Genomic DNA, 57,671 nt, shown 5'->3' with positions numbered 1-57,671 from the left:
CCAGGGTGATCAACCGAGCCGAAGTCTAATCCATTATGGAAACCATTCACACGAAATTCTCCTCCAGGATTTTTTCCAAAAAGTTGTCCTCCCAAAAATGAACTTCGTTCTAAACTTGAACCAGGAAATGGATTGTACCATCCGCCACCTAAGCTACCAGTACTTCCACCACTAGAAGTTGAGCTAATGCTTCCCCATTTTTTGATCGCAAATTCATCGTACTCTGTTAGATGATAAGATTTAATGATCCCCATAGCTCCTTGATAATAGGCACTTCCTTCGGTAATTCCTGCCGCTGCATACCCACCTCTACCTAGAATTAAAAGGCATTGTCCAGGGTCTTTATTTCCCACACACGCATTGAAATTGGATTGAGTAGCCACCATATAACCATAATATGCATAACATGCCTTTGCATTAGGAAACTTCATGTAGTTTCCCCCTTCACTTCCTCCGACACCTCTTGCACTTCCTTTAGGGTAAGGACAACCTGAATACCAGGTTATCCCAAAATAATTGTGGTCATTTTTTCCAGAATAAGATTGTCCATAAGCACTTTCCCATCCGAATTGCGAAAGAATGACTGAAGGTAATAGTTTGTATTTAACTGCCGCTCCTACCGCATATCTCGCATGTTCATCTGTAATAGGCCCTCTTCCTTTGATTTCTTCAAAAATAGGTAAATCTTCCGTATACTCTCCTGTAAACATTCCTTCTGAGTAAGAACTTGTTTCCTCTGTTGCTCCTACTGAACCAATCATTTGTATCATCATATTTAGCATAATAAAAAAAGGAAAAAGCAATAGAAGAAGACCTGAACCAAACACTATTAGTTTCCATTTCATTCAGATACCTCTACACCTGTTCCATCACATTATCTTCTTTGACTATCATAGACTGTTCTACTATGTTATCTTCTTCAGTTACTATGGATTGTTCCATCACGTTGCCTTCTTTAGCCAATATAGATTGTTCCATCAAGTTGTCTTCTTGAACCATCATGGATTGATCGACAGTTTTCAAATGATTGGTTTCTTTTAATAGATCATTGTAATCAAAGGATTCAGACTTCCCCAATTGTGATACCGGCAATTCTTGACGAACATTATAGTTGATAAATGTTTCTGAATATCCCCTTTGTGCCAAATATTTCTTAAAACGATCGACAAAGTCTCTTCCTGCTTCATCATTATTCACACACAATGAAATACGTGGTATGATCGTTTTCTTCCCTTCTGCCATCTTCCGATTGGATTCTAATACTTTTCTAAAATAGGATTCTACGACTTGGTGCTTCAAACCTGACATAGCACAAAAATCAGTATTTACCAATACTTTTTTCGCACCAAAATAATTTTCTTTATATAAAGAAAGATAACTCATCACTTCAATCGGTGCTTCAAATACTTTTAATTCTCCAGTAGGAATTTTCGAGTTTAAACTAGCAAAAAACATCGCATCTTTTTGATTCCCTGGGTGTTGGAAAAGAAAATAAGGACGATCCTTGATCAACCGTTTTTCTTCTGGTAAATAACGTGTTCCTCTTAATTCCACGCCCACCACTGTAGGATTCATGATTTGGGTTCGATCAAAAAATTTGAAAATAATATTTTGATAGCGATCTTCACCAATCAAATTGGCTTGATTAAATAAGGTCACAATCGTTGGGTCGATTTCTCGTTCTTTGGTCAAATAAGAAAATACTTCTGAAAAATTGGACTGTTCTTTAATGTCTCGTTGATAGTTTAACGGTTCATTCTCTTTCACTTGATAATCAGCTTCAGACAACACCTTGACTTCACTGCCTAAAATATCGCCAATGGCTTCTTCAAAAGAAAAATCATAAAGTTTCATCGCTAACATGATACAGTTATTGACTGCAGGTTGATCGATCTCTTTATTGAAAAACATCACTTTTCGACGACTATCATATACCCAACTAGAATGTTCTGTATGACGATAATAGTTGCCTTGGCGTTGGAAAGTTTCTCCTTTTGAGATCATATATTCTAAAATATCTGAATTACGTGCTTCCTTTATTTGATTTGGTGAATAGTAACTCATCTAACATCCTCCTTTAGTAATAAAAAAAGAACAACTTCAATAAAAGTTGTTCACTCGTCAAACGGATAGATCTAAAATGTTTCGTTCATAAAAGCGTTCATTTCGCCATTGTTCTGTATTCTCTCGCAATACACGTTGCAGTTGATACACTTGTTTTCGTTTGGCTACTTCTTTCTGCCATTGCTTTTGTAACATGGCACGTTCTTTTTTGGATAATGGAAAACGCCGTTTCTTCGTCCATTTCGCTTGTTTTTCAGATAATTCTTTTGTTCGTTGATACATGGAACGCACCTCTTCAGCCTGATCTTGGAATAAATGGTCATAAGAATCTTCTGTTGGTATGGATTGTTCCAATGATTGAAAATAACGGTGCCATTCTTCCGCTGTTGGTGGTTCATTTTCTTTATGTTGGAAAGGATTGTTTTCAATTTTCTCCACTGATTCTTTCAAACTTTTTACAAATTCCTTTTGGTATTCTGATACTTCAGAACTTTTTGGTAAACACTGATCGATAAAGTATTCGGTTTGTTCATCGAATACTTCTTCTGTGATCGTTCCTTGTCTCGAACTTGTTAAAATCATTTTTTTCAACACCGGAGGAAAATTGCTTTCTTCCACTTCTTGAATGGTCATTCTTTGGTTATTACTTGTGCGAAGTTTCCATTCATTTTTTAATTCTCGTTTGTATTGTTTACGTTCATCGAGTTCTTCCTCAATTACATTTATTTTTTCTTCTTCTGTACGAATATAAGCCAACAAACTTTCCAAAACTGGAGGCTCGTTGGCTCGGTGTCGTGCAGGATTATTTACAATTCGTTCAAGTGCAAGTTGAAAAGCTTCAGTCGGTTTTGTCTGATTCTCTTCTATGATTTTGTCACGATCAACTGGCTGACCTTCCATCATCATCTCTCCTACTGAACCATTGACTTGTCTTTTTTTAGGAACGAGATCCATCGCTTGGATTTCTTTTAAAATATGGTTTCCTAGACGTGTGTATAAGGTGTGCAATTTATTTTCAGAACTATTCCGACCTTCTCCAAATGCAGACTCTTCTTCTGACTGAATATATGCTTGTCGATCCATCATTTCTTGATACAACTCAGGAAAATTTTGGTCGATAAAAGACTGGATCACTTTGTCTAATTCTTTTTTAAATCCATATTTTTCTGCGTAACCATATTTCTGGTAACCTTTTTGTTCTGGCAGTTTTTCAGCTACACGTTGTAAATCCATAACCATATGATTCAATTGTTCTTGTCCTTGTTCGGAACGTATTCCTTCAATCATTACTTTACGCAACACATCAATTTTCGCACGTTCTTTTTGTAAACCTAACAATTGATTGGCAAAAACTGATTTCATTTTACGCATGGTCTTACGTGAACGATATCCTTTGACCTCAGTAACTAGCTCACCCGTTTCTGGATCGACAAATTTTTTCTTTTCTCGAGTAGGATAAGGTTCGACAGTCGCTACATGGACATGAATATTATCTGTATTGTAATGAATAGAAGCTGTCCACACAGCGGAATCTGTCATTCCTTCTTCTGATAACATCGTAGCCATCGCTAAGCGAATCGCTTCATGAATTTTTTCTTCTTTTAATTGATTCGTTCGTTCATCTAAGTAACCATGTTGAACCAGCCATTGGTTATCAAATGAAAAAACATCTTGCCACATGACACTTCCATTTTTAGCAGCGGCAGTAAATTGTTCTTTCATTCTTTTTAAATCTTCTTCATTTAATTGGTGTTTATCTGCGGAAAACAAGCGAGACGTTTTGACAGGATTTGCCATATAATGAATATACCCTTCTAATGTTTCGTCTTCATCTCCTTCATATGCAGCACTAGTCCCATCTCTATTTGTAAAAGCAGAGTAGGCTTCATAGGCTTCATTCCGAACAGCTTCTTCTCGATCCATATAATCGATATAAGACTGAAATGCAGACGAACCTGGTCGAGCAAATTTTCCAGTCATAATAATCCCAGGAGACGAACTCATCAATCATTCACTCGCTGTTCAAAATGATGAAAAACCTCTTGATTCCGTTTCATCTCTAAATGATTTTCTGCTTCTCTTAAAATATGATTGGGCTCTTGATCAGACGATTTCATTTTGGGAAAATCTTCATAATGCAGTCGTGTGTTTTCAATTTCATAAACCACATTCATTTTGTGTTCTAAATTTCGCAACAAACTTTTTCGCAAGCGACGTTCTTCATCTAATTCTTCTTGAAGTTGTTCGATCATTTTTTTTTGTGCCAAGTAACGATCTGCCAAAATATTGATCACTTCAATTTTTGATCCACCAAATTTCTCCAACATCTCATTTAATAATTCTTCCGTTTGTAAATTAGGATTGATTGAAAACTTCATGGCTATTCTCCTCTTCTGTATTTATCATTGGCAAAATACCTTTTTTTACATTTAACAAGTAAGCTTGTGTATTTAAATCTAAATGGGCAATCACATCATCTATTATCGCCTTCATTCGTAATTCTGTTTCGAGTACTGCTTCAAATCGCCCAGCTTCTCGAATATATTTTTTCAGTTGTTCGGAAGGATTTTTTTTATATTTTTTACAATAGATTTTAAACTGTTCCCACTCTAAATCATTTACATTTCTCAATCGAACTTCTGTCACTTTCTTACCTCCGTTTATTTTTTAAAATGGAAATTAATTGTTTCAAATTCTCTCCTTTGTTCGATAAAAAATAATAGATTCCATAAAAAATGCAACCCATAAAAATAAAAAGGATCAATAAACACAACACGAATCGAATCAATGATCTCCCTCTCTTTCGTTCTAAAATGTAATTTGCCATTACTAGTGCAACAAGAGCATAAGACAAAAAGGGGGACAGAATCGTCCCCAACCCGACAGTGTCGGGCTTTTTGCGTGTGTCACTAAAATAGCCGTTTTCACCGTTTAGAAGACGGAATCACAAAATAGGTGACACTAATCATCTAACAGAAGACTGTTTTAACCGATTAGGTGACAGTCAATTTCTCAAAAATGATTAATTTTATTGCCCTCTCTCCTGGTAATCTTGAATCTGTTCATGAAGCTTTTGGATCTTCTCTTGCAATTCCTCATTGTTAGATTCTGCTTCAGTAATTTTTGTCTCATACTCACTAATTTGTGATTGTTTCGTTTGGATTTCTTGATTGGTTTCTTCAATTTCTGTTTTCGTTTCGTATTTCTTTTCGCTTTCTAACTCATTGATTTCCCTCTCAATTCCTTCAATAAATTTTTGACTTTGTCGAATCAAATCTTTATTTGTTTGGATCAATTTTTCTGATTCTTTGATTTGTAACTCTAAACATTTTGCCAAATACTTGTCCTCATTTTGTGGTTTTGCCTGTGGATCTTCTGGTACTTTTTTTCGATTCATAAACAAAGCACCTTGTACAGTTTCTTCATCTGGATCGACTTCTTTTCGACCATAGTTTTCAAATAAATCTTGAATACTTTTTGGATCGAAGTCAGGATTTGTTGGAGAAACAATACCAATATCAATGACGATTGATTTCCAATTTTCTGGAATCTGAGAGAGCTGAATCAAATAATAGTTCTCTGTTAAACGGATCAAATGATGCGGAATTTCTTGTTCTGTTTTTGATTCCGAAGCAATCATTTCTAACTTTCCACCCTCTGGCATTGTTCCATCTGCTTTCAATAATATCTCGGCATAATGTGTCTTTTCGTTATAGCCTCGTTCCAATTGTGTGAGGGTTAAATCATTCAAAGAAAGACTATGATTTACACCGATAGGTGTGTCCGCTAAATCTTTTTCTGTCCCTAAAAGAATGGAAGGCACTGAAAAAAATAAGACCATTCCTAACGTAAAAAAAAGAGCCATACGATAAAATTGATCCGCATGCTCGACAAAAAATTGTTTCGTTTTTTTCCATTTTTGTTGAATAAAAGTAACGATAAGGTTCCACCTTCCTCTCAAAAAAATAAACTTCTAAATTAATGACCGCCGGCAAAAATCTCGATTTCTTCTTTCGATAAATCAATATTCAAATGGAAATTTCCTTTCCCTTTGATTGCTAAAATTGCTTGTCCTTGATTGAGATTAGGAATACTTTCTAACTCGCTCTCACGTAGGGTTTCTTTGAAAGAATCTTTTAATTCATCAATCGAACTTGGGTCTTGTTTCATGATAAAAGTATAAGTAGACAGCTTCAAAAGTTTACGAACTTTCTCCTTAAAGTTGTCGGACGCTCCTTTAGAAAACAAGTCTGAAATATCATGCGTAGCTAAGCCTAAGCCTCCAAAAGCTTTACGTGCTTCTCGCTCATATCGATCAAGTAAATCAATGGCATCCATGTTTTCTTGTCGTGTAATATTATGAAATTCATCAATCACTAACAAGGTTCGTATCGCTTCTTCTGGACGTTTCAAATGATTATCTACAAAATATTTTTCTCTCATCCCTCGTGTCATCGCAAGATTCCATACTAAGAAAAGAAGATTATAAAATTGAGCATTAAATACTGCTTTTCCCTTATTCAATAAACTACTTAAGTCAAATGAAACAGAGTAATAATCATCAAAATTTAAAGTAGTATGACGGTTAAAAATTTTCCCATCTGATCGCAACATGGCTTGACTAACTGAATAAATTTTATCTAACCTTTTTGCTTCAAACTCTGATAGGCAGGAGCGAAATTTCCTTTCCTCTTCAAACAATTCATTGTGAATAAAACGAGAAAAATCTTCCAATAAAGGATATTGAATCGCTTCATATTGTGTGGCATTTTCCAATACCATTTGGTGATCAGAAAACCACTTTTCATAAAACAAATCAATATACATATCTAATGACGTATTTAGCTCAGGATCATTGTCTCCATGGATATTTGCGAAGATAATTTTCAATTTATTTTTACTAACGTTGTAACTTTCTTGTTCATCTACTTCGCCAGTCAACTCATTAATCACTGTCGCAAATATTTGGAAAGGATTGACTGTTCCATCACGACCAGAAGCGTCTAACGACAAACCACCATAAGCTTTCATAAACCGATTATTCTCGGCATTTGCCATAAAATAATACGTATAGTTACCTAACAAATGATTGTGACTACCGATCTTTTTCAACGTTGAACTTTTACCAGAACCAGGAATACCGATCAACACAAAATTATAAGAAAGTCGCATATAATCCTTGTGCCACATATCTAAAATAACCAATCCCCCTGTATTGGTTCGACCAAAATAAAGACCTCTCGGATCAATTAATTGGCTATAATTCAATGGATAACTTGCCCCTAAATCATTCGTCGTCAACTCTTTCCCTTGACGATTTTTTGCTTGCTTTTGTTCTTTATGTGAACGATAAAGTGCCAATAACTCTGTATCTTCTTCTCCCAAAAAGAAAGAAGCTTTATAACCTCTAATAGAAAGTCGTTGATTGATTTTATCTGCTTGTTGTTGAACTTCATCTTTCGTTTTTCCTGAAATATAGTAACGTGTCGTCACTTCTTTGACACTCTCATTTCCTGTGATCATGTCCTCCATCAATTCTTTTAATAATTGATACTCAATACCCGCTTCTTGTCGAATATCCTCTGAGAATCCCTTTCTCGCATTGTCACGACTCTCTCCAATGGATTTATTCAACTCTTTTTTGATTTTGGATAAACCTAAATGAGAAATATCAACTGTGGTAATCACTCCAGGTTGACGAAAAATTTGTTCTCCCCAATAAAAAAATTCTTTCTTTGCGTACTTATACAAATGAGAGACACCGATATAATTTCTGCCTGTTTGACTAAACCAATTTCCCTTAAAAGTAATTCCTGTTTGTGGCATGATCTCACTCATAAACTTCCAATCTTCTTTTGCCTTATTACAATAATCAGGATCTGACAAAATATCATCAAATTGTGGAGGGCGATCGCCTAAATTATATAACTGATAAAGTAAACTTTTCTTTTGCGCCACTGAGATTGGATGAATATGAATATATTTGTTCACGCTGTGTAACACTTCAGAACGAGCATTCTCCAACGCTTCTCTTGTTTCTCCAAAAATTTGGATATATACGATATCTTCTAACAATGATTGTGACTGTTCGAGTTCCCATACTTTGTGTTCCCGCTGCTCTCTCAGATACTCACTCCCCTCTTTTGGAAATCGATCATACAAATAATCAATTTGTTGGGTTGTATCTGCCGCATACCCCATAAAAATTAATTTAATGTCTGACGTAGTACTTCGGAAAAAATCTACATAGCTTTGAATCCCTTGGCGCTGAATTTCTGTTGGTTCTTTACGAATTGAATAGTTTTCTAATAATAAATAATCTGTAAATCCATTTCTTGTGACAATACAATCTTCTTCAATCATAGAAACATGATTCATTAGTTTTAAGACACTGTTCGGAATTTTGTAATTTGGTTTGTGTTTCTTTTTCTTCTTTGTTTCTTTTTTTAAGGAATCATCGATAATCATTTTTCTTCCTCCGTTAGTTGTTTATTTTCTTCAAATGCTTCTTGTTGCGAAAGATAGATCGTATCTGGATGATAAATAGTCAGATCCTTTCTTAAAAGATCCACAAGTGTGGTTATATTCTTTTGACTTGGTTTCATTGGAGACGGCAACATCCAAAAAATAGTTACCAATACAAGAAATAGACGAAACCACAAGCGTAAAGGAGGATAAACTAAAGCTGCAATATAATTCCAACCATAAAGCAATACACCAAAAAATATGGCGGCATCCATTAAAGTGTAAACACCTCCGACACGCATCGTATCCGTAATTCGGTTAGGTCGAGTAAACATGTTTGTTCCTTCCTTTCATTTATCAGTAAAAATTGAAGAACCCTATTGAGAAATAGAGTTCTTCATCAAATACCAATATAATCACTTATTCTTCTTTCTTTTCTTCTTTTTTAGATTCTTTAAGTTCACTTTTTATTCTTCGTTTTTGTTGGCGATACTGCCCATAATCTTTTCCGAGATCATAAGCATCTCGACGTTTACTCATAAAGGACGAAGAATGATAACGTCTAGGATCTTCTTTTCCATAGCCAAATACTTTATTTTTAGTTGCTTGTTTTAATGGATTATTTTTCTTATGTTGAGACAATTCTTGATTTAATCGGTCAGACTTCGCAGAAAATGTTCGTTTTGGCTTTTCTTCAGTTTTAGGAGATTTTGGATCGTCAGAATCTTGATTGAAACCAGTCTCTTTTTCATTATTAGCTGATAAATGAGCTTCTTCATTTCCAGATGAATAAGAATTTAAATCATCTGAATTGGTCATTTCTTCTGATTCTTCAGCCTCTTGACGTGCCATTTCATTGAATCCTAGTGGAGAATCAGAATTAATATCTGCTTCAGTTGGTTCTAGCGATTCCAAACTATCAAAATCTGAAGATTCAGGGGAAGATTCAGAAGTTTCTTGTGTTTCTTGTGTGTTTTCTCCCACACCATCTGATTCTGTAGACGATTCTTCATTTTCAGAGGATTCTTGATTTTGTAAATCATTCGAATCTTTTGATTGGTCTTTCTCTCTTTCTTGCTCATTAAAGCCTTTATTAGATTTAGAATCATCTTCTTCCTTATTCTCTGAATCCGAATCACCACCATTCATCATGTCATTAATCCCCTTCAATCCTTTTCCATTGCCATTATTTCCTGCGCCTGCAGTAGCTAATGACATTCCTAAACCAAAAGCACCAACGTCAGCTAATGCACCACCTGCGGACTTCGCTGCACTCACACCAAAGTCTTTGATCCCTCGTACAAGTTTTGACCCACTGAAGGCTGCCATCATCACACCAGCAGTTCCTTTCAAACCTGCGTCGATTCCTGTCACACGTTGGAATCCATTTGGTCCATCGATCAATGCCCATGCAGCACCTGCCATCGCAATAATGTAAGTGAAAAAATCAAAATTCATCGACTTGATATAAACCGTCGCAACAATATAGATTTGAAAAAGAATTGGCACGTAGACTAACAAAGCAAAACTACCAACTAACTCAGAAAAAACAGCTTTCACTCGTTGCATACCCATGAAATCTGCCAATCCACCTTTGACTAATAAAACATAATCGCCATACATTTTGGCAATGATTATCGCAAATTTAAAGGAAGTAATTGCTAAAGCCACAATCATTACCAATTCTGTTAGATAAATATTAAAAAAACGTACTTTGTTGCGATAATAATTTGGCGAAAAGAATTCAGACATTAACCAAGCCGCAAAACCACTTGGTTGTTCAATATCCACCACTGAATCCTTTCCTTTAGAGTCTGTTTTGATTTTTTTCTTAAAAACTTCTCCATTTTTCACATCATCAGGCTCATCAATTTTTTCTTTCATATCGATTTGCTTGGCATGCTTATAATGGTTCAGATTTTCACCCTTTTTTAATTTCCATCCTTCTTCTGCCATAGCTAACAAATCGGTGGTATTTTCCAAAATAATCGACTCACCTGGACTTTGATCTACCTTATTAATGGCTTTGAATACACCTTGTGTCATGGTTGAAGCCGTTGACCATAACGTAGGAGCCATCAATGTTAAACAAAGGATCAAAAACAAATTTAATGGTGCTTGTGTTGCGCCATTGACTTTGTTAAACATTAATAAAATAAAAAAGCCCACTACTGCCATTAACAAAAGAAATCCTTTTAGTGGATCGATTTTGTGCATTAACTCATTGAAAGCTGGATTGTCAAAAATATTTAACAACTTTAAAAGGTTCTCCATCACACCATACAATCCATCTAAAACCCAAGCACCACCTTCCGCAATCTTCATGGCTATTGGTCGTAAAAAATCCCAACCTAGATTTCCTTGTGTTAAATAATCAGAGTAATGATTTAACAGCTTTAACAATTGTTCATTAGACATCACTGTTGCACCATTTCCAGAGAGAAAATTAGTCACAACATTGGCTAGAATAAACAGCATTTATTTTTCCTCCCCTCCTATTTGAGTAAAACCATTTTTTTCAACGCTTTGAATCATCCGTTCATAAAGAGGCTCTCTACCAACATTGGCTAACCATTTTTTTATATCTTTGATCGTCCCTGATTGAAGCAATTGTTCATATTCTTCCTCTATTCGTTGTGGATTTTCCTGTGATTCACAAAAGATTCGTACGTCCTTTTTCAATTTCTGTTTAAAGAAATAACTTAATGGACTAGCTGAATCCAATTCTTGTATGGGTTGTTGTTGAACGTCTTTCGTAAAATAGTCGTCAAAAATCGTATCTAATTCTGTCAAACGTAAGTTTTCAACTTGTGGTTCGACATGTTTTTCTTGCGGAACTCGTACAGAATCCTCTTTTTCTGACTGATTTTCTCCTTCATTTTTTGAAGCTTCCTCTGCTTCAAAGTCTCTTCCTTCAAGAATCGCTTGTCTTCTTTCTTCTTTTTCTTCAATCATGAAAGGATCAACCAAATAAAGTAAATGACTTAAGTTGATTTGAGTATGTGGTGCATGGCGATACTCTTCTTCGATTTCCTCCCAAGTACTTTCTTCATACGGAATATATTTCCATGATTCTAACATTTTAGTTTCCCCACGATTGTAAATAGGATACATATTTTCAATGACATTCCCTTTTAAATCATGAGTTTTCATGCTTCGAATCACAACAGTTTGTCCAAAAGGTAAACGAGACAATTCATCTTTCGTTAACATAGGGATACGTTCCATGGAATCGGTGAGTGTTTTCTCACTATCTGCGACTTTTCCTTGACGTGAAAGGGAAAGATTTGCTCGATTCCCTAAGTCTTCGACAATCATTTCTCTTGTTTTCTTTGATTTTGTTTTAACTACAATTGTATTTCCGCAGTTTGCAATAATCGTATTCGAGTCGTCACCATACTTATCTAATTGTTCATAGTTTTGTAATACAATCACATGGCTAAGTCCTACTTTTAACCCATCGGTCATTTTGGTTGCTAATTCAGGAATTTTAACCATATTTCCTGCTTCTTCATAAAGAAAAACTACTTGTCTTGGTAATTTACGATTCGGTTGTTTCAATCCCGCTTTCGTTAATTCTTTAAAGCTTTGATCGAAATAATTAGCCGCAATCTCGTGATTCGATTTATCTTGGTCAGAAACAACCACAAAAACAGCCATTGGTTGTTCGCCAAACCCTAAATCCATGTAATTGATTGAATTTTGAGCCATTAACTTGGCATTTCCTGTTCTACGAAATGCTTTTAAATTCGTTAACATATGTGTTACCACATTCCCAATGGTTGATTTTGCAGGTGCTGAAGCTAAAATATCTAAATAAGCCAAATGCGCAGGGTGATCTAAAGGCAATTCTTGGAAATAGAAGTCTAATACTGACTTTCCTTTGTATTTACTGAATAATTGTTTTCTTTTTCTTAAATCATCTGTATAGTTTTGAATGACAGAATGAGATTCAGTAGTAATTTGATCACTGTTCATTTCCGCAATCATATTCACAATTGTATACATATTGGAAAGTTCTTCTCGTTGAATCAATAGAGATTCTTCAATCAATGCCAAAGATCCAGCAGTAAATAAAGCAGTCGCCGCATTTTGCCAAAAAGGTTCTTTCGCATGCGGATCATGAAAATAGGTATAACATAACGTAGCCAATTCAGATTGGGCTTGATCGAGTCCTCGATCTCTCTCAATTGTTGTGTCTCCAAATAAATATTGTTTATAGTAATGAACAACCAGAGCTAAAGGGTTCGTTGTGTCTGAAACAGCTGTATCATTTAAATTCAACAATCTAACTTTGTAATTTCTTTTTTCCAATAATTTTTTCCACTTCAAATAAAGTTCTCCAGAAGGATCATGAATATTCATCGAACGTTTTTCCTTCATATTCGTTGTTCGACTGTATCCATCGATCGCTTTTTCAACTCCAAAAACCCCTTTACCGACACGAGTTTCCCCAACGATAGCCACATTCGTTGGCTCACTAGAAATATATTCTCGAACTCGATGACACTCTCGATCTTCATTTGTTCGAGGAGACGTTCCCACGACCATTCCTGATGGGCCATCATAGGCTTCCATATCATCTGTAGGCATGACTGGATACTGATAATCTAATTCACTCTTTCCATCTGCCCAACGAGACGTCGCCGCAGTCATAACATCTTCTAATGGCATAAAGCTTTTACGGACTCTGTATAATTTGTACCCAAATAAAAATGTACAAAATGAGGAAATCAAAAAGAAAAATAACCACCCTGTACTGTTTTTTGGTAACTGAAAGAAAAACTTTAACTGAAACGCATTTTTCCAGTCGCATTCTCCAAAAAGTCCATTTGGAAAGACTTCAGTAAGAATACTTGGTAAAGATACAATGTAGTTGGAAAATAAAAATAGAAAAATGAACAAACTAACAAATAAAGGATACAATACACGTTTCTGTCCAAGATAACGTTCAATATGCTTGTAGGGTGTGCGTGTAGGATCACGCCAAAATCGAGTACCAACTAAATCTCTTCTCCAAAATTTTGAATGTTTCATGTACGTTCTCTTTCATTTTGATAAAATAAATCAAAAGCATACGGTTGAAATGAAACTGTTTCATCCATTTCATTATTATCTATATATTGTTCCATCTGTTCATATTCTGTTGCTAAATACTCTTGTCCCAACTCTTCATGACCTATCAAATCAACCAACTGGTTAATTTCCATTTCTTTACATTTTTCTTGGCGAATCTGTTGGTATTCCTTCAGACTCTCAATGCGAAATTGAATCGCTTCTTCTAAAGTATGCGTCTCATCGTAATTTTTAATCATATAAAGCTCTTTTTTTGTTAGTTCCGTTTCTTCACAATAACGACGATAAATTTCACGTAAATCTATTTTATGAAGTTCTTCCTTTATTTTCTGTTTACTTAAAACCATTTATCCTTTTCCTTTCTTCTGATAACTTAAAAATATCTTTTTCACTTTTTTTAATAATTCATACGAAGTTGGTGCTTCAACGATAACTAGCAACAAACTCATTAGGAGAAGACCTAAATAACGTAAAATGTTTTGTTCTTCAATCATTCCGTTGATACTTAGATAGAAAACTAAAAAACTAAGTGTTAGATTCAATATACATCGATAAAAGGAAGCCAATTTATATGAACCTCTCGAAACAGTCATAGTAAAAGGCGTACGCTCGATATGATAATAATAAGAAATCCTTTCAACAGGTATATTTCCATGAGGTGTCATAATCAAATCTTCTGCCACTTTTTCAAAACCTATATAAGTTAGATATTTCAATGATCTCTGCTGCTTATTCAAAGCATAATTCGTAATAATTGATTGATCATATACTTGATTCAAACGACTGCCTAATAATGTAAAAACTAACAAAATCAAGAACGAGCGAAATGCAGAAATTGAAATATCCCCCATATCAACACCATCAATATAAGCCATTCCTCCAGTAAACAAATAAAATATCCACAATCTTCTTGTTTGTAGACAAATATAAGAAACAATGGTTGCCCTTATCTTGGGCTTATTAAAAATTACCTTTACAAGAATTTTTATCACCAAAAATACCCCATAATAAAAACCAATAATCGAAAATAAAGTACACAAATTCCCATAGTGCATTTCTCTAAAACGAATCTGATAACTTTCTAAATAGTTATAGCCAGAAAGAATAACAGGTAAGGACGTATAAAGGCATGCAAGTACTAAAAGTCCTTGCATGCCTCGACAAATAACTAAAGAATAATAATCGTTTTTACTCATTATACGATTCCTCCATTTCCTATTTGAGTGCCGCTATCCGAAGAAGATCCTTCTGACAAAATGGTAGATTGATCACTTGGATCTTTATTCAGGGAGGATTCCGATTGATTTTGTTCATTCAACGATGAATCAGTCATTTCTGGCGTTTCTGGAGCTGTTTCAGGCGTAGAAGGAGCTTCCACTTCTTCTACAGTAGGCAATGATTGAAAATCACTTAGAACGGAATCTACAGCGCTATTTTGTTTGTTAGCCTCATTGGCTACCGTTTCGACAGCCTGATTGGCTTGTTCCAAAGCAGGTTGATAATCCGTTTGTTGACTCTCTTCTATTTGGCTACCTACCACTTGATTAGTTGTATCTAATGCTTCTGAAGCTTGTGTCGCTTGGTTGATTTCATTCTGTACTGCATTGCTTACTTGTTCATTCGACTGCGCATTAGATACTGTTGTTTGGATCTCATTTTTAGTTGTAGAAACTTGTGTTTGTAACTCTTGATATTGTTGATTCATATCTGGTAACCGATTGGCTGTTTCTTGTGCTTGTTGAACTGATTCACTCATTTGTGTGGTCGTTTGATTGGCTTTGTTCTGTGCTTCTTTGATTTCAGTTACTTTTTGAGTCAATTGTTCATACGTTTCACGATATAAATCATAGTTGATTGGCAATACTTGTCCATCGACTTCAATCAATTTCTTGATTTCTTGTGATAGACGATTGTATTCATTGACTAGATCAGAAACTTTTTGCCATTCATTCGTTGCTTGTTCTGCAGTTTGTGCAGTTTTTTCTTCAATCATTGTTAAGTTTTCTAACTCTTTCTTTACTTGATTCAATGATTGATTCAATTGTTCTGCTTTATTTTTAACAGTGGTTAAAGCAAGCTTATTCGTAGTAATGAGTTGATCTAATGTATGATCTGGTTCATCTGGTGTAACTGGCGGCACTGGTTCTGGATCAGGTGTTGGCTCGGGAGTAGGGTCTACTGGTATATCAGGAATATCTGGTATAACGGGTACATTGGGATCATCTGGTAAAACAGGTATATCTGGAACAACTGGTTTTTCTTCGTCTATTCCTGGATTTTCAGGTTTCTCAGGTAAAACGACTTCTGGTTTTTTATCTGGCAAAATAGGTTTTGACAAATCCGTCAATTCTTCTTTGGACGATTGTTGTTTATCTGTCAGTAAGAATAAAGGTTCTTTCTTATTTTCACTATTTGGTTTAGTTTCTCGTTTTTGTTCCTTGATTTCTTGTACATCTAATGCTTTAGCTAATTCCCCAATGAGATTTGTTCGATCTTTCTTGTCATTATCTGACACTTTAAAACCAAAAATACTTGAATCATCTTCGTTATTTTCTCCTGTTAACACACCTAAAAGCTTATCCATACTACTTTTTCTCTTTGATGTTGATTTTTCTTTACCTTTTGTTTCTTTTTCGATTGCTTTTTCCCATGTTTTTTCACTTTCTTTATCGCTATCCATAGAATGCACTTGCTCTTTTTTGGCTACTTCTTGTTGTGGTGAAGTACTATAACTATAAGTAATAAGACCTCCTACGCCTAGAATAGAGACGGAACATAATCCGATTAACCACCATTTTTTCGGAATCGATTGAAACCCATTCCCTTTATTGTTCGTTGTTTGATTCGTCATTTGAAACTCCTCCTAATTGTTGTAATTTTTCTTCCCAAAGTTTATAGTTTTCTTCTGCTTCCTTACGTTCAGATTCAGAAAGTGTCGTATTCTCTTTGTCTTTTTGATATTTTTCAAGTAGATTCACAATACTTTTAGCCACAGATAGATCTTCAGTTAATTCTTCGTCATGAATTTCTTGATTGATTTGTTCTGCTTTTTTGACTTCTTTCTCATGAATGGCTTGATAAGCTTCTTCTTTTTTTGCAAGCTGAATCTGCTCGTCTAATACCGTACTTTTAATTTCTTGGTTGATTAGTTCTGCTTCTTCGATTTTTCCTTGCTTTAAATAGGCAAAACCAAGCATACCTTGTGTTTCTTCATTCACAGGCAAATCAGTCATTTCTGTGATTTTTTTCCACTGGTGTTCTAAAAAGAGTAAATAAAAGAAAGCAAGAGTTGATTTTCCTTCTTTTGATAGCTTAGATAACTCTTTTTTATTTTTTTCCTGATAAAGTTGCTTTACTAACACTTCTTCTTTTTGTGGGTATTCTTTCAACGCTACAATATATTCTTTCTTATCAACCAATGTTTGATAAGAATCGATTGGATTCGTCTTGATTTTTTGAGTTGAACTCCACAAAATACCAATAAAAAGAAGAAAAAAAATACTTCCTCCTATACCTATTTTTTTCCAATGAATCTTAAAAAAAGATTGCAAAGAATCAAGGTTGAGAGAAAAGTACTTTTTGTTCTTCTTTTCAGAAGACGGTGTGAAAGAAACTGAAGTAGACGAAGGTTGTGTTCCACCAGGAAAAGCTAATTCTTGATCTAACAACTCCAACAATTTCTGTCCTTTACGCTGTTTTAATGTGCCTGCTTGAATCATTTGTTCAATACTATAATGAATGGATTCATGAAATGATAAACCTGAAACACATTGATATTTTCCTTGATACAAGACTTTTTTATCTTGTACCAAGAGATAAGTCACCGAATTTTCTGGACGTAATTCTTCTGAAAGTTGTTCAAATTCCACATACGAATAGCGTTCTTTTCTAATTCGTACTGCATTAGATTCTTCAATCTTAACTTCAATCAACATTCTCACCAACTTTCATTTTCAAACTATTTAATGGACATAATCCAATCCACTAATTGTGCCGCAAATGAAATACCTAGAATAGAAACTCCAGCACGAATAATAATCATCTTTGCTTTTTGACTAACTTCCATAATTGGCATCATGTTAGCTAAAAATCCACCTGCAATAATTGCTGTTCCAATTGCAGCAGTGATATTTCGTACTAATTTTGTGATTGAATCACCAGCATGGTTTACTGAACTTTGTATATCAGCAAATGCTTCCATCGGAAGTACTAGTTGAAAGAGAAAAATAACCGCAAATACACTTAAACTAAATTTTACCCATGAAGAAATTCTATATTTTTTCCTTTGCCCTAAAAGATTCATTTGATTATTTTCCATTGTATTGTCCTTTCTGAATTTGATTGTTATTTGCTTGTTTTTTCAAGCTTTTTAAAATCAGTTCTTGATTTTCGGAAATAATTTTCTGGTGGAACTGATCTAATGCCGTATCATAGTCTTGGCCGTTGGCTTCTAAAACTGCCATTGCGACCTCTTTTGTTTTTCGTTGTTCTACAGATAATGCCATATTCATTTCTCCTTTATTTTTTTATAAAAAAAATAGAAGATACAAAATCTTCTATCTGAAAAACACTTGATTCAATTATTTTTGTAATTCGGGTACTCGTTTTCCTGACAATCGTTGTTCTTTTAGAAAATCACGTACTTTATGGTATTCTATACTCGGAATTTTCTTTATCCACGCATTTTTGTAGCCATACCCATTCCAGATAAAACCTTCTTTTCGTAAAATTTCACGATATTGATAAGCACCAGGAACAGCAATATAATACGTTTGAACGAAAATTGGCTCTAAGAAGGAAACGACTTTCAACTCAAAATCTTGGTGAAAACTTTCCAAAATTTGTCGTTCTCTCATGGCTTGTGCTTCGTTCTCAAATTTTCTTACCCACATATGTTGACTAGCTAAGTAAGAAAAATCACGTCTTTTTAATAAGGCACGTGCATGATAAGCACCCAAAACAACCACCGTATCTTTTTCTTTTGACTCTGTAAACTCCTTTGCAAAAGAATTGCCATAATACTGACAGAGTTTCTTATAATCAGAAGAGTCCTGACTATCCATTAAAAGATCTTCTTGATTGAGATATCCTTTATTTAACGCTGTACAGACTAAAGGATAGAAACGAGCATAGAACGTTTCTTTATGCGCTGTTTCGCCGAGATCCATAGCTTCTATATGATGAGCCACTTCATGCAAAGCAGTTAAAAAGTTTGCGCCAGGTGCCCGACTCAAATTATATATTTCGATTTTTCGATCATTTTGAATGTATTGTCCATGTTTTGATTTTAGCTCTTTAGGAACGATCCTAATTGTAAAGTCCTGATAGATTTTCTTATCTGGATAGGTCTCTTGAATGACTTGTTTCAATACATGTTCTAATAACAACATGATCACCTCTTTTCATTTAACTCTTCTTACCTATTAATTTTTCACTTTGAAGACAGAAATTCTCACACACTGTCATATATTGTAAAAATTCCTTTGAACCCAATGTCGTCTGAAGGCGAAATAGGATATTTCGTATGAAATACTGATTCAATTTAGAACAAATTATATCCATTTCTTTGATTCGTTCTTCTTTTGTCTGATTTTGAGATTCGCCTGAAGGATCTAACTCTGGAACAAAAAATGCCAACAAATGCGCAATTAGCTCAAAATAATTTGTTTCCTTATCTACCATTAAATCATTATATTTGTTACCGATTATTCGTTGATTTTCCAAATTCCTAATAAAATCTGGCAATTGTTGTACTTCATTAACTATTTCTCGCAATTCTTTTATTAACGGTTTTAATTCATCTGATACATGATTTCCTGTATTTTCGATTGATAAATCAGGAAAAGATAGATTTTCCTCTTGTCTCTCCAAATCAAACATCCTCCTAAAATCCTAAATTAAATAATACCTACTTATTCTTTTGTAGTTTGTTTCATCAGATTTTCCGTAAATGCCTGACGATCAATTCCAAAATTTAAAGCCCCACTTCGAGATTGGATCACTCTCAAAATAGGTACTTCTTGAATGACATTTCTTCGATCATCTAAAATACACAAATTCTTAATATATCGAGCATTTGGTAACTGTTTTTGATAAGTTGGTTGACTCTTAACAGCATTGTCAGGTAAGCAATAACAATATTCAGTTTCAATTATGCCATTCTTTTTCTTTCTCAATTTTCTTGAAACACGAGATTTGATAATGTCTCTACTATAGGCATAAAAATTGTAATCTTTCTCTTCTAATAATAAATCCTTCACAGGATATAAATTTGATTTTTGGTTTTCCAAGATAAAAATTCCTCCTAAAAATTAGATAAATCTGTTTTTATTCTCTTTTAAATTGTTGATCTTCTTGTTTTCCTGGAACTAATAGTGCCATGATTCCTATTCCAAACATAGTACCCACAAACAGACCTGCATAAAATATCATATGAACTCCTTCCTTCTTTCCTTTATAGCAAAATAAAAACAGCCTTATTTCCTAGAATAAGACTGTTTTTGGATCAAGCAAGCGCGATTGAAAAATAAATTATATAAAAAGATAATAATATAAATTTATTTCCTATACTTATTTTTATTAGAATAATTATTATACTTACTATATGATATGAGCAAGCTCTTTTATCAATTAGCCTCTTTCACAATTTTTTTTGATTTAACAACATTTTTACAAACCAAATTCCCAAAATAGCTAAGCTTACACCTAACAAGTTATAAGTAAACCGCATTGCTAATGTTTGAGGAATTCCATACATCTGACTAGCTATCGTCAACGCACCAATACAATTAAAAACCGTTTTATAACGGTAACTTGAACAAAATCCTAAACAAATACCACCCAATAAACTTAGTATCTCAATTGGTAAATACATGCTTAATAGAATAAAAGAAAATATACCAATAATTGTGCCTAACAAACGATCGGTTGCACGTGTTTTCAAATCAATTATTGAAAATCCATAGCTCGCAAATAAAGAGGAAAAGGCAAACCCAACCCACATGAATCGTTCAAAAGATATATACTGACTAACAGACAATAATAAGCTAATGAAAAATACATAGGAAAATAACCAAATTTTCAATGAAACACTCTTTTCTTTTAAAGCATTGAACATTGTCTTTTTTTTGTGCTTATTGCGATGATTGTGATAAATTATCCACCAAAATATAAGGAAAAAGAGACCAAAGAAAAGAAGACGATCATTCAATAATTTTTTCGTTATTTGTTCTGTTATTGTCGAATAAACAACAAATATATAAGAAAATCCATATAATGACGGATTTCCCATTTTGGGATCACTTAGAGTAGCAATTAGTATTCCTCCTAGTAAAAGGAAGTGCAACAATACTTGCAAAGTAAAATGTGGTAATAAATGGACAAATGGTGCAACAAAAAACGCACCAAAGACAACACTCAAGCCTAAAATTGATTGAGCGTATTTATACCCAAAGTCAACGAATCTTAGACTAAGCATCATACAGAAAAAGACAATAGCATATGACTTATTGGATTCACCAAAAAACTTCGTAGATAAAGCAATCACACAGATAGCAAAACCAACAATTAAAAATGAACGTAAAACTAGGGATAAAAGATATTTTCTACGATCATACTTGGATTTTGTACTTTTTATTTTTTGCTTAAGTATTAAAGGATCTAATTGTAGTAATTGATAAAAAGTCATTCTCTCTACCTCCTTACTAATACTGCTAATTACTTAACTAAATCTAGCAGTTATAAATACTTGAAGTAAGAGTTTTTTGGAAAATAGAGAATACTTATATAATTAATTTTTCACTTACGTAAATCTCTCATATCGACCAAACTAAACTACTATACGTCATACTTCTTTTGCTAATTTTTAATTGTTCAACATAACTTTTTATAATTTTTGTACTCAACTTATTCAGAAAATCAATATTAGAATATTTCTTAGAATAAGATTGTTTCTGGATCAATCAATTGTGATTGGTTTAAACTGTGATCTAAGCATAATTCAAAATGTAAGTGACTACCTGTACTGTTTCCTGTCGAGCCAACATAACCAATAATTTGTCCTTGCTTTACTTTGTCACCAACTTTGACTTGATATTCTTGTTGATGCGCATATAAAGCCGTTGTACCGTCTTCATGCTCGATAGCTACATAATTCCCCCAAGAAGAGTGAAACTCGGCTTTAACGACTGTTCCTGCTTTGCTAGCATAGATTGGCTCGCCTTGTGCTGCTGCCAAATCTAATCCTCTATGAAATTCTCCCCCACGAGTGCCAAATGGACTAGAAATCGTATAGTTTTTCACTGGTACGATATAGCCTTCTTTACTTAACTGCGGCCCTGCTACTTCTTTATCATATGTGGTTAAATCATAGGTCTCGATTAGACCATTTAATTTTTTATCGTAGCTAGTATCTGTCGCATAACGTCCTGTTAGAAATTTTGTAGCTTCTTGATAAGTTTTTGCATTTGACTTCCAAACTCCATCGTAGAAATGGCTATTTCCTGTTAAGCCTTCTTTTAAGAGTTGAGCATAGTCATTTAAGCTATCCTCGTAGTTCTCGTACTGTCTAAAAGTAGCTTGGGTAGTATAAAGTGTTCCATTACCTAAATCTTCTTGTGTCGCAAAAGAGACACCTTTTCCATTATATGTCCCTTTGATTCCAAATAAATTATAATTTGGTGCTTGCGCCAGCTGGCTTTGACCACTCGCTGATTCCAAAATGGCTTGGGCAATCATGACGGAAGCATACAAATCATTTTCTTGTCCAATCTTACGAGCAGATTCGCCAATTTTACGAATAAACGTTTCGACTGACTCATCTTTTTCAAAATGAATGTTTCCTTCGTTATCCTGTGTGCTAGAAGGTACTAGCTCTTGGATTGGTGCAGTTGGTGCTTGATGATAAGCTTTTGACTCTTCTTGCACAGTTGGTTGAGCTTGTGCCTTTGTTTCTACTTTGGATTGCGCATTTTGTTCAGTTGTTGAAGGCTGTGTCGCAACCGATTGTGAAGGAGTGATTTCCGCAGGCTTCGCTGGTTGTGTTGTTCCATGATTGCCCGATTCACTCGGTTTTGTAGTTGGCTGTTCCACAGGAATCGTTTCTGAAGGCTCAGTAGTATCTTGCGTATTATTTTCTGGTTGACTAGAGTCAATCGTACCAGAAGTAGTTGTTTCTGGTTTTGACTCTGTTGTTTGTGAGCTATCTGCCGTAGAGTTAGTCGTCTGATCGTTTGATTCACTTGGTTTTTGTTCAGGTTGTTCAATGGAAGAATCTGTTGTGGTTTCTTCCTTAGTTGTATCTGTACTATCAGTTGTAGAACGATCTGTATTCACTGTCGTTGATTGTTCTGTCGCTACAGTTGATTGTTCTTCGTCTGCTAAAACAGATGGAGTATAGCCAACAACTTGACCTAATAATAATAAAGCAGATAATAGTTTACTCGTTCTCTTCATCTACAAATTTTCTTCCTTTCCTTTATTCAATATAGTTTCTGCAGGAATCTTTTGTCGAATTTGAACCCACCAATAATCTGGTAATCTAGGAACATATCCTTCTTTTTCTGCAATGAACAAACAATTCAAAACGACGGATATACTTAAAGAAAATTCATGATAGTTATCCTTCATTTTGAAAAATAGTTCTTCTGAACATTCTTCACACAGCGTATGATCTTCTACTTGCCAAACGCCTTCTTTTAAGTCAGAAGAAACCTGATTATCACAATTGTTATTCACTTATCGTTATCCTCCTTCATTCTAACCAAAATCTCTCAACAATAAAGTGACTTCACATTTTTTTCAAAAAATTTTTATAAAACTCGCTACTTCCTTTATAAAACCAAATAAGCGATTAGAAATTTTCTAACCGCTTATTTGGTATTCAATTTTTTATTAATTATTTGTGCGACTTACAACGAACAAAATAATACAATATTAGCATAGAAAAAATAAAATTACACTTTAACCATTTTTGTAAAATCTGCATAGCCTTTTTCTGTCCGAGAACGTATCATTGACAGCTTCTTCATAGTAATATGATAATATTCTTCACTTAAGAAGAAAGAAAAGAAATAAAATAAGGGATAGTTTCTTTGCTTAATAATCTCGTCTCCAATAATTAGTTGAATATTAGTTAAATCTCTTCCTTCTTGAAAAACAACTTCTTTATTCTTAATTAACCCACAAGGAAGACACATGCCATACATTCTACATATTACTGGTCTTACTTCGTATATTGAACATTTATATTTTTCTAAAAAGATACATTTTTTTGCTTTCCTTCAAAATACATAGGGGCAGCATATTTTTTTGTAGCATTTTATAATTGTTCAGAAATTTAGAAAACATTTTTCTCACTCTCCTTGAATAAAAATAGAGATAGTCATTTCAACTATCTCTATTTCATTAATTATTTGTGTGATTTACGACGAACAAAAACTACAACACTAGCACAAACAAAAAGAACCAAGCCGATCATACTTATTAGTACGTTGCTTGATTCATTCGTTTTTGGTAAGAATTTAGGCGTTTTGAATGTGACAGTTTGATCTTTATTTTTCAAATCATCTTCTTTACCAACTTCTTTTGTTTTCTCTTTGTCGTAATAAATATAGTGAGTAGCTACCCCTTTTTGACCGTCTTTCATCGTATTTTTTACGATTGGAATATCCACATAAATTGTTTCATTCTCAGCTTTTGCGGTATACGTAGACTCAACAGTTGTAATCACCTTTTTCGTTGCTGGATCAACGTATGGCGTTACGATATAGTACGTATGACAAACTTCTGCGCCTTTGATTTCTACTTTATCACGCAATGTATTATCAACAGTAGGGTCAGCTTCTTTTTTGCCGTCTACGGTTGCTAAAAGTGTGGTGATTTTCATTGGCTTACGTTTATTGACCGCTTTAAGTGAAATCTCTTGCCCATTGGTTTCTGGCGTTACTTCAAAGCTCAAATCGTCTGCATTTGGATAGTACCAGTTTAATGGTTTCGTTTCTTTGAATTTGTATTTTCCAGTTGGTAATTTCTTCACAGCGATTTTTCCATCTTTATCTGTCTTATACGTGTCGATCACTGTTTCTTTTTTACCATCTACACGAATTAATTGGAACTCAACCCCTTCAAGCGGTTTGTTACCTAAGTTATCCGTTTTGATTAGCTCAACGTTTGTATATGCTAATTTGTTTTCAATCTCTTTTCGAGCCATTTTCGTCAAGATTTCTTTATTTTCAGCGTATCCGTCCGCAAATACATGAATATTATGTTCTTTCTCATTGCTTGATGGAACATATTGGAACGTATATTTTGTTTCATCTAATACATGATCTTTCCCAGCGTTCACTTCTTGTAAGTAGTAATTACTTGGAATATTAGGTAAGGTCAATCCTTCAAATGAAAGTTTTCCGTCTTCTACTTTTGCATAAGCAAGAGCATTACCTTCTGGTAAGATATCATAACCAATTTGTAGTCCTTCTTCGCCAACATATAAACCGAACACTTGACCATTTTTCGCATTTTCAAGCTCAATGGTTGGTTTTCCATCTTCCCAACCAGTTACGACTTCTTGTTTCTTATAGCCGTATACATTGATTTTTTGTAATGAGTTTTCAATTTCTACATCAGTCGAAGATAATTCAACCAATTGACCTGCATATTTAATTTCAAAAGGTATTGGTTCTTCCGCCATCACAAAACCACTTGGTGCTTCAATTTCAATTGCTTCATATTTCCCAATATACAAATTAGGATCAGAAAGAGTATCTCCTAAATCATTTGTCACTAATTCAAGATCTTTTCCGTCTTTTTGAACATACTCACCTTTTGCTAAACGAACGGTACCGTCTGGCGTTGTAATGTCTTCTGCCGCACGAACTTTGAATTTGACACCTGCTAAATCCACTTGATCGTATTGAATATCGACATATTTACCATATTCGCCTTCTTTTTCGACAGTAGAGATCCCTTTTTCTCCAGTTTTATGAATTTTCACTTGCCCTTTTTGTGGCATGTTCTTGAACTTAATCGTAATCACACCACCTGCATCAGCTTCAGTTACAGAAAAAACAACTGGTTCAGTCGCAAGCAAGTAACCTTCTGGCGCACGTAATTCACGGATTTCATAACGATTTTTACCAAATGGTAAACTATCACTTGTGACCAATTCCCCTTTGTCATTGGTTTTAAACTCGTCACTGACTTCCAATGAATTAGGAACACGCATTGAAACATAGTCCCCTTTTCCATCATTTGCCCATCGATCCCAAATTTTGAACGTGGTATCTTTCAATGGAATTGTTTTTCCTGTTTCACCATCTACTTTTACTAGGTGTAAACGAGCTTCAATGATTTTATCTTCCAATACCCAGAATAATTTTTGATCTTCTTCCGAAATCGTAAATTCGATTGGATCAATCGTTAGATACCCTTCAGGTGTTTTAGTTTCAGTCATTACATACGAATCATAAGGCAATGTTTTACCTGTACTTGCTTTACCATCTTTATCGGTCGTAATTACTTTGACTGGTTTCCCTGTTGTTTTAGAAGTAATTGTAAATTCTGCCCCTTCTAATTTAGGTTTCACATTATCAGACTTACCAGTCACTTTGTCCATTACTTTTTTTACAAGTGGTTTATCACCGATTTTAACGATTTCTATGCCACCTTTAATCACTTGATCTTTTACAGTCATTGATTGAACTGCAACTTCTTTATCTTGACCAGCATAAGCAATATTCACTGGATATTTTGTTGGATCAATGTTATAGCCTTCTGGCGCTTTAATTTCCTGCACGTAATAATCGTGCATAATTTGCACATTTTCAAAAGAACCAGTGACTTTATCTTCTGATTTTTTCAATGTCACTTCTTTTACTTTTTGACCATTCGTCTCAAACAAGCCATACGCAGCGCCTTCTAATCGGGCCGAACCTTGCGGTTGATTTCCTGTCTCTTTATCTTCTTTAATAAGATCTAAACGACCCACTTGTTTTTTATTTTTGAAAGTTGCCGTAACTGTTTGATTTGCTTCGATTGTGACTGTTTGTGGTGTTTTGTTCAACACATAACCGTTAGCAGCTTGAATTTCCTGAATCGTTACTTTTGTCCCATGAGGAACGTCTTTCAGATCAGCTTCCCCATTTGCATTTGTAATAACTTCTACCTGTTTTCCACCATAAGAAAGTTTGAATTTCGCACCAGAAATAGATTTTCCTGTATCTGCGTCTACTTTTTTAATTTTGACGTTTCCGTTTTTTAGTACTTTTATATTTATATCTGAATATGCTGGATCTCCTATGCCAGCAAAAATTACATCTTGAAGCCAAGACGCTTGATATAAAATTTTAGCCCTTTTAAATGAAGGATCAATTTCATACTTAAATCTAACAAATCCATTAATATTACTACTTGAAGTAGGAGTAACTTTTAAAGTATTTCCAGATTGAGAAATAGTAACATTAGCATTATTATTTAGAACTTTATAATAAGGTAAGGAATTGTTCGAATCCGTTAGTGTCAAAGTCTCTCCTAATTTAATAGTATATGTTTTTCCATCAAATGAAGGCTTTGTATAAAAAGCATTGACTTTTTTCATTACCTCTTTTTTGAATGATTCATAACCCGCTTGGCTTATTCGACCTTGACCACTTAAATCTTTAATATCAGAGGTTGTTACTCCAGTTGTCACTTCTTGAACTAATTTTTCTGTATAAAAAGCATTCACAACTGATTTTTGTTTTTCCCACCCCCAATAAACGACTAAAGAAGCTTTTACATATTTGTCATCAGATACCTCAGAAGTAGTAAAACCAGCATTCGCTCCCCAGTTTAAAGGCGCTCCTGGTTCCACACACCAAAGCATATTGCCATTACCATCTTTTTTAGCATAATAGCCAGTTTCTACATTTCCATTCGATTGTGACCAATGAAAAGCAGAATCACCATAATTAGAGTCAACATAAACAACTCCTGTTCCTCTAGGCATAACAAAAAAAGCACTTCCCAATACTGCTCTCGCTTGTGCTTGGTTTTGTGCTTTAATTAATTCTACTTTTTGTAGTACCTCAAACAAATTAGAACGATACGAAGTCCCTGTCGTACTACGAATTGAACCGTCTTCTAATAATTCATAACCATTATCTGCAAATATTTTTTTCACTTCTTGATTTAATTGATCTTCAGTCTTCGCAGGAACAGGCGTTAATGATTGTCTATTCGCTTGATCTGATTTTTCTGTTTTTCCTTCTATACCTTTGCTTGCAATTTTGTCTTCCTTCTGTTTATCTTCTTGAACAGAAGAATTGGTTATATCTTTGTTTTCTTTTTGAGAATTGCTCTTTTCTACTTGACTACTTTCCGCTTGATTAGATATTTCTGTTTCAGCTAATGCACTTAATGGTTGACTAATAACACCAGATAAGCTCAATAAGAGCATAAAAACAGTTACTTTTTTCCGTATCTTATTAAATTGATTAAACTTCATCTATACTTTCCTCCCTATAATTTTTTATCAATTTAACAATACAATTAGTAATTCATTGAAATCACCTCTTAAAATAAACATAAAAAAAGAAGAAATAACTTATCGTCATTCCTTCTTTACTAACAAAAAAATTACTATTTTAAATTATCTTAGTAAAAATCAATCGAGAATTTTTCAGAACCATCACTATAATCAATAGTAATCAATTTATATCCTTTAATACTTAAATCATTCGCAGCTTTTTCATCAGCAAATTTATTTGCTTCTTCTGGAGTATCAAACACTTTTCCACTATTTCCAATGTATCCACTCACAATCGTTGGAGCTTGTGGCTTACTTGGAGTAGTTGTTCCAGTATTTCCGCCTGTTGATCCTGAACTACCTGTGTTTCCTCCGCTTGGTTTATTGCTAGGTTGTAAAGGTGTTGTCGTACTTCCACTATTTCCTGGAGTTGAAGGGGTTGTTTGTCCTCCACCAGTATTTCCACCTATCGAACCATTTTGATTACCATTATTATTTGGTTGACTTGGTTGTGTTGGTGTTTGAGTTGTGCCACCGTTATTTTCTGGCGTGCTTGGCGTTGTTGTTCCTGTATTTCCAGTTGTTTGACCGCCAGTTTGTGTATTACCTGTTACTGTGTTATTAGTTGAAGGTGTTGTTGTGCTTTGAGTTGCTGAATTTGTTGTATTATTGCTTGTTGTACCTTGTACTGGTTGTCCAACTGGTTGGTTTGCAACTACTTTATCTTCATTTTGGATTACTGATTGTGCAACTGTTTCTCCTTTGTTATTCTGAACAGTTGCTACATTGCCATCAAAAACTAGTTTATTGCCTGCGTAGATTAAGTCTACATTCGCAATTTTGTTCATATCTGCTAATTTTTGTACAGAAATGTTTGTTGCTTGACTGATTCCACTTAGCGTATCTCCCCAAACGATTGTATATTCGTTACCTTTCATATCTGCTTTGATTTGTTCCACAGTACGTGGTGTCCATTCTTCTGCATTTACTTTCTCGTGAGCAGTTGCTAACGCAACTCCACCAATAGTTGCTCCAAATGCAAGTACTCGTAATAATTTCATGTTTCGTTCCTTCTTTCATTTTATTTTATATTATATTTATATAATATAATTACAACCATTTTAGATTAGATTTTTTAATTTTTTTCATTTATAATATCTTTAGTATAATTTTTATTAATTAATAGAATAAGGAGAGAACTATGGATACTAAAGACATTAATGAAATAAAGCAATGGATGAATAATAATCTTGTTACTAAACAAGAAGCTCTAAAAATTACTGGACAATCTGCTCAAGGATTTCAACAATCTGTTCGTACTAATATGATTGATCCCTTCTATGAGAGCAAGGATGGTAAAGGTCCTTCCATTGTACGCTTGTATTTAAAAAGCGACATAGAAGCCTACGCTAAACAATTACAAGCGAAGAAGCAGAAACACCAATAAGTCGTTTCTGCTTCTTTATCGAAAAAACAATTCAATATGGAGAAAACTATTATGAAGAAAAAATCCCTCATAATCTTATCACTCAGTATCGTACTGATATCTGTACTTATCATTGCTTTTTCTCTGTTTAGAAAAACAGAAACAAATAGTTCCGTAACCACCACAACCTCTAGCAGTGTGATTAGTAATTCTAATTATCCTTCGCTAAGCGAACTAAAAAAACTTCAAGGTGCTGATATTCAAGATTTGGGAAAAACTCAAATTAGTACTTTTTAAAGATAAAAACATTGCTATTCTATCTCCCGAATCAGGAGAAGAAATCCAATTACCTATCAAAGTAACGAACAAAAAGAATAATTTGTTTGAGATTCCAGAACTGAAATATGCTTCTAAATCTTTGAAAATAGGTGATTTTTTTGGATTAGCAAGAAAAGATAAACAATACTTTACTTACCAAATAAATACCTTATTAGTTTCTGTTGGAAATACTTTTTTAGAATTAATATAACAAAAGAATTATATCAAACTTACTTGTTATTTAGTTCGTCATATTCATAATTGTACGTTTTAAATTCATAATCGTATCAAATGTACGAGGGAAAAAAACTCGTACATTCATTTAGAGAATTTGAAGAAATATTACTTACCTATTTTCCTACCAAAATTTCTCTTATATACTTTTTGTTTATCGTGAAAAAGAAATAACATAAAACCTACTAGTACTAAAAAAATTAGAAAATAGCCATTCATACGATCATTCGTTCCTTCCTTGTTCTTTGTTGATATATATGGATAACTGCATTTGCTAACTCGAATTGTCGTTGTTTCCAATTCTTTGGATCTCGACACCAGTTCACAAATTCACTACTCGTATACAAATAGGAACTATCAAAAATTTCTTCAAACATTGTTGCTAGTTCAATTTCATCTGACTCAGCTGTAACAAACAAATACAAATCTGAAAATGTTATTCCTTTGGAAAGATAATTTGCAAAATATTCGATTCTTTCTTGTACAAAACTTGGAATTTTAGATTCAGTCAATTCCTTTTCATATTCTTTCCTCAACCGAAATGTAGTTAAAGAAACTGTGCTAATTTTGTTTATTTTCATTGTCTATTCCTCTATTCTCTATTTTTCTTTATCTGCTACAAAATCAATAATTTCAATACCAACAATATATTCGCTCAATATGACCAAGCATCTTCTACAGATAATTCGTCTCCTTTATCGTTCGTAAGAGTCATTTTGAACCACTCATTGCCTTCATCATCTTCAGAAAGCAATCCAAACCCAACTGGATTATCAATCAATGGTTGATCGTACAAATCATCCTCGTCTCATGCTAAAACATCTAATCCTTTACAGTTTCCACCTTTTCTAAACATTACAAATCCTTTATAATCCCAACGTTGAAAAGAAACTTTAACAGTATGTTTTCCCCATCGAATATTAGGATCATAATTTTTCATCTGCTGTATCCTCCTCTTTTATGACACAATCAAATATTGACGTGATACGCCTTCTTCAAAATGATAATAGACTTTCACTCGTTCAAATCGTTTCAAAAGACCAAAAAAACAACGTTTTTCTTTTGGTGAAAAATGTGCAATATATTGACTTACTGGAAGCTGACGATCTTTTCCTTGACTAATTTCAGCTAAAATCTCTTTCTCAAAACGACGAATGAGTTTTCTTTCTTCCCGTAAATCAGTTCTTCGAATAAAAGCATCTACCAAAGGACTGTAATGATATTTTGTACTCACACCATTGCCTTCTTTCCAGGAAGTACAAGAATAACTAATTACTCAAAAATTTTTTTCGCATGAATCCATTCATGGGCTTCTGTTTGGCTTTGACAGGAATAATATACATGTCCGGTATATTTCCCCATAACCTTTACCATAGACATTGACTCCTTCTCTTAATTAATTTTCTCGAAATACTTTACATATAACATATTCGTTATCGATTATTCGCTCTAAAGAATCACAAGGATAGATTCTCTTTTTGTTTTTCTTTTGGTCTTCCTTTACGATCCACTGAAGTTTTTGAATCGTTTCTTCACTGACCGCCATCTTGATCCTTTTTTCTTTGTTTCCATCAGGTGTCCCTTTCTTTACTAGTAGGTGTCTCCTCTATTTTTCTAAACCTAAACAGTTCGCAATTTCAACATTCGGACAACCTGACCGTTTTGAGTGACATAATTTGGAAGAATCGCCTGACTTCTTGATAATTCCGCTAATAATTGACGATAACGTCTTTCTGACCATTTCTGTCTTCTTTGTTGCAGAGAAACATATTCAGCCATCGAAATTTCCTTACGTTTTCCAGATTCTAAAAAACAAATCAATCGTTGAATTTCCGTCATTTGAACGCCTCCTAATAAAAAATTCCTCTTGTTTACAAGTAAATCAAATAAAACAAAATATAGTGTTCGTTGTTAGGGAAAACGATAACCTGGCATGTTAGGTAAATGCTCAACCTGTGAACCACAAATCACACGAAATGTACCAAGTATCAGAAATCCTTCTGCTAACAGATAGTTACCGAAGTAACCCTTACCTGCGCTACTTATTTCTCCGCAACTTGTCCTCACACAATCTTCCCAAAGGTTCACTACGCCTTCAGGTACTGTCCTTCCAAACACGACCGTAGATTAGACAGCAAGAATATCTACGACTAGCAAGAAAACATTCTTATCTCCTTCTAAATCTTTTACACCTCCTAATTTAGAAAACAGACGGTTTTCTTACCCCCTTAAACTGTGTTCTTTTTATTCAATTTTCAAGGACCAAGGGTGTTCACAAGTAAAGAGATTTACTTGCAAACAAGAAAAATCTTTCCGTTCTTACATGTATTTTGTCTTGTAAGGTTTCTCCAGAAACAAGAGTCCTTCTCGCTTCTTTTTACGCTTTGCAATCACTTGATAATTCACACCAACAACCGTTCGAGTGGAACGATAAAGCATAGAAATTGGTCGAATTTGCTTTGATTGACGATTAATAAATCGTCCGTCCCCTAAATTAGCCCAAACACTGTTGTTATAAAGCTTAATTGTAATTGCTTGACGTTTCAGATCCTCAACTGTACAAAATTTTCCAAACATTGTTTCCTCCACTTCAAAAGTCTCAAACTATTATTGTTCCACTTGTTGTTGAACAATGTGGAACCCAACAAAAAAAGAGAGAAACTAGCTACTACCTCCAAAGAAGCAATAACAGTCTCTCTCTTTCTTAACTACAGAATCTCGCTTAAAACACGACAATAAAGCAACAGTACAACTAAAAAAATTTTTAGATACACTGCACCATAAAAGAAAAAAAACTACAACAAGTATAAAATACAAGATTGTTCATTGACTTAATTTTATGGTATTATTGTTCGTGTTGCAGGGAAACCTGTAACTCAAAAAGGAGTAGCACCGTTATCGAAGCTAACGGTCGGGGTAGAAATCTATGACCTTTGAAAGAGTTGGCGCTCTTTCTCAGCGAGATTTCTAAACCACTCCTTTTTTTGTTGGGCTCTACATTGCACAACAACGCATCACAACAAAAAAAGTATATTTACTTTTAAATTCATTCTAATTTGAAAATTTCTAAAAAAACGATAACATATTCATTCACAATCTGCAAATAAATTCATCATTTTATTTTTCTCCACTTCCAAAAAGTCGATAACAGTAGACTTTCATCCTCCTTTACTCACAAAATCATTTACTCATGAATGAACAGCTGCTCAATCAATTAACAAAAGATAATAAATCGTTTTTTAGTAAAAATCTTTACAAAAAAAGCATAGCACAAAACTAAAACAGGAACAAACGTTCTTTTTGATCCTTTTATTTACGATTTTGAAACCAAAACCAACGATTATGATTTTATCTAATAGATTTCTAATTACGATATATGATAAAATAAACAATTCTATTTGTAATAATTGTAATATAATAAAATTTATCAAAAATCAATCTAAGCGTTTTTTCACTTTCTTTCCCTTCTTGAATCCTACACGTTCACGATAACAATAATAGTCTTCTTGTAGCTTCAACAACTCTTCATAGATTTCCCCCATATTATGACTAGAAGCCAAGGACAAAGCATAAATAAACGACGCAGGCAACGTCTCTACCGAACGCTCCCTTGTTACCCAACTAGCCACCGTACCTTGATTAAAGCCATAAAGTTCACAAAACTGCTCCACTGGCATACCTAAATACCGCAAGATATACACATTTACCGCATGAGAGTACACATACAACTTCATAGACATAAAAACCCCTCCTTCAGATAGCTGCCCATCATTACATACGTAATAATAACATATAACTAGCAAAATAATTAAAGAGAAACAGCAAAAGACCAAGAGACACTCTCAGACATAACTAAATAGACTAAGGGAACCGCTAGAAGTATCAAAGATATATTGTAAAAGGCAATTGGCGTCTTTTATTTTTTCAACCTGTATCGACTTCAAATAGCCTGATTTCTTTGGCTTCTTTCTCAGGTAGGAGCTGGTGAATTGTACTTGTCCATTCATCGATTGTTAGCTTAAACTGCGCAATGATTCCTTGAATAAAGGCTTCTTTTTCTTCTTTCTTCGCTTGGATCAAACTTGTGAATAATACACGTACTGAAGCAAGTAAAAGTCCGCCACCACGCCCTTTTTTGACATTGTAGAATACTTTGTGTTCTTGCTTTAAGGAACTTAATGCACGATCCAGACTTCTTAAAGGCATGTTCAATTGTTCCGCCAATTCTTTTTTGGACAGTTTTAAATAAGGCATACGAAGATCACTTTTTTCGCTCAAATAACGCATGATATCTTCTTGCCATTCCTTTTTATGACTGTATTGGCGTTGCTCACGTGATTTCTTAAACTTCCACCAACCACGACGTTGGATAAACAACTCGTTTTCTTGAATATCCGAAGCTACCCATTCCTGGCATAATTCTAAAACAAAGTCACGATTGGCTGCTTGATAATTTCCAGAATACGCACTTTTGACAATCTTTCGCACTTCACCTTCAGACAACGGTTCATTTAAGCGTTCGTTAAATTCAAACATGTTATACTCACAAGTTTCTTGTCCGTAACCAGAAGAATAATAAGCCAAAGAGAGTGTAAAAATCACGTTATTGCGTCCTAATCGACCTTCTCCCCCAATAATGTTTGCTTTTCGTAGTAACAAATCAAACCACGGTTCATCAACTTGGCGATACTCTTTTTTCTCAGGAAAAACAATCAATTTCGCGTTTCTTTCTGCTTCAGTTTTTTGGTTAGATGCCATTTTCATTGACCAATTCAACCAATCAGAAAAAGAATATTGATTTTCTAGCTCACAAAATACAATATTTTGTTTGTTTGGGAATCGAGCAATTCCAAAATGGTTACAACCTACATCAATACCTGGTAACTGATTAGCCAATTGTGTCCGAATCGTTGTAGAAATACGTTTTGCCACTTCAATTACTTTAAAATTACTATTTTTCGTCACATAAGCAGGTGTTTTTAATACAAAATAGACTTGATAACCTTGCTCTGATTCTAAAATGAGCGTTGGCATATACCCTAATTCATCCACACAAGCTAAGAAAATCTCTCCTTGATGATTTTCTTTAGAATCAATATCCACGACAAAAGTATTGATTTGACTAATATTTTTCTCCGAATGCCCTTTAACGATTGAACGATTTTCGTCCGCATAAGTTCCATAGCGATAAACATTTGGTGTCCAATGAGTCAGTTTGGATTCATTTTCTAAAATCGCTTCTTCAGACGTAATAACCATGCCACGCCCTGCATTCATCAATTGTTTACTGCGGTACGCAAAGATAGTACCATTCCTGCTGGTATTCTCATACCCGACAGGCTTCATGGTGCTGTTTCGATATTTGTATGTACGAATGCCTTGTTTTAACAAAGCACTGTAGAATTGATCTAAGTTTTCCATCCTAAAATTTCCTCCGAATTGTATTGAAAAAGAGAACACATGGCAATTCTAAAACTTGTTCTGTGTTCTCTTTCAATATTCGGCTTAAATTTCTGTAAAAACCTAGAAAAATATCGCTTTATCTATTGAACTGCTCGCTCTAAATGTGCTATAATTTAAACACATTTGTAAAACAAATAAGTGGTTTATCAGACCGCTTAATTTATTTATTGAGACGAGCGCGAACACATGAGTCTGTTTCATGTGATTCAGAAATAATTGATTCGATCAAAATCAATTATTTCCGTCTCTTTTTTGTATGCTTAATTTATTTGAATATAACAAAATTGTAATTGTTGTTCAAGTACGACTTTTCTAAAGGTATAAGTTATAAGTAAATAAATACAGAATAAGTTATTCCTTTTATATCATTAAAGTATAACTTATTCTTTTTATATCTAATAAAAAAAGGCTTAATATCAATATATAAATTAATTTCATTAAAGTATAACTTATTCTTATAATTATAAAAACAAGGTATAAGTTATACTTTAATTTTTTTGGTAATCAAAAAAATTATAGTTTTTCAAAAGCTTTTTTGATTTCAAAACGCAAATGTTCTTCCTTAGAAACACCAAGTTTTTGAGTAATATAAGCTTCTGCCAATGTATCTATTAATTTTTCAAATGTGATTCTTCCTTTTACTGATTGTAGTTCTTCTACATAATCTTGCATTACATTTAATTTTGACTCTAGTGCTGGAGATATTTTTTTTGGCTTTGTAACTTTATATCTGTCATCAGTAATTTCTACAGGACGGCCTCTTTTTTTGCTTGTATTAGGAAATGACTTTATCTTTTTGTTAAAAAGTGTTTGTTCAAAATCATTTTCGCGATTTATTGAAACTGATTTTTTCTTCTTATTTCCAGGTTGCAATAATCCAGAATACTCTGTATCAAAATCTATATCAATATCAAAAGTTTTTCTTTCACTCATATTTTACTCACATCCCTATAGTTATTCTTCAAAAATTTTTCTACGAATTTCTAATTCTGCTAATATTTTAATAAAAGTTTCATGTGCTCGATAATCCCATTGATCGTAATTTCCATTTCTGTACTTTTTTAATGATATCCCTTCTCTTGAATAGCGCTTTAGTCTTGTTTGAAAATTAACTATATTTTGAGACACAGCAGATCCATATAAATTTATTGCATCAGACAAAACATTCTTATCTAAATCATTATTTGGTTCAAGCATACATGCGATTATAGAAATAACTTCAAGATCAATATTATACTTATTTATCATAAATTTTTGATATCCAATATATTTTCCTATACCATCTAAAGATTCTTCCTGTGTCTGAAAAGCAATAATGCTATAATCTGAAGCTGCCATAGCATTATCTGAATAAGCACTAATAGTAGGGGGAACATCAATAAAAATAGCATCGTATTTATCCTTAATCGGTACTAAAAGCTTTTCCAACACCATAATTTGATCCTTTTCATCTTCATAATTTGTAATTACATAATTTGAAAACGATCTAAAACTTGTGTCACATGCGATTAAATCTAAATTTTCCATAATAGGAGTAATACAAACAGATAGATCATTTTCATTAATTCCATTTACGATAGTTTTTTCAATATGTTTCATATTTACAGTCCGAGCTAAAATTTGAGAAGCATTTGCCTGTGGATCAATATCAATTACTAATGTCTTTTTCTTATTAATTACAGCATTATCAAAAGCTAACATTGTAACAATTTTAGTTTTTCCAACGCCTCCTTTAAAATTTCCAACTGTATAAGTAGTTGCTGCCATTTGTTTACCCTCTTTCAACATATTCTATATTTAAAGTATAAGTTATACTAAGATTTTAATCAATATTTTTTTATACTTTAAATTAAAATACTGATATTATAGTAATAATAGTCATTAAAAAAGGTATAAGTTATACCTTTTTAATAAAAATACTTTTACCTATCATTAGCAATTACTTCGAAACACTATGGGAAAATGGGGATTAGCGCTTCTCTTGAAGCTGGAAAATTTTTCGAAAATTATTTTCTTATGTTGTTTTCCTATTCCCGTTGCCAAAAATCTATAAATATTTCTAACCAACTATTAAACTTGTCAGATTTATGTTTATTTCCTGTTTCTACGTGTCCGATTTTTCCACTTGCTCGTTACTCTCATTTGCTATAACACTCCGCAAGCATTAATTCGGATACAATGAATCCGTATCTATATTTCCGTTTCAGTAGAAGATCGTAGATTACATTACACACTATAACTAGCTAGATTCACACTTGCATTATAATCTCTACCCGCTGTATATCCATATTTATCACAATGGTACGTGTGGACTGATAATTTTAAGTCTACTTTTTTATGCCCACATTCATGGCATAACTTAGAACTTGGATAGAACTTATCTGCTTCCACTAATTCAATGCCATAATCCTCACACTTGTATTGAAGTTGGCGTTTGAACTCATAGAATTTTTGTTGTGAAATTGATTTAGCTAAGTGCTTATTTTTCATCATTCCTTTTACATTCAATGTTTCTACTATGTGTGTAAGTATCAAGTCTAGGAAAAGGAGAGCCTTAATTGTCATTGTTTGAGGCACTACAGCTAATGATTGCATTTGCAATATTAGTTTTAGCTATCAAAAATGACAATAAAAAATAAACCCTCTAACTTCACTTTGGCAAGCAGTTAGAGGGGCATTCAAACTATTTAATACAGCCACCATCTTTTTAAGGGTTCTACAAGGGGATATATTTACGCATAGCCTCTTTTTCTTATGCTAAGTATGGCAAAGTAAGGCAAGATTTGCAAATACATTGAAAAAGTATATCATGCTCGTAAATATGCTGTTGTTGTTCGATAAAGCTATTGCTTGAGATCTATGTCCAACAACTACTTCAGCAAATCCATCTTTTACTCCATGTAGATCTACTAATAATATTTTTTTATCTTTTACTAAAGTAATAGCTTGATCAGCTACTTCTCTAAAATATAAAAAAGTTTAGTTTAACTTCTGATAAATGTTTTCTATTGATTTTAGGTTTATAGAACTTCCTCAACACATTTTCTTTTTGATCTTGGTTTAATTAATAGGAATGATTATTACAGAAAAATAATAAACATAGAAATACATCCATTTAATCAGGATATATTTCTATGTTTGCATTTAAGGGGCAGTTACTAAATTCCATGTTACTGTAGCAGAGTAGTTTCCTACCTCTATATTTTCGACATTTGGTAATATCAAAGAGACATCCCCTAAATTATAGTCATAAACTCCATTTAAGTGTTTATTTGGTACATTACTCATTAATGTACTATCTACAGTTGTGATCTTAGCATTATTTGTGCCTGTGACGTCACTGCATTCTTGTAAATCTGTTGATGGATTATAAGCATTTACTCCATTATTTATATTCTGTTTAACATTAGAGGTACCTGTAGTTTGTAAGTAGGCATTATCTATGGATCCTTCAGAATTCCAAGTAAGTTTTGCATCCAACCTCCATGGTGTAGTTGAATCTTCTTGATCTCGTATTCCTATATTAAATGTACTATTTTTTGTTAAAGGAATAGATTGTTCTCCAGAGTTTTTTAAAGCTACTTCTCCTGTATTAAATGAAGAAGGTATATAAATCATGGATAATGCAGCAGATGATGGAATTTTTTTATTATCACTAGAAGTATTTGGATCATCCATCCATTGTGCGGTATATTCTGTATTTAATAGATCTAAGACACTACTTGCTTGATCAGGATTGGTTCCCGAAATTTTCCAATTTAGAAACCCTGTATCTTGTTTTGTTGGAGTGTTTTCTGTTACCCACTGTTTAAAATTAGACACATTTAATATAGGATCATTTTGGTCCACAGCGCAATTTTTTATATAATACAGATTTGATTCGCCATTTGAAAATGTCCCTCCATTAGCGTTTAAAAATGGTGAATTTACTAGCTTTCTAAAATTTGAAGTATAATCATAATTAAGCAGTGGTTGAGCTTTATTTTTATCCACTATAACCAACAAAGGAGTATACTTTTCAGAACTATGTTGAGTGAACATATAATCAGTACTTGTATCATCAGTTAATGTAGCATTTGATAAATTAATAAAGCTTAATGTAGGACAACCATAAAACATTCCTGTCATATCAGTTACTTTAGCAGTATCAAAACTTGAAAGATTCATACTAGTTAAGTTAGAACAATCCTTAAACATATAACACATGTTTGTAACGTTGTTTGTGGGAAAAATAAATGTTGGTGAAGATAACTTAGTACATCCTTCGAACATAAAACCCATATTTGTAACTTGATTTGTGTTTCTTAAATTTATTTTATTTATGAAATTATCATCTATGTTAGCACAGCCAGCAAACATATGGCTCATATTTGTTACATTAGAAGCATCAAAATTGAAATCTATAGTATTTTTACTATTTAAACTACTACATCCATTAAATAAATATTGCATATCAGTGACGTTACTAGTGCTAAAATTACTACCAAGTATAAATGTAAGTCCCAATTGAGAGCAACCATCAAATGTATAAGACATATTAGTTATATGTGAAGAGGTGGGTAAATACATATTTTGTAGCTGGTTACAGTTTTGAAATGCATTTGACATATCTGTTATTACGGCTTGATGAGCACCTGAATCTGCCTCTAAACTTAATCCCTGTAGATTGGCTTGCTGTAAATTTGTAGCTCCTTTAAATGCAGAATGCAAAGAAGGATGGGATGCACTATCAAATAATCCTACTGATGATGTAGTATTTCCATAAGTTCCATTTACAAATGTGATACTAGTTATTTGTTTATATTTATCATTCCTTAGAAAATAATCTGAACTCTCTTGATTCATGTTTCGAATGAGAATGTGATAATTACCCTTTGAGGTACTTAATCTTCCTGGTATAGTGATATTAGTGTCACTGCCCTTGTAATAGTTTAAACAAATAAAGTCGTTTCTTGTGGTATAGTCCCAATTTTTCAACCATTCATTTCCCATCTCAATGGTCCATTGCTGTCCATCTACTATCGTAGGTTCAATAGTTTTTTTGGGAGATACACTTCGCTCTTCATCATTTTTATCTGTATTATTTTTTTTTATAGATGGTTCTTGTGTGATTTCAGTAGTCTCTATTCCAGAAGAACAGGAAGTACTTGTTTCTTTTTGATCATTTGTTGAATTATTATTTTTTGATGAACTTTCCAAATTATTATCAGAACTTAAGCTAGTGTTTGTATTACTTGATATTTCTTCCGTAGAACTTATTTTTTCTTCTGCTAAAACAGGTAAATTTGGTATCCAACTAATAAGGAAACTTGAAACAAAAACTATTAGTATTTTTTTACGTATATTTTTCATCGATGGTTCTCCTTTTTGATAAAACAATATAAAATAAACTAAAACTAACCAATAATATTCCCAATAATGGAGTGAGTATACTCAAAGAATCATTTGTCTTTGGCAACTGTTTAGCAATTTCAATTTTTTTATCAGATTTATTTTTATTTACATCAGATTTATTTTTATCTATATTGGAAGTAGTTGGATTACCAGGTAGTAATTCAGGCATAATTTTACGTATAAAATTTACTGAAACGGTGGTTGTTTGATAGTCATCTGCAAATATAGGAGATGAGGCTCCAACACAGACAATTGATATAAATAATAAGATTATCCAACGAGCAAATTGTTTTTTATACATTAAATCTCCCCTCCTTTAAGTAACTTCTGTACTTTTAAGTTAATTTTATTTTATCTTGTATTATTTTATGTGAAATTTTTTTTTTTATTCTTGTATAAAAAAATTATGTAGTATTAAAAGATATTCTAAATGAAAATATTATACGATATTAGGAATAAACAATATTAACCTCTTAATAATTAAATATTTGTAGATCTATTTTTGAGTTTAAATAATATAAAAAAGAAAAAATCTCAGAATAAAAAAATATATTTTTTTATTCTGAGATCAAAATATTATTAATAAGTTATAACTATATTTTTAAGATCATGTATAACCTCATTGTATACAGATTTTTCAGCAATTAAAGATTCTTTAGTAATTCCATATTGTTGTAGCTGTAATTTATTTTCTGAATCATGTATTAGTGTATTAATGTATTCAGATGAGGATTGATATTTTTCTATCAGCTCTGATATATAGTCAATATTCATAATATTACCTCCTAATTATTTTATTTATAAGTGAGATATTAAAAATAAGGATAATTAAATTCACTACGATAGAAATTACCATATAACTAAGAAGAAAAAATTTTAAAATTTTATATTCAAAATAAAATATCATGTGTTTTTTTATTTTTTATAATTATTTTGGAAAAAACAATAGGCCTTGCTTTTGTCGATTATAAGTTGCATCACCGACAATCATATAAGTTTTATAATTTTCTACAGTGTTTAAAAGCTCAATATCATCAATAATTAAAATATCTATATCTTGTTCATTTAATTCGTAATACGGACTTATATTTATAGATTCCTTAAGCTCTTGACAATATTGTGTTTCAAAAATTGTACCTCTGATAGAATATACTCCTATATTAACAATGTTATCTGTTATATATCTTTTTTGAAAAGCAATAATCATATATGAAAGCAATTCATATACCCAATTTACATTTATATTTTTATCCATAAACATATCTTTAAAATCTTCTTTTAAATTGTCTTGTATTTTTTTTAGATAGCCAGATCTTTTTAATTTTGGTGTTAAAAGAGTTCTAGAAAAATAATAATATGGATATATTAAATTAGAGAAGTGAATACATCCTTCAATTTTGATAGATAAAACTTCTAATGAGCTTGGAGAAACATTATATGGATTTTTCATTAGTACAGATAGTATGAAGGATTGATAATGATATTCTTCTATCAATTCGTGAGAGAAAAAATATTTTTCTGCTTCCATATTTTCGAAATGCAGACTGGACATGTTGAAAATAAGAAATATTAAAATTAAAAAACTTCCTTCTTTGTCAAAAGATTTCGGATTTATTTTTGAAAAATTGTCTTGTATTTTATTTAATAAGGGACTTTCTATATTAATAAAGTTATCGTAACAAATCGTTTTGTGCGTTTTACACACTTTTTGTAAATAAAAACGATCATGTACTGTTAATATCCAAATACATAGTTCTCTTATGACAAAATATTCCGCTTTCATATGATAGTGATCTAAAAATGTAACTACTCGATTTTGTAGATCTAATACATTAATTTTAGAAAATGATTTTTCGAATGGGTGTTTTTCAATTTGTAAATATAAATTGTAAAGAACCATAATTGCTTCCAAATTACCTTCTAAAATAACATAGGGTCTTCTCTGTATATATATACCAACACTGTCTAAATTTTTATCCATAAATTTTAATATATTGAATAATTTAGAATGACTAATATACAATTTTCCAGCTAATTGTTCAAAGGTAATTTTGGGATGAAAAAAGCAATAGTGAAGAATGTCTTTTACTACACTTTGAGAAAAATAGAATTTTTGAACATCATAAAGGGAAAAAGTTTTGTAATTAAATATTATTAAGTTATCAGAAATAATCAGAGCTTTATCAGGTAATTCATTATGTAGTTCCTGTAAGTATTTATTAACTGTAGCATTTGATAGCTTTAGTTCTTTAATTAATAAATTTTTATTTATTTGTCCACTGTTTTCTATAATCAATCTTATTATTTCTGCTTTGAAAAAGGAAGATTTTTCATAAATTAATCTTAGCATTTCTGCACCTCCTTATTTACTCGAAGATACCAAAAATTATGTTTATAGGTATACTTTTTTTTTTTATAGATATAATAAAAAAATAAGTATTTAATTTATAGTATTATAATATGATAAATAAATAGTGAGGGATATCTGTTATTATTTTTAAATATAAAAATTAACAAACACAAAATATATGTTATTATTTACACATAAATAATAACATATATTTTTTATAGTGCATATAAATAATACATACTGTTACTAACTAACAGCTTGTAGTTCTTTGATATTATAGTTGATTATGGATAATAAAAACTGAAGATATGCCTAAACCAAGTAAAACTAAGGTACAAATGATTAATAAACCATTAATTGAAAGTTTTTTCATATTCATTTTATCAGTAATAATATATTTATAATCTTGTAACAACAAATATATATTTATAATAAAAAATATGATACTGATACTTATGGTACATATACTCCAAACATACATTATTTTTCTCTCCTGTTGTTTTTAGCATTATATTTTCGTCTATAAATGTAAATTGTTCCTAAAATAGTAATTATTATTAAGAAAACACTAGTATATTCAAACCAATTTGGTAAAATAACCTTAAATGCAGATTGTTTATTAATTTCTTTTGCTTTATCTCCTGCAATGTCAAATTTACGCTCAAAATTCCAAGTGTTTTCTGCAGTTTTTACAGTTCCTTTAAATAAATATTTTCCCGGTTTTAAATCGTCTTTACCCCAATCTATTTGCAATGGTAAGCATGAATATGGTGCAATTGATACATTATTCATTGAATTTTCTTTGATTTTTTTTGTTCCATCTTCTGAATATACAGCACCGTTTACTTGTGCTTTAGAGAAAATATAAGGATTGGGATTTAAAATATTTGCTTGAACAACTTTTTTTCCTGACGCTAAATTAGGAATAACATTTTCTAAATTTACAGAAACATTTTTAAATAAATTTACTTTATCCTCGTTAGTTAGAACTATTCCTATGGTATAACAGTAATCATTGTTTACAATATTTTGATTTTTTTCTTTGTCATCTATTTTTTCAGATACTACTACTCCTCCTAATATTACTCCTTGTACATTATGTGCAGGCATATTGATATCTAATGTTATTTCCTTAGAACTATTTTTAGAAATACTTACTTCTTTTTGTGTAGATTTAACTATTGAAGTTAATGGTATTTTTAAAGAAGTATTATTTTTTAAGGTTCCAGAATAATCTACTATACCATTACTATTAGTATTAGCATCAACAACTTTAATAATTAATAGCTTATCTTTATTAGAATTATTTATTAATTTTATTTTGATTGAATCTTTGGAACCTGGTTTTTCTGATAAATAAAAATACCCAGAATTTTTATCTATTTGTCTTGGATTTGGGATACCTTCAACTGAAAATCCTCCAAAATTTTGTTTTTCTTCTGCTGATACTTTGATACTGATAGTTATGCTAGTAATTACTAAAAATATTATCATCAATATATTTTTTTTATTAATTACTCTATTCACTAGTATTCTCCTTTGCTATTTACTAATAAATAAATCTAAAATGAAAAAACAGGAATGATTTTCCTGTTTTTTCTTTCTTTAACTAATTTGATGGGGTTTGCTCTAAATTCCAAGTAACACTTCCAGTTTTTGCTCCAGCATCTACTTGATTAACATTAGGGATATTTAATGATACTGTTCCTAAATTCAAGTCATATGTTCCAGAAAAAGTATTACCTTGATTTCCTTCCATAATTAATTGTGCTTGTGAACCAATACTTGGGTGATTAGTTACTGTAATCATATCTGGAGTATCTAATGGCACCAATTGATTTTGAGCATTATATGTTTGAGCAGTCTCAGCAGTTGTTCCAATTGTAGCACCATTTGATGCTAGATCTCCTGAAAAAGTTGCTTTTAGTGTCCATCCAGCTTTATTATGTTGTGTATCTTTTACCCCAACATTAAGTGTGTTACCACCTGACAAGTCAATATTTTTTTGTAAGCTACCTTGAGTTCCAAGTTCAATACTACCAAAATCAAAACTGTATGGAATATAAGCTAATGAAAAATTACCGGTTGGTTGTAAAGGATTATTCGTATTGTCATCTGAACCAGGTTGATCAGGATGAGCTCCAGATGGGTTATTTGGAGTTGGATTATCATTATTAGTATTGGATACAGTGAAATTTGCCTTTACATTAGTATCTGCACTATTCATATCAGCAAATACACTACTAGCTCCTAATGCCATTGGAGCTATCAAAGAAACTGCTGCTACTAAAGCTTGTTTTTTCATAATATTCATTCCTTTTTTTTTATAGTGAATTTGGACATATGTCTTTCAAATCCAAGGAAATAATAACATTAAAAAATTAAGTATATATTTTGATTTTTTTTTTATAAAATTTAATTTTTAAAATAATGATAATTCGTTTTTTATAAATTGAGAAGTAGATTTATTGTAATTAATTGAACGAGTAATAGATTTGAAGCAATACTAGTTTTTATCATTTATAAGTACATTTTTTTATTTTACTTATCTTAATATAACGAACTTCTTAGTAGCAGAATATATTTTTTCCCATTTTTTATACCTATTTAATTTAAAAATGAAAGTATCCAAATTTTAGTATGTCATAAAAATTTATAGATAAAGTTAGAAAATACAACAAAGTATAATAGTCGAATACTTATAAATAATTAATATTTTTAAACTCAAATTAAGACATTTTTTTATGACATAATGTATACACTATAATTTGGGAAAATTAGTCATTGATTTAATCAATTAAATCATATTTATAACCAAAGATAAAAAGGCTCTTTGTCAAATGATGTTGGTAAAGAGAAATCTTAGAATAATTTGGGCAGAAAGAAAAAAAACTTCTTTCTGTTCTTTTTATTTGGTTAAAATGGTTTTACCGTGGCAGATCATGATCCGTCGTTTGAAATGATAAAAATTTCGAAACCCATAAGCATTGCGTTTTAATACTTTAATATGGTTGTTTAAACATTCTAGTGGTCCGTTTGAATAACTGTAGCGGAGGGCATTTTGGATCTGTGGCAGAAACTTTTTAAATGTTCGCAAAGTTGTCGCATAAGTTTCAGGTAACTGGCTGACTTCTCTGGATAAACAGTCCTCAAATAGGGAATGTTCTCTTTTCTTTACTGCATAAAGAACATCTTGATATAACTGATAGCCTTGTCGTAGATTGGGACAAGTAGTTAACAGTCGATCGACAATCTCGCTTTCAGTTAAATAATCTTTAAAACTGGCACGCCGAACCCGTTTTTCATCGTTCAACTTTGCCTCTTCTTTTTGCAGGAGTTTCCAATAACATTTTATTTTTTTACTAAGCCCACGTTGGTATTGAGAAGTACTTTTAAGTAGTGACTTTGTTTCCTTCACTCGATGGTTTAAAAAAGTTCTTCCTATATGTTGAACAATGTGGAAACGATCAATAATCAACTGAGCATTTGGGAAAAGCTTTTTAACCAATGAAACATAAGGTGCATACATATCAATAACAATGAATTCAATGTTTTTTCGAGTCGCTAAGCAAAACCGAGAAAAATAGCGTTCTAAATAAGGTAATCGTCGATTTTCAACAATGTCTAGTAGTTCGTGTCTTTGTCCGTCCATCATAATAAAACTCATAGCACTTGCGACACTTCGAACTGATTTGAATTCATCAAAGCATAAGACCTTTGGTAAAGTCTGTTTGAAAGGGTTCAATGGGCGGTAAAATCTCTTCATGACACGATAAATCGAAGAAGTGGAAATATTTTTCTGACGAGCGATTTCCGTCATCGAAGTATTCTCTTTTAAGCGAGTAACGACAGACCAACGAACTTTTTGACTAATAAAACAGTGTTTCTCAGCGACAGAGGTATCCGCTACGAAGGTGCGTTGGCAAGTCTTACATTTGAATCGTTATTTCTTCAATTCCAGATAGGTCCGATATTCAGACACGTCATTAAGTAACAACCGGACGGTTGTCGTCCCCCAACGAATGATCTTAGAGGGGACGACACAAAGACAATGTGGACACTCTTCGGGCGTGTATTGAAGAGTACCTTTGTAAATCAAGCAAATTGTCCTTTATATCTTTCTTTGGTTAAACAATTTTCCTCGAAATAGATATTTAGGTCTAGAATATTTAGGGTATCTTTGATAAGCTGAGTATAAGACATCTTGAATCCTCCTATGAATTGGTTCGTCAAATTAATTCTAAAGGATTTCAGGGTGTCTTTTCTATGTTTTTACATCATAAAAAAGATGTTAGTGAATTTCACCAACATCAAAAAGTATAGAGCCGATTAAAAATTAACTCTTTTAAAAATAACTTACACTAATCCAATCTCATTTTTAGAAGTAGCAATATTATTCGTAAACGTTATGACAAAATAAGATCCTAATGGTCCAGTAGTGTTAGTTTCCCATGTCAATGTTTGAATATTTTCACCATTTGAATTTTTATATTCTGCAATAGAATTCGGATCACCAAATTTTTTAATAGCATTTTCCATGGATAAATCCTTATTCATTTTCATTTCACCAAATATTTTAGAAGAAACTACTTTTTCTTTATCATAAGGAACGTATAATCCAGATACTGATTTTTCGACAATGTTGTTGTTTTCTGTACCAACAGTTAGCTTAGCCCCTAATTCTCCAGTTTTATTACTTCCCCAAGTATAAATGGTTTCAGAATTTCCCGAATCATCTGTAGAAGATTCCGTATATAGCGGAGCACCCAATATTTTATTTATATTATCTAATCCTGTTCCTATTGTTAATTTATCATATACTGATTTTATTTCTTGAGCAGATTTCTTTTCTGTTGTTGTAACTTCTGCTGTTTCTTTCTTGTCCTTCTCTCTAGAGATAGTAATTGACCCAATACAAATAAGGATTATCGCAATAGCTCCTAAAACAATATAGATTATTTTTTTCAAAATAATTACCTCCTAGTTAAATGACTAAAAAATTTGAACTTTTTATGACTAAAGTCACAATATTCTTGGAAATAAAGCATACTTGCAAGTATGTGTATCTTTACTCACAGCGGTGTTTCTTATTGATCAAGCTGTCCCCGTAGTTTCTACGGGTCTTAATTTTTTCTCTAAGTTAATGATTGTATCTTTAGACCTTCTGACAGAATAATGATATTAACATTGATATTTCGGTCATGATGAGTATGACAAGTAGGGCAAGTCCATTCTCTAAATTCAAGAGATTTCTTGCCATCTTTATATCCGAATTCTGAACAAATTTGACTAGATAGAAACCATCTATCTATTTTAATAAATTCACGTCTGTGCCAGTCAGCTATATATTGCAATTTAGTCACAAAACTAGACCAAGATACATCAGAAATGCTTTTTGATAATTTCTGTACTCAGTTTATTCAGAAAATCAGTACGTTGATTCATAAACGTTTGAGTATAATCTATCCACTTTTCGTTTTTGCTTTTGATAGTTCTTTGCCATCCGTGGAATTTTTAAATATATAGAAAGATATGAAACTGCATTAAAACTAACGGTTAGTATCCATAGATTATAATAGATTAATGTCTAAAAATTATAACGCCATTTTATCAAAAACACTTTTTAACTATTTTTTTTTTTTGATAAAAAATAAAATTAAATTAGTTAAGTTTTTTCGTATAATTTATTTAGATTGAGAATCATTTTTTTTAATTTCTATTCCTTGTTTTTTGGATATTTTCATAATAGTTGTTTAGACTGAAAAATAAAATTATCCTATTGTAAGTCTATACATACGATATCTGGTAGTACTAATCTCAATATATCACTATTTATTTGGTATCTATTACACAAGGCAGATTATTAAAGAGATTGAAATCAATACTTTTTATCGTTGGTTTTAGATTATTCATTTCGAATAATTAAAAAAAACGATTTTATTCGAAGATGTTTTCATATAAAAACAGTTCTGTTATAAAAAATAAGTTTTATAAAAGAAAGAAGGCATTTAGCATGTGTACATCCATTGTTTATTCAAGCAAAGATCATTATTTTGGACGTAATTTGGATTTAGAAATATCTTATCCATCAGTTGTTACGATTACACCAAGAAATCACCCTTTTCATTTTCGTAAAGCAGATAATCTAGCTACTCACTATGGGATGATTGGGATGGCCACTGTAGTTGATGATTATCCTTTATATTTTGAAGCAATAAATGAAAAAGGATTAAGTATGGCTGGGCTAAATTTCCCTGAAAATGCTTATTATTTCGAAGAAGATCCTTCTAAAACAAATATAGCTCCCTTTGAATTTATCCCATGGATATTAGGACAATGTGCTACAATTGAAGAAGCAAAAAAAATATTAACAGAAATCAATTTAATCCAGATCGACTTCAGTGAGGAACTTCCTCTTTCTCCTCTTCATTGGATGCTAGCAGACCAGAAAGAATGTTTAGTGATTGAGTCAACGATTGCTGGATTAAAGATATATAAAAATCCTATAGGTGTAATGACGAATAACCCACCTTTTGATTATCAATTATTTAATTTAAATAATTATAGATACGTTTCTCCAACTGTATCACCCAATAATTTCTCTAATAACGTACATTTAGACGTCTATAGTAGAGGAATGGGGGGGCTTGGTTTACCAGGAGATTTATCCTCGGCTTCTAGATTCGTCAAAGCAACATTTACAAAATTTAATGCAACTACTGGTAATTCGGAAGCTGAAAGTGTTAATCAGTTTTTCCATATTTTAAAATCGGTAGAACAACAAAAAGGATTATGTGATGTAGGAAATGGTCAATTTGAATACACTATTTATTCTTCCTGTTGCAATATGGACAAAGGTATTTATTATTACACAACATATACCAACAACCAAATTACAGCAGTAGATATGAATAAAGAAAATCTAGAAAGTACCCATTTAATTATTTATCCTTTAATTATTCAAGAACAAATAAATTATATAAACAAATAGCAAAGGAATATTTGCAGTATAAATTAATCATCTAAAAAATGTTCTTTAGATGATTTTCATATCAATTATTTATCACTTGCATTTTATTTATTATAACAGACTTATGTTTTGGATATACAAGAATAGTAGTATGTTAAGTGAAGAAATAAATTAAGTGGAGCGGAGGCTCAAAAATATTAATCAAAAGAGTTTCTTAATCAAATTAATGATAAATTATGGTTGTATTTATTAGTAAAATAAATATGATATAATAACATATACGAAAAGGTAATTATAATCAATTAAAAAGATTAAAACACACTAGTTAGTGGGCTTCTTTTATCTTCAGATTAACGGTTAAACTTATTTTTTGATAATATTTTTACTAATATTGATATCTTTACCATTATAGGTATAGAAAAGATAATATACGAATATCAAGGATTTTCTTCCGTGCAGATAATATTATAGTTTTTATTCATTTCTATACTCAATTTATTTAGAAAATCAATATGTTAATTCATACTTTTTTTGTAAATGAGCTACTTTATATTTTTTTGATTTTAATAATTCTATATTCAAAAATTTTTAATTTATTTCTTTTGTAAAAAGCATCTTATCAATTTGTGTTGTTAAAGTTCTCTTCGGGTTGAAAGAGAATTTATTATTACCAATGATCGAGCAATGACAATATCTTTGAAAAACATTTCCCCTCAACTAGATTTTTTAATCATCTCTATACTTTTTGATGTTGGTGAAATTCACTAACATCTTTTTTATGATGTAAAAACATAGAAAAGACACCCTGAAATCCTTTAGAATTAATTTGACGAACCAATTCATAGGAGGATTCAAGATGTCTTATACTCAGCTTATCAAAGATACCCTAAATATTCTAGACCTAAATATCTATTTCGAGGAAAATTGTTTAACCAAAGAAAGATATAAAGGACAATTTGCTTGATTTACAAAGGTACTCTTCAATACACGCCCGAAGAGTGTCCACATTGTCTTTGTGTCGTCCCCTCTAAGATCATTCGTTGGGGGACGACAACCGTCCGGTTGTTACTTAATGACGTGTCTGAATATCGGACCTATCTGGAATTGAAGAAATAACGATTCAAATGTAAGACTTGCCAACGCACCTTCGTAGCGGATACCTCTGTCGCTGAGAAACACTGTTTTATTAGTCAAAAAGTTCGTTGGTCTGTCGTTACTCGCTTAAAAGAGAATACTTCGATGACGGAAATCGCTCGTCAGAAAAATATTTCCACTTCTTCGATTTATCGTGTCATGAAGAGATTTTACCGCCCATTGAACCCTTTCAAACAGACTTTACCAAAGGTCTTATGCTTTGATGAATTCAAATCAGTTCGAAGTGTCGCAAGTGCTATGAGTTTTATTATGATGGACGGACAAAGACACGAACTACTAGACATTGTTGAAAATCGACGATTACCTTATTTAGAACGCTATTTTTCTCGGTTTTGCTTAGCGACTCGAAAAAACATTGAATTCATTGTTATTGATATGTATGCACCTTATGTTTCATTGGTTAAAAAGCTTTTCCCAAATGCTCAGTTGATTATTGATCGTTTCCACATTGTTCAACATATAGGAAGAACTTTTTTAAACCATCGAGTGAAGGAAACAAAGTCACTACTTAAAAGTACTTCTCAATACCAACGTGGGCTTAGTAAAAAAATAAAATGTTATTGGAAACTCCTGCAAAAAGAAGAGGCAAAGTTGAACGATGAAAAACGGGTTCGGCGTGCCAGTTTTAAAGATTATTTAACTGAAAGCGAGATTGTCGATCGACTGTTAACTACTTGTCCCAATCTACGACAAGGCTATCAGTTATATCAAGATGTTCTTTATGCAGTAAAGAAAAGAGAACATTCCCTATTTGAGGACTGTTTATCCAGAGAAGTCAGCCAGTTACCTGAAACTTATGCGACAACTTTGCGAACATTTAAAAAGTTTCTGCCACAGATCCAAAATGCCCTCCGCTACAGTTATTCAAACGGACCACTAGAATGTTTAAACAACCATATTAAAGTATTAAAACGCAATGCTTATGGGTTTCGAAATTTTTATCATTTCAAACGACGGATCATGATCTGCCACGGTAAAACCATTTTAACCAAATAAAAAGAACAGAAAGAAGTTTTTTTTCTTTCTGCCCAAATTATTCTAAGATTTCTCTTTACCAACATCATTTGACAAAGAGCCATAATTACTTGTCTTTTAACCATTAGTGGGAAAATCCATAAGTAATATCAGAAGATTCTTTACGTACTGGTCTTTGATTTAAATGTTCAATTCCAGACTTCATATCTTGAATTAAATCTATCGCCATCTGCATACTTAAATCTGCTCGACAAACAAAACGTTGGATATTAATATTTGATAGATTATCAGGTAACGGATAAGTAGGGACTTGCCAACCCTTCATTGCAAATTGATCGGTTAGATCATATAAATTCCAAGAGATAGAAACATCTTTCTTCAATTTATAGCAAACAATTGGTAATTGTGAACCGTCATTATAAATATCAAAATAACCCATTTTGTCAATTTCTTTTGCTAAATATTTTGCCACATCACTGGTTTTTTTATGAATTGATTGATAACCTTCAAACCCATTACGGACAAATGTGTAATATTGTCCTATTATCTGACTTGCACTTCTTGAGAAATTAATTGCCATTGTTGGCATTTCTCCTCCAAGATAACTAACTTTGAAGACTAATTCCTCTGGTAAAAAATCTTTTTCTTTCCAGATAACCCAACCAACACCAGGATATACCAATCCATATTTGTGTCCAGAAGTGCTAATTGAACGTACATTTTTCAAACGGAAATCCCATTCAAGTTCTGGTTCCATAAATGGTACAAATAATCCACCACTGGCAGCATCTACATGAATATATACCTTGTAGTCAGTCTGTTTGTTATATTCCTCTATTTTTTTATCTAATGCCTTTATATCGTCATATTTTCCTGTATAAGTGATTCCTAAGATACCTACTACGCCAATCGTATATTCATCAAAATAATCGGTTACAGTGTCTATATTGATAATCCCGTGTTCTTCATCAATCGGGATTGTGCGCATTTCAATATCCCAATAAACACAGAATTTTTCCCAAACGACTTGATATGCAGAAGAAATTACTAAGTTAGGTTTTTGTTTATTGATATCTAAACCAAGTTTTTTTACACGATTACGCCATGCAAATTTTAATGCTAATCCCCCCAACATACAAGCTTCACTTGAACCTACAGTCGAGGTACCTATAAAATCAGATTCATCTGGAACATTCCATAAGTCAGCAATGATGTTAACACAACGATTTTCGATCTCTGCTGTACGTGGATATTCAGTTTTATCTATTGCATTTTTGTCCAATGTTTCACACATGATTTTTACAGCTTCTGGTTCCATGTATGTTTGACAAAAGGTAGCGAGATTTTGTCTTGACACACCTTCATCAATTAATTGATCTTTTACCAATTGATAAGCATCTCGGGGAATCAGCGAGCCTTTTGGCAGTTTATACATAGGAATCGCTTCGTCCATCGCTTCATTTCCGAAAATAGGTTCCAAATATTGTGCTTCATGTCTATTTTTTTTACTGAATAACATTTTTCTCTCCTCCTAAAAAGCACTGATTTCTTAGATTTTTCTGTTATTTCCTTTTTCATCAAATGTTTTATAAATCCCAAAAGGGATAACTAAAATAATTAACCAGCTAATAATTAAGATGGCTAAATACGTTCCTCCTTTACCATAACCAATATCGTTAGGTGGAAAAAACGATATAAAGAATGCAAAAACTGAAACAAGTAATCCTATAATTGCCACACCAATTTTTACTTTCTTTCCACCAGGAATTTGGTATGATCTTGCTAAATCTTCCTTTTCTTTCACTAATTTGATGTAAGAAATAAATAAAAGAACATAAGCTACAAGATAAATACATACTGTCAAAGCCATTGCAACAAAGAACGAAAGATTAGTTCCCCCTCCTCCTAGTGTTAGTACAACTGCCCAGATAGAAACGATTATTCCTTGAATTAATACGATATTGGTAGGTACATTATATTTATTAACTTTTGCCATTTGTTTTGGTAGCAGTCCATTTTTAGCTGCTTCAAGCATAGCAGTCGATGGGCCAACCACCCATGTGGAAATTTCAGCAACAACACCTAAACAAATAATGACTGCAATGATACGAATAAGAGTTTCTCCTCCACCAAAATGATGAATTAAATAAGAATAAGCTTGAATTACTCCTGTATCTAGTGATAACTGATCTTGTGGGATTGTTGCAGCAACTGTAGCACCACCCAATGTATCTAAAATAATTGTCAAAATTACTAATATCAAAATAGCCTTAGGATAATTTTTTCCAGGATTATCCATATCTTTCACATGACTGGCAGACGATTCAACCCCTGCATATGCTAAAATAAATGAAGCAAAGACCACTAATGTATTTATTTTAGTAAAATCTGGAATCCAAGCATCCGCACTAAAAGAGACTTTTACTGGATTTCCTTGCGCAATATAGAGAATACTTAAAGTGAAAAGAAGGACTCCAGTCGCTAATATTCCGACAAAAAATCCTATTTTTGCAATTTTAGCGGTATTTTTTGTCCCAGTAAATTGTGATATTGTGATCAACCAAAAAATTATTAATGTACCGATTAATTTCAACCAAACATTTGTATTTAAAGCAGGCCAATTAAGTGCGTAAGATAGTGCCCCTATAATAAAGTAAATCATTGTAATGAAACCTACTGTAATTTGAAACCATTGAAAGAAAATAGCAGCAAATCCCCATTTTCTACCTAAAGTTTTTGATACCCACGTATAAAGACCTCCTTTTTCCCATCCTTCTACAGTAGCCATTTCCGCAGAACAAAGCGCCACAGGAATAAACCAAAGAAAGCCACCAACTAGTAAATAAAAAACTAGATTCATCTTTGATGTCGCAAATGTCGGATACTCATAAACTGTCATGACCATTGAGGCAGTTATAGCAAAAAAGCTCATCAAAGATATTTTTTTTGTACTTCTATCCATTGTTTTTCCTCCTTATTATTTATTTAATAAACTCATAAATGCGAAATTCTAATTTTTTTCGTCATTATGAAGTCTTCAAACAATGTTGAAATTACTCGCATTCTGTATTTCCCTTTCTTAGATATTATTGTGTTTGTCAAAAAAGAAAGCGGTATCATTATTATCGGAAATAAATAACTAATTTTAGATGTCATTAAGTTATCTTACTTAATGAGTAAATAATTATTTTAGAAAAAACAATTTATATATCCAATACGAAAAAAAGTAGTAAAAAATTTTTTTACTTAGCAAAAAAAGTAATACTTGATTTTTAATATGTAGATAAAAATAATATATGTTATATTTTTACGATTTAAGAATACTCCGATAAATAAAGATAGTCAAATAAAAAATATATTACCTAATTTGTTTTTTATTGTTAATTGTATAACTTGAACTAATTTTTAAAATGAGAAAATCCAATAGATTTATTACAAAAGAAATTTTTATATACGTTATCTAAAGTTAGTTAGATATTAACCACGAAAAGACTATATACTTCTATGGAAAATTATTTTATGTAAGTGTTGGCAGCATCGTTTTTTAAATACTCCTTTTTTAAATACTCCTTTTTTATTTCTTCGTAATCTCTTATTCTATTATCGATATCAAATTGTAATCCTTACGAAAACAACCAAAATACTTAAAAAAATTGTTTTTTTTCATTAGTAAAAATCAGAATTTTTATACTTTTAATTGTTTCGTAAGGGCAATTTATTTCCTTAATTTTTGAATATATTTATTAATGATATCAAATTAGTACGCCACTCATTGATAATAGATCAATCATTTATTTCCCAAAAAATGGTTTTACATGATTAATTAGATGATATTGGTAGAAAGTCAAAAACAAAAAGTATTTAACTTAATTTCTTCACTTTATAATTTAATTTCATTGAACAATGTTTAAACAAAATAAAAGTTATTCAATGTTTCAAGAAAACATAAAATTTTATCTTTGTAAAATCTTTCTTATAATACGGATAACTAAAGAAATAGTTGGAATAATCATCAAGTCCATTACTATATACCAAAAGTCCATTACTACATTTTCCCACGTAATCGGAACAAATACACCTATTAATAAAATCATAGCAAGAATAAACAAATTAAAGAGGAATGCAGACAAAAACTCCTTCATACTAACATTTGCAGTATAATTAAAACTTCTTTTCCAATAATCCATATATGCTTGAATCATTATTTTATCCCCTTTTAAATTATTAAAATTAAAAATATTTAAATATTAACATATAAAAAATGTCTAAAAACAATCAAATTACAAACTAGTATAATTATTTAAGTCTTTTTTGGGATCATATAGCGGAAACGCATATCCCTCTATTTTGAATTTCCTTTTTGAAATTAAATATCGCTCAATTCCATATTCCGTTTTATTTTCAATAATAAAAGTATTTTTTCGAAAACAAACTACTTTTCCTGTGCAATATTTTTTATTCACATCAATTGTTGAAAGTTCCATGCCTTCTTGAATCAACATATATTTCTCACCTGATTTTTATTGTTTAAAATTGTTATTTCTATAGATATTCAAAATTTGTAGATTTGAAAATAACTGGATATATCTTTGTTGTTTTTCATAATAAGAAATAATTTGTTCGAGATAATGTATTTGTACTTATTTTTTATTTTTTTCCTTCATTTTATTTAAGTAACGATAAATTGTTGTACGAGAAACATTCCAACGTTCTGCAATCGTATTAATTGGTGTGCCACTATCTACTAAAGTTTTAAGTAATTCCAGATCTTTATTTGTTAATTTTTCAGGACGCCCACCAAAACGTCCTCTCGCTCGTGCAGCAGCGCGACCAGCAGCTGATCTTTCTAAAATTAGATTCCTTTCAAATTCAGCAAATGCCGCGAATAAGTGAAACATAAGTTGACCAGTCGAACTGGATTTATCCATCGTTATATTTTCTTGAAGACTATGAAAACTTACACCACGTTCATTCAAGCTATTCACAATCGAAATCAAATCTTCCATATTCCTTCCTAAACGATCTAAACGCCAAACGACAAGTGTATCTCCAGAACGAACAAAATCGATGGCCATTTCTAAACCTGGTCGATTACTTTTTGCCCCACTCATATGATCGGTAAAAATTTTCTCACAACCAAATTTATTTAAACTATCTTCTTGTAAATCTAAATTTTGTAATCCAGTAGATACTCGCGCATATCCTATTTTCAAAAAAATCACTCCTAACTAAAATCTATTGTAACATAACTTTATTCATACGGTTTAAATGAACATAG

51 protein-coding genes and 4 pseudogenes (1 of these 55 running past the window's edge) are annotated in these 57,671 nt (G+C 32.1%); 5 read left to right on the top strand and 50 right to left on the bottom strand.

The genetic code is table 11. The annotated features are described in order from the left end of the window. The 25 genes from IGJ23_RS13580 to IGJ23_RS13460 form a co-directional block, all read right to left on the bottom strand. Positions 1–845, bottom strand: partial view of a glucosaminidase domain-containing protein gene (locus IGJ23_RS13580; protein ID WP_438775117.1) — the 5' portion only. Its footprint begins 319 nt before the window's first position; the window shows 845 of its 1,164 coding nt (coding positions 1–845); the start codon lies at positions 843–845; the stop codon falls past the left edge of the window. A 10-nt stretch (positions 846–855) separates the two neighbouring features. Next, complete coding sequence (locus IGJ23_RS13575; protein WP_438775116.1) at positions 856–2,064, bottom strand: DUF3991 domain-containing protein; 1,209 nt, start codon at positions 2,062–2,064, stop codon at positions 856–858. Positions 2,065–2,121: 57 nt separating this feature from the next. Continuing rightward, the gene (gene mobP2, locus IGJ23_RS13570; RefSeq protein ID WP_438775115.1) at positions 2,122–4,068 is read right to left on the bottom strand and encodes a MobP2 family relaxase; all 1,947 of its coding nucleotides are present in this window, start codon (positions 4,066–4,068) and stop codon (positions 2,122–2,124) included. Beyond that, complete coding sequence (locus IGJ23_RS13565) at positions 4,068–4,442, bottom strand: hypothetical protein (protein ID WP_438775114.1); 375 nt, start codon at positions 4,440–4,442, stop codon at positions 4,068–4,070. The genes mobP2 and IGJ23_RS13565 overlap by 1 nt, the downstream gene beginning before the upstream one ends. Then, positions 4,420–4,710, bottom strand: coding sequence for a hypothetical protein (locus IGJ23_RS13560; protein ID WP_438775113.1), 291 nt, complete (start codon positions 4,708–4,710; stop codon positions 4,420–4,422). Before IGJ23_RS13560 ends, IGJ23_RS13565 begins: the two co-directional genes overlap by 23 nt. A gap of 382 nt (positions 4,711–5,092) precedes the next feature. Next, a complete protein-coding gene (locus tag IGJ23_RS13555) occupies positions 5,093–6,025 on the bottom strand; it encodes a hypothetical protein (protein ID WP_438775112.1) in 933 nt (310 codons plus the stop codon). Positions 6,026–6,042: 17 nt separating this feature from the next. Continuing rightward, entirely contained in the window at positions 6,043–8,532 is a 2,490-nt protein-coding gene (locus IGJ23_RS13550; protein ID WP_438775111.1) for a VirB4 family type IV secretion system protein, read from the bottom strand. Next, a complete protein-coding gene (locus IGJ23_RS13545; RefSeq protein WP_438775110.1) occupies positions 8,529–8,864 on the bottom strand; it encodes a DUF5592 family protein in 336 nt (111 codons plus the stop codon). The genes IGJ23_RS13550 and IGJ23_RS13545 overlap by 4 nt, the downstream gene beginning before the upstream one ends. 85 nt (positions 8,865–8,949) lie before the next feature. After that, positions 8,950–11,007 carry a pLS20_p028 family conjugation system transmembrane protein gene (locus IGJ23_RS13540; protein WP_438775109.1) on the bottom strand — a complete coding sequence of 686 codons (2,058 nt, stop codon included), beginning with the start codon at positions 11,005–11,007 and terminating at the stop codon, positions 8,950–8,952. Further along, positions 11,008–13,566 (bottom strand): type IV secretory system conjugative DNA transfer family protein, encoded by a 2,559-nt coding sequence (locus tag IGJ23_RS13535; protein WP_376005179.1) that lies wholly within the window; start codon positions 13,564–13,566, stop codon positions 11,008–11,010. Beyond that, the gene (locus tag IGJ23_RS13530; RefSeq protein WP_128436205.1) at positions 13,563–13,952 is read right to left on the bottom strand and encodes a hypothetical protein; all 390 of its coding nucleotides are present in this window, start codon (positions 13,950–13,952) and stop codon (positions 13,563–13,565) included. Before IGJ23_RS13530 ends, IGJ23_RS13535 begins: the two co-directional genes overlap by 4 nt. Continuing rightward, positions 13,953–14,801 (bottom strand): hypothetical protein, encoded by an 849-nt coding sequence (locus IGJ23_RS13525; RefSeq protein WP_376005180.1) that lies wholly within the window; start codon positions 14,799–14,801, stop codon positions 13,953–13,955. It abuts the gene before it with no gap. Next, complete coding sequence (locus tag IGJ23_RS13520) at positions 14,801–16,456, bottom strand: hypothetical protein (RefSeq protein ID WP_228197630.1); 1,656 nt, start codon at positions 16,454–16,456, stop codon at positions 14,801–14,803. Before IGJ23_RS13520 ends, IGJ23_RS13525 begins: the two co-directional genes overlap by 1 nt. Then, positions 16,431–17,540, bottom strand: a complete 1,110-nt coding sequence (locus tag IGJ23_RS13515; RefSeq protein WP_438775107.1) for a hypothetical protein — start codon at positions 17,538–17,540, stop codon at positions 16,431–16,433. Before IGJ23_RS13515 ends, IGJ23_RS13520 begins: the two co-directional genes overlap by 26 nt. 23 nt (positions 17,541–17,563) lie before the next feature. Then, on the bottom strand, positions 17,564–17,923 hold the full coding sequence (locus IGJ23_RS13510; RefSeq protein ID WP_081115503.1) for a hypothetical protein: 360 nt from the start codon (positions 17,921–17,923) through the stop codon (positions 17,564–17,566). Further along, on the bottom strand, positions 17,913–18,110 hold the full coding sequence (locus IGJ23_RS13505; RefSeq protein ID WP_081115504.1) for a hypothetical protein: 198 nt from the start codon (positions 18,108–18,110) through the stop codon (positions 17,913–17,915). The genes IGJ23_RS13510 and IGJ23_RS13505 overlap by 11 nt, the downstream gene beginning before the upstream one ends. A gap of 75 nt (positions 18,111–18,185) precedes the next feature. Beyond that, positions 18,186–18,995, bottom strand: a complete 810-nt coding sequence (locus IGJ23_RS13500; RefSeq protein WP_081115505.1) for a hypothetical protein — start codon at positions 18,993–18,995, stop codon at positions 18,186–18,188. A 16-nt stretch (positions 18,996–19,011) separates the two neighbouring features. Beyond that, entirely contained in the window at positions 19,012–19,485 is a 474-nt protein-coding gene (locus tag IGJ23_RS13495) for a hypothetical protein (protein WP_438775106.1), read from the bottom strand. 32 nt (positions 19,486–19,517) lie between these two features. Further along, complete coding sequence (locus IGJ23_RS13490; RefSeq protein ID WP_081115507.1) at positions 19,518–19,895, bottom strand: hypothetical protein; 378 nt, start codon at positions 19,893–19,895, stop codon at positions 19,518–19,520. Between the two features lie 37 nt (positions 19,896–19,932). Continuing rightward, the gene (locus tag IGJ23_RS13485) at positions 19,933–20,037 is read right to left on the bottom strand and encodes a DUF3789 domain-containing protein (protein ID WP_128436221.1); all 105 of its coding nucleotides are present in this window, start codon (positions 20,035–20,037) and stop codon (positions 19,933–19,935) included. Between the two features lie 208 nt (positions 20,038–20,245). Further along, positions 20,246–21,292: an FUSC family protein gene (locus IGJ23_RS13480; RefSeq protein ID WP_081115508.1), complete on the bottom strand. Its 1,047-nt coding sequence runs from the start codon at positions 21,290–21,292 to the stop codon at positions 20,246–20,248. 248 nt (positions 21,293–21,540) lie between these two features. Next, complete coding sequence (locus IGJ23_RS13475) at positions 21,541–23,058, bottom strand: peptidoglycan DD-metalloendopeptidase family protein (RefSeq protein WP_438775105.1); 1,518 nt, start codon at positions 23,056–23,058, stop codon at positions 21,541–21,543. Continuing rightward, on the bottom strand, positions 23,059–23,340 hold the full coding sequence (locus tag IGJ23_RS13470) for a hypothetical protein (RefSeq protein ID WP_081115510.1): 282 nt from the start codon (positions 23,338–23,340) through the stop codon (positions 23,059–23,061). Between the two features lie 673 nt (positions 23,341–24,013). Continuing rightward, a complete protein-coding gene (locus IGJ23_RS13465; protein ID WP_438775104.1) occupies positions 24,014–28,087 on the bottom strand; it encodes a SpaA isopeptide-forming pilin-related protein in 4,074 nt (1,357 codons plus the stop codon). Between the two features lie 149 nt (positions 28,088–28,236). After that, complete coding sequence (locus IGJ23_RS13460; protein WP_368026392.1) at positions 28,237–29,169, bottom strand: LysM domain-containing protein; 933 nt, start codon at positions 29,167–29,169, stop codon at positions 28,237–28,239. A 140-nt stretch (positions 29,170–29,309) separates the two neighbouring features. On the opposite strand from IGJ23_RS13460, the gene IGJ23_RS13455 reads away from it, so the two are divergent. Further along, positions 29,310–29,555, top strand: coding sequence for a hypothetical protein (locus IGJ23_RS13455; RefSeq protein WP_010720538.1), 246 nt, complete (start codon positions 29,310–29,312; stop codon positions 29,553–29,555). A 229-nt stretch (positions 29,556–29,784) separates the two neighbouring features. Beyond that, positions 29,785–30,063, top strand: coding sequence for a hypothetical protein (locus tag IGJ23_RS13450; RefSeq protein ID WP_438775102.1), 279 nt, complete (start codon positions 29,785–29,787; stop codon positions 30,061–30,063). A gap of 238 nt (positions 30,064–30,301) precedes the next feature. On the opposite strand, the gene IGJ23_RS13445 is transcribed toward IGJ23_RS13450, so the two are convergent. The 11 genes and pseudogenes from IGJ23_RS13445 to IGJ23_RS13395 form a co-directional block, all read right to left on the bottom strand. Then, positions 30,302–30,667, bottom strand: coding sequence for a hypothetical protein (locus tag IGJ23_RS13445; protein ID WP_081115515.1), 366 nt, complete (start codon positions 30,665–30,667; stop codon positions 30,302–30,304). An 18-nt stretch (positions 30,668–30,685) separates the two neighbouring features. Next, positions 30,686–31,026, bottom strand: a pseudogene (locus IGJ23_RS13440) (DUF5406 family protein). 18 nt (positions 31,027–31,044) lie between these two features. Next, positions 31,045–31,320: a hypothetical protein gene (locus IGJ23_RS13435; RefSeq protein ID WP_438775100.1), complete on the bottom strand. Its 276-nt coding sequence runs from the start codon at positions 31,318–31,320 to the stop codon at positions 31,045–31,047. Positions 31,321–31,706: 386 nt separating this feature from the next. Beyond that, a complete protein-coding gene (locus tag IGJ23_RS13430) occupies positions 31,707–31,925 on the bottom strand; it encodes a hypothetical protein (protein WP_438775098.1) in 219 nt (72 codons plus the stop codon). 72 nt (positions 31,926–31,997) lie between these two features. Continuing rightward, positions 31,998–32,153: a hypothetical protein gene (locus IGJ23_RS13425; protein WP_164906918.1), complete on the bottom strand. Its 156-nt coding sequence runs from the start codon at positions 32,151–32,153 to the stop codon at positions 31,998–32,000. A 252-nt stretch (positions 32,154–32,405) separates the two neighbouring features. After that, positions 32,406–32,663 (bottom strand): hypothetical protein, encoded by a 258-nt coding sequence (locus tag IGJ23_RS13420; RefSeq protein WP_128436235.1) that lies wholly within the window; start codon positions 32,661–32,663, stop codon positions 32,406–32,408. An 857-nt stretch (positions 32,664–33,520) separates the two neighbouring features. Then, a complete protein-coding gene (locus IGJ23_RS13415; protein WP_010738086.1) occupies positions 33,521–33,826 on the bottom strand; it encodes a hypothetical protein in 306 nt (101 codons plus the stop codon). Positions 33,827–34,010: 184 nt separating this feature from the next. Further along, the gene (locus IGJ23_RS13410) at positions 34,011–35,507 is read right to left on the bottom strand and encodes a primase C-terminal domain-containing protein (protein ID WP_438775097.1); all 1,497 of its coding nucleotides are present in this window, start codon (positions 35,505–35,507) and stop codon (positions 34,011–34,013) included. A gap of 555 nt (positions 35,508–36,062) precedes the next feature. Then, positions 36,063–36,482: a hypothetical protein gene (locus IGJ23_RS13405; protein ID WP_081115495.1), complete on the bottom strand. Its 420-nt coding sequence runs from the start codon at positions 36,480–36,482 to the stop codon at positions 36,063–36,065. A gap of 21 nt (positions 36,483–36,503) precedes the next feature. Beyond that, positions 36,504–37,316, bottom strand: a complete 813-nt coding sequence (locus IGJ23_RS13400; RefSeq protein ID WP_081115494.1) for a ParA family protein — start codon at positions 37,314–37,316, stop codon at positions 36,504–36,506. Between the two features lie 459 nt (positions 37,317–37,775). Beyond that, positions 37,776–38,114 (bottom strand): RNA-guided endonuclease InsQ/TnpB family protein, encoded by a 339-nt coding sequence (locus IGJ23_RS13395; RefSeq protein WP_438775096.1) that lies wholly within the window; start codon positions 38,112–38,114, stop codon positions 37,776–37,778. Between IGJ23_RS13395 and IGJ23_RS13390 the strand changes: the two genes are divergently transcribed. After that, complete coding sequence (locus tag IGJ23_RS13390) at positions 38,108–38,188, top strand: putative holin-like toxin (protein WP_220381293.1); 81 nt, start codon at positions 38,108–38,110, stop codon at positions 38,186–38,188. The genes IGJ23_RS13395 and IGJ23_RS13390 overlap by 7 nt on opposite strands. Positions 38,189–38,693: 505 nt before the next feature. Here the strand turns inward: IGJ23_RS13390 and IGJ23_RS13385 are convergent. From IGJ23_RS13385 to IGJ23_RS13345, 9 genes and pseudogenes are all read right to left on the bottom strand, one after another. Further along, the gene (locus IGJ23_RS13385; RefSeq protein WP_438775095.1) at positions 38,694–40,901 is read right to left on the bottom strand and encodes a BspA family leucine-rich repeat surface protein; all 2,208 of its coding nucleotides are present in this window, start codon (positions 40,899–40,901) and stop codon (positions 38,694–38,696) included. Then, entirely contained in the window at positions 40,885–41,244 is a 360-nt protein-coding gene (locus IGJ23_RS13380) for an LPXTG cell wall anchor domain-containing protein (protein ID WP_438775094.1), read from the bottom strand. The genes IGJ23_RS13385 and IGJ23_RS13380 overlap by 17 nt, the downstream gene beginning before the upstream one ends. A gap of 278 nt (positions 41,245–41,522) precedes the next feature. Then, positions 41,523–41,717 (bottom strand): hypothetical protein, encoded by a 195-nt coding sequence (locus IGJ23_RS13375; RefSeq protein WP_438775093.1) that lies wholly within the window; start codon positions 41,715–41,717, stop codon positions 41,523–41,525. Between the two features lie 154 nt (positions 41,718–41,871). Further along, entirely contained in the window at positions 41,872–43,293 is a 1,422-nt protein-coding gene (locus tag IGJ23_RS13370; RefSeq protein ID WP_438775091.1) for a helix-turn-helix domain-containing protein, read from the bottom strand. Between the two features lie 480 nt (positions 43,294–43,773). Further along, positions 43,774–44,820: a DUF916 and DUF3324 domain-containing protein gene (locus IGJ23_RS13365; protein WP_438775090.1), complete on the bottom strand. Its 1,047-nt coding sequence runs from the start codon at positions 44,818–44,820 to the stop codon at positions 43,774–43,776. An 82-nt stretch (positions 44,821–44,902) separates the two neighbouring features. After that, entirely contained in the window at positions 44,903–45,598 is a 696-nt protein-coding gene (locus IGJ23_RS13360) for a WxL domain-containing protein (RefSeq protein WP_438775088.1), read from the bottom strand. A gap of 603 nt (positions 45,599–46,201) precedes the next feature. Continuing rightward, positions 46,202–47,496: pseudogene (locus tag IGJ23_RS13355) on the bottom strand (ISL3 family transposase). Positions 47,497–47,649: 153 nt separating this feature from the next. Further along, entirely contained in the window at positions 47,650–48,261 is a 612-nt protein-coding gene (locus IGJ23_RS13350) for a DUF3862 domain-containing protein (protein WP_438775087.1), read from the bottom strand. 167 nt (positions 48,262–48,428) lie between these two features. Beyond that, a pseudogene (locus IGJ23_RS13345) lies at positions 48,429–48,793 on the bottom strand (zinc ribbon domain-containing protein); the annotation flags it as partial. Positions 48,794–49,306: 513 nt separating this feature from the next. Between IGJ23_RS13345 and bsh the strand changes: the two are divergent. Together bsh and IGJ23_RS13335 are read left to right on the top strand one after the other, a co-directional pair. Next, on the top strand, positions 49,307–50,284 hold the full coding sequence (bsh, locus tag IGJ23_RS13340; protein WP_438775086.1) for a choloylglycine hydrolase: 978 nt from the start codon (positions 49,307–49,309) through the stop codon (positions 50,282–50,284). An 835-nt stretch (positions 50,285–51,119) separates the two neighbouring features. After that, positions 51,120–52,414, top strand: a pseudogene (locus IGJ23_RS13335) (ISL3 family transposase). Between the two features lie 103 nt (positions 52,415–52,517). Here the strand turns inward: IGJ23_RS13335 and IGJ23_RS13330 are convergent. The 5 genes from IGJ23_RS13330 to IGJ23_RS13310 form a co-directional block, all read right to left on the bottom strand. Then, positions 52,518–53,912, bottom strand: coding sequence for a glutamate decarboxylase (locus tag IGJ23_RS13330; RefSeq protein WP_438775085.1), 1,395 nt, complete (start codon positions 53,910–53,912; stop codon positions 52,518–52,520). A gap of 30 nt (positions 53,913–53,942) precedes the next feature. Further along, on the bottom strand, positions 53,943–55,355 hold the full coding sequence (locus IGJ23_RS13325) for an amino acid permease (RefSeq protein WP_438775084.1): 1,413 nt from the start codon (positions 55,353–55,355) through the stop codon (positions 53,943–53,945). 991 nt (positions 55,356–56,346) lie between these two features. Further along, positions 56,347–56,595, bottom strand: coding sequence for a hypothetical protein (locus IGJ23_RS13320; RefSeq protein WP_438775083.1), 249 nt, complete (start codon positions 56,593–56,595; stop codon positions 56,347–56,349). Between the two features lie 78 nt (positions 56,596–56,673). Continuing rightward, entirely contained in the window at positions 56,674–56,895 is a 222-nt protein-coding gene (locus tag IGJ23_RS13315) for a hypothetical protein (protein WP_438775082.1), read from the bottom strand. A gap of 138 nt (positions 56,896–57,033) precedes the next feature. Beyond that, a complete protein-coding gene (locus tag IGJ23_RS13310) occupies positions 57,034–57,606 on the bottom strand; it encodes a recombinase family protein (protein ID WP_438775080.1) in 573 nt (190 codons plus the stop codon). Positions 57,607–57,671: the final 65 nt, after the last annotated feature.

The organism is Enterococcus sp. DIV1682a (genome assembly GCF_051711005.1).
In the GTDB taxonomy this organism is placed as follows: Bacteria; Bacillota; Bacilli; order Lactobacillales; family Enterococcaceae; genus Enterococcus_B; species Enterococcus_B hirae.
This window is presented reverse-complemented; position numbering and strand designations above follow the sequence as displayed.

Coding starts and splice junctions, on each gene's coding strand:
- IGJ23_RS13520 (WP_228197630.1), bottom strand. CDS start 16,456: ATGACGAATCAAACAACGAACAATAAAGGGAATGGGTTTCAATCGATT.
- IGJ23_RS13420 (WP_128436235.1), bottom strand. CDS start 32,663: ATGTTTGGAAAATTTTGTACAGTTGAGGATCTGAAACGTCAAGCAATT.
- IGJ23_RS13360 (WP_438775088.1), bottom strand. CDS start 45,598: ATGAAAAAACAAGCTTTAGTAGCAGCAGTTTCTTTGATAGCTCCAATG.
- IGJ23_RS13485 (WP_128436221.1), bottom strand. CDS start 20,037: ATGATATTTTATGCAGGTCTGTTTGTGGGTACTATGTTTGGAATAGGA.
- IGJ23_RS13500 (WP_081115505.1), bottom strand. CDS start 18,995: ATGTTGTTATTAGAACATGTATTGAAACAAGTCATTCAAGAGACCTAT.
- IGJ23_RS13550 (WP_438775111.1), bottom strand. CDS start 8,532: ATGATTATCGATGATTCCTTAAAAAAAGAAACAAAGAAGAAAAAGAAA.
- IGJ23_RS13400 (WP_081115494.1), bottom strand. CDS start 37,316: ATGGCAGCAACTACTTATACAGTTGGAAATTTTAAAGGAGGCGTTGGA.
- IGJ23_RS13475 (WP_438775105.1), bottom strand. CDS start 23,058: ATGAAGAGAACGAGTAAACTATTATCTGCTTTATTATTATTAGGTCAA.
- IGJ23_RS13375 (WP_438775093.1), bottom strand. CDS start 41,717: ATGAATATTGACTATATATCAGAGCTGATAGAAAAATATCAATCCTCA.
- IGJ23_RS13525 (WP_376005180.1), bottom strand. CDS start 14,801: ATGAGTAAAAACGATTATTATTCTTTAGTTATTTGTCGAGGCATGCAA.
- IGJ23_RS13325 (WP_438775084.1), bottom strand. CDS start 55,355: ATGGATAGAAGTACAAAAAAAATATCTTTGATGAGCTTTTTTGCTATA.
- IGJ23_RS13540 (WP_438775109.1), bottom strand. CDS start 11,007: ATGCTGTTTATTCTAGCCAATGTTGTGACTAATTTTCTCTCTGGAAAT.
- IGJ23_RS13495 (WP_438775106.1), bottom strand. CDS start 19,485: ATGTTTGATTTGGAGAGACAAGAGGAAAATCTATCTTTTCCTGATTTA.
- IGJ23_RS13330 (WP_438775085.1), bottom strand. CDS start 53,912: ATGTTATTCAGTAAAAAAAATAGACATGAAGCACAATATTTGGAACCT.
- IGJ23_RS13460 (WP_368026392.1), bottom strand. CDS start 29,169: ATGAAATTATTACGAGTACTTGCATTTGGAGCAACTATTGGTGGAGTT.
- IGJ23_RS13415 (WP_010738086.1), bottom strand. CDS start 33,826: ATGTCTATGAAGTTGTATGTGTACTCTCATGCGGTAAATGTGTATATC.
- IGJ23_RS13510 (WP_081115503.1), bottom strand. CDS start 17,923: ATGGAAAATAATCAAATGAATCTTTTAGGGCAAAGGAAAAAATATAGA.
- IGJ23_RS13505 (WP_081115504.1), bottom strand. CDS start 18,110: ATGGCATTATCTGTAGAACAACGAAAAACAAAAGAGGTCGCAATGGCA.
- IGJ23_RS13545 (WP_438775110.1), bottom strand. CDS start 8,864: ATGTTTACTCGACCTAACCGAATTACGGATACGATGCGTGTCGGAGGT.
- IGJ23_RS13480 (WP_081115508.1), bottom strand. CDS start 21,292: ATGACTTTTTATCAATTACTACAATTAGATCCTTTAATACTTAAGCAA.
- IGJ23_RS13535 (WP_376005179.1), bottom strand. CDS start 13,566: ATGAAACATTCAAAATTTTGGAGAAGAGATTTAGTTGGTACTCGATTT.
- IGJ23_RS13405 (WP_081115495.1), bottom strand. CDS start 36,482: ATGAGTGAAAGAAAAACTTTTGATATTGATATAGATTTTGATACAGAG.
- IGJ23_RS13430 (WP_438775098.1), bottom strand. CDS start 31,925: ATGACGGAAATTCAACGATTGATTTGTTTTTTAGAATCTGGAAAACGT.
- IGJ23_RS13575 (WP_438775116.1), bottom strand. CDS start 2,064: ATGAGTTACTATTCACCAAATCAAATAAAGGAAGCACGTAATTCAGAT.
- IGJ23_RS13515 (WP_438775107.1), bottom strand. CDS start 17,540: ATGTTGATTGAAGTTAAGATTGAAGAATCTAATGCAGTACGAATTAGA.
- bsh (WP_438775086.1), top strand. CDS start 49,307: ATGTGTACATCCATTGTTTATTCAAGCAAAGATCATTATTTTGGACGT.
- IGJ23_RS13445 (WP_081115515.1), bottom strand. CDS start 30,667: ATGAAAATAAACAAAATTAGCACAGTTTCTTTAACTACATTTCGGTTG.
- IGJ23_RS13465 (WP_438775104.1), bottom strand. CDS start 28,087: ATGAAGTTTAATCAATTTAATAAGATACGGAAAAAAGTAACTGTTTTT.
- IGJ23_RS13380 (WP_438775094.1), bottom strand. CDS start 41,244: ATGTATAAAAAACAATTTGCTCGTTGGATAATCTTATTATTTATATCA.
- IGJ23_RS13395 (WP_438775096.1), bottom strand. CDS start 38,114: ATGACAATTAAGGCTCTCCTTTTCCTAGACTTGATACTTACACACATA.
- IGJ23_RS13315 (WP_438775082.1), bottom strand. CDS start 56,895: ATGTTGATTCAAGAAGGCATGGAACTTTCAACAATTGATGTGAATAAA.
- IGJ23_RS13565 (WP_438775114.1), bottom strand. CDS start 4,442: ATGAAGTTTTCAATCAATCCTAATTTACAAACGGAAGAATTATTAAAT.
- mobP2 (WP_438775115.1), bottom strand. CDS start 4,068: ATGAGTTCGTCTCCTGGGATTATTATGACTGGAAAATTTGCTCGACCA.
- IGJ23_RS13385 (WP_438775095.1), bottom strand. CDS start 40,901: ATGAAAAATATACGTAAAAAAATACTAATAGTTTTTGTTTCAAGTTTC.
- IGJ23_RS13530 (WP_128436205.1), bottom strand. CDS start 13,952: ATGGTTTTAAGTAAACAGAAAATAAAGGAAGAACTTCATAAAATAGAT.
- IGJ23_RS13410 (WP_438775097.1), bottom strand. CDS start 35,507: ATGGAAAACTTAGATCAATTCTACAGTGCTTTGTTAAAACAAGGCATT.
- IGJ23_RS13370 (WP_438775091.1), bottom strand. CDS start 43,293: ATGCTAAGATTAATTTATGAAAAATCTTCCTTTTTCAAAGCAGAAATA.
- IGJ23_RS13320 (WP_438775083.1), bottom strand. CDS start 56,595: ATGATTCAAGCATATATGGATTATTGGAAAAGAAGTTTTAATTATACT.
- IGJ23_RS13455 (WP_010720538.1), top strand. CDS start 29,310: ATGGATACTAAAGACATTAATGAAATAAAGCAATGGATGAATAATAAT.